Here is a 57,671-nt window from a genome sequence, read left to right as displayed (position 1 = left end):
GTTATCTTCTATCCAGTTAAGGGCAACGGCGGTTTGTATTGCCCCTTGCGCCCAGCCGCTATACTGGATATTCTGCAATATGTATTCCTGCGGCTGAACAAAGCGAGTTAATACAGTGATTAACTGACTCCAAGTTATATAGCTGTTAGGGGAATACCTACCACCGCCCACGCCGTTGACAATCCCCGCTGCCTGTATCGTCTTGACATACGTGGTATACCACGCATCGGCGGCAACATCGGTAAAGGCCAGTTCTGTGTTGCTGTATTTTGCAATGGAATCATCATCCAGTAACCGATAGATAATCGTTGCAAGCTGCGCCCTCGTCAGAGGATCATCCTCATGGAGTAGACCATCCCCATAACCAAGCAATACAACCGTTCGAGATGTGTCTATAACTGCTCCATTACAAGCAAGCTGTGGTTTAGTTGGAGCGGAAGTTTCAGGTTGTTCTTGCGGTTTGCTATTCTCTTCTGGCTTCGTGCCTGTAGAGGGCTTTGTAGGCCGCTGTGACGGCCTATAGTCTATTGGAGGGGTATAATCATCATTATTACCGTTGCTACCCTCAGAGGGCTTTTGTGGCGTGTCTGGTGTAGTGTCTACGGGATTGTCTGTGGAATCATCCTGCGGCGGCTCTGTGGGCTGCTCCGGGGGCTGTGACGGGGTATCTGCTGGATCGTCCTCGTTACCATCCTGCGGGGGTTGTGTAGGTTGTTGTGGCGTGTCCTGATCCCCGGTATCTGGATTGTCTGTTCCCTCCCCTTCTGGCGGTTGTGTCGGCTCCTGTGGGGGCTGCTATTCTTGCGCCCCAGCAGATAATCCGTAGAAACATTGAAAACATCTGCCAATCGTACAAGCGTTATATATGAGAGCTGGCGCATACCAGTCTCATACATAGAGATAGACGATTTTTCAACATTCACCAACCTTGCAACCTGATCCTGCCGCAAATGGTTTTCTATCCGCAATGCTTTCAGTTTTTCGCCCAATTCAATAATCATTCGTTGCGTTCACCTCCACGCAACAATGATAGAATAGCAGATTTTGCTTGACAGTTGGTGAATTGCGCTTGACGGGCTGTGAATCCGTAAAAAAATAGCCGATACCCACGATAATGTGAGCATCGGCTATGGTTATGTTATTCTTCTTCTTTTGCTTTCTGTTTATCTGCCTTACGTAATGCTGCTTCTTGCTTTGATAAGCGACCAAGGCGTTTTCCTCTATCAATACACTCTTCTTGTAACTCTATTTTGTCCTTGAGCAGAGACATAAAAGCTAAATAGGCTTTTTCATCACTTTCTTTCAACTGTTCTGCAATCTTACTCATTTGAAGAAAGTCATTTACCAGCTTATTTCCCTCAACGTCATTCCATTCATGCCGCTGAAGGACATTCTTTTTCATTTTCCTGATTTTATCTAATTCATTTGTCATAATAGAATCTCCATTTCGACATTAAGAATTTAACAATAGTATACATCATACACTCCGAAAATGCAATATGCTTCTCAAAAAGTTCACTAATAAATGGCACTTTGATAAATGCACAAAAAAGTTATGAATTTGTCAAAATCCCATTAAAAAAGAGTGTTGGCGGCTCTTTTGCAATCCACTTCATGTTGATTGTATTGGCGAGGGCCTGCGCATCCTGACCGATCGGCTGGACTCCAAGAACTTCTACGCATTCAACCCCTCCTTTGACAAGTAAGAAAGATAATTTAAGTCACATGCAACATCATGTGATTTAAATAGTCCTTAAAGGCCAAATATAGTGAATTAACTTAAGAACCGGCAAAGCCGGTTCTTAAGTTCGGCAGTTCGGCGGATCTGCAGCCTAGTTCAAAAGATTCTTTTGAACCTAATTAACAATACAAGCTATCTTTCGAGAGATACTGAAGGACCTATTCAACCGCACCATAATTTAAGGACCGCCACGAAAGCGGTCCTTTCTTGTGCTTTTTTATTCTTGCTAACGGGTCGATACATTCTTTAAACCCACTTGTCTTGCGCTATGTTCTCCTGCGGACGGATTTCAATTGACAAAAAATCCTTTTCCCTCTATAATAAGGAGCCAGTAACGGAAAAGAGGACAAGCAGATGATAGACAAACGGCAGTTCAACAAAAACCTTACGCGGCTCACTCTGCCTATCGCGATGCAGAGCCTAATGCTGGCCCTGGTGGCCGCCGCCGACGCGTTGATGCTGGGCAGGGTGGCCCAGGAGGAGATGACCGCTGTATCCCTGGCAACCCAGATCCAGTTCATCCAAAACATGTTCATCGGGGCTATTGCCGGGGCCGGAGCCATCTTGGGAGCCCAGTATTGGGGCAAGGGAGACCGGCACACCTTGGGGGACCTGTTCAACATGATGCTTCGATATGCGGGGCTGGTATCCGTCCTGTTCTTCCTGGCCTGCGAGCTGGCGCCCGGACCGCTTATGCACATTTTCACCAGTGATGCCCAGCTGATTGCCATTGGAAGCGCATATCTCCAGATAGCGGGCTGGTCTTATCTTCTTACCGGCATATCTCAGTGCTACCTCACCACCATGAAGGTGACGGACCATGTCAAACTTGGGGCGTTTATCAGTTCCAGCGCCGTGGTGATGAACGTGATTCTGAATGCTATCTTTATTTTTGGCCTCTTGGGTGTTCCCCGGATGCAGGCCAAAGGGGCCGCCCTGGCGACCACCGTCTCCCGGGCGGCAGAGCTGCTGCTTTGTCTGGGTTTGACCTCAAAACCCGAATTCGTTCGTCCCGCATTCAGGCGGTTTCTGAAGCTCCCCAAGGAATTGAACGCTGATTTTACCCGCCAGGCCCTGCCCCTGATGGGCGGCTCCCTCTGCTGGGGCGTGGGATTTACCTCCTATACCGCCATCATCGGTCATATGGGCAGCGACGCGGCGGCGGCAAACTCCGTCTCGGCGGTGGTGCGGGACCTGATCTGCTGCCTATGCAACGGCATTGGTAGCGCCGCCGGCATCATGGTGGGCAACGAGCTGGGGGCTGGGGATCTTGAGAAGGGAAAGGCTTACGGCATCCGTCTGAAAAACCTCTCCTACATTATTGGACTGCTCTCCACTGTTCTTGTACTGGCCGTCACCCCGCTTACGGTGGGGATGGTCACCCTCACCGCCCAGGCCCGGGAGTATCTTTGGGGCATGATGGTGATTATGTCTATTTATATGATTGGACGCTGTGTGAACACGGTGACCATCAACGGTGTGCTGGCTGGAGGCGGGGACACTCTCTTCGACATGTACAGCCTGATTGTCTGCATGTGGTGCATCGCTGTACCCCTGGCCTTTACGGGAGCGTTTGTGTTCCACTGGTCGCCCTTGGCCGTCTACGCCTGTACCTGCCTGGATGAGGTAGGCAAGATCCCCTGGGTCATGTTTCGGTTCAGAAAGTACAAATGGGTCAAGGACCTGACCAGAGAATAGAATCCCTTCAAATATAGAAAAGCGGGACGCCGGAATCATTCTGTCATCCCGCTCGATTTTTGTGCCGCGCAGAATCCCATGCCGGATCAGCCGGCAGGCCTGAATAAATCAGCGGTTCCCTAAAAAATCACGAAAAAGCTCTTTGTTCTCCGGGAGATTTGTGCTATAATGTACGCGGAGCGTCCATTATAGACACAGTACCGGGCAGGCGCGAGAGGAGGGCATGGTTTCGCTGTGTTCCCTTGCAGGGTATGGGCAAGCCTTCCCCGCCCTTATGCCCTAATCGAACATATTTCAATGATATTTTGGACAACGGCCTAAAGTCTGTTTGAAAACCGGAGAAACGCCATCTATACAAATTCAACCCACAGAGAGGAGCGCCCCATCATGACAAGAAAGACCAAGATCATCTGCACACTGGGCCCGGCCACGGAGGATGAAAATGTACTCCGCCGCCTGATGCTTGGCGGCATGAATGCTGCCCGGTTCAATTTCTCCCATCTGGACCACCAGGACGCCCTGCACAAGCTGGAGGTTGTCACCCGCCTGCGGGAAGAACTGAGCCTGCCCATTGCCACCATCCTGGACACCAAAGGCCCGGAGATCCGCACCGGAACCTTCCCCGGCGGTCCTATTGAGCTCCAGGCGGGAGACACCTTTACTCTTACTACCCGAGATGTGCCCGGCGACAAGCAGATCGCTTCCATCACCTATGTGGGGCTGCCCGGCGACCTTCAGGTGGGGGCTCGGGTGCTTATTGACGACGGCCTGGTGGAACTGAAGGTGGACCGCCTCTCTGACACGGACATTGTCTGCACCGTGATCAACGGGGGAAAAGTCTCCAACCGCAAGGGCATCAATGTACCCGGCACCAGGCTCTCTATGCCCTTTATCAGCGAACGGGACCGCTCCGATATCATCTTCGGCATTGAGCACGGCTTCGATTTCATCGCCGCCTCCTTCACCCGTTCTGCCGCCGACATCCTGGAGATCCGCCAGATTCTGAAAGAATACAAATGCCATACCGTGAACATCATTGCCAAAATCGAGAATATGGAGGGCGTCCAAAACATCGACGAAATCCTTCGGGTTGCTGACGGCATCATGGTCGCCCGAGGAGATATGGGCGTGGAGATCCCCTTTGAGGACGTTCCTGTGCTGCAAAAGCAGCTGATCAAGAAATCCTATCTGGCGGGCAAGCAGGTGGTTACCGCCACCCAGATGCTGGATTCCATGATGAAAAACCCCCGTCCCACCCGGGCCGAGGCCACAGATGTGGCCAACGCCATCTACGACGGCACCAGCTGCATCATGCTCTCCGGGGAGACCGCGGCGGGCCAGTACCCGGTGGAGGCCCTGGAAACCATGGTGCGCATCGCGGAAAAGGCCGAGGAGAGCATCGACTATATCCGCCGGTTCAACTCCCGGGACAACAGCGACGTGGCCTTTGACGTGACCAACGCCATCTCTCACGCCACCTGTACCACCGCCCACGACCTGAATGCCCGGGCCATCATCACCGTGACCAAATCCGGCGTCACCGCCCGGCAGCTCTCGAAATTCCGGCCCCTGTATCCCATCGTAGGCTGCACCACAGAGGAGAACGTGTGCCGCCAGCTGAACCTGTCCTGGGGCGTGATTCCTCTGCTCATCGCCGAGGAAAGCGACACCGACGCTCTCTTCGACCATGCCGTGGACGCGGCCCAGCAGGCGGATGTGGTCCGCAGCGGAGATATTGTTGTCATCACCGCCGGGATGCCCCTGGGGGTTTCCGGCACCACCAATATGATGAAGGTCCACGTGGTGGGCCATGTGCTCCTCACCGGCCAGGGGGTCACGGAGAAAACCGTCTCCGCCCGGCTGTGCGTGTGCAAGCATCTGGAGGACATCCCCAAGCGCTTCCGGGATGGGGACATCCTGGTGGTCCCCGAGACGGACAACAGCATTGTGGACTACCTGCGCCGGGCCTCGGGCATCATCACCGAGCAGGACGGCCAGAACACCCACGCCGCCATCGCGGGTCTGGCCATGGATAAGCCCGTCATCACCGGGGCGGAGCACGCCACCCGGATCCTCAAGGGCGGCGCGGTGGTCACCCTGGACGCCAAAACCGGCCGGGTGAGCGTGTGCTGAGGCATACACCTAGGCCGGACCTGCCGGCACCACCGCGATCTTCCAAAAGTATACTTTTTGATACATTTGGAAAATTCTCCCGGCAAAAACCGGGAAACCAGAAAGGAAAACACCATGTCATTTTTCAAAAGAAAGCCCGCCTACACCGACGGCGACGGCAACCCTGTCTACAAGCGGGGCGGCGTCCCCAAGTTCGTCCCCCTCATCCTCATCGTCCTTGTGATCCTCTTCTTCTGCTTCTCCTGCTTCACCATCATCACCGCCGGGCACACCGGCGTGGTGTCCACCTTCGGCAAGGTCAGCGAGAACGTGCTCCAGGAGGGCTTCCACCTGAAGGCCCCCTGGCAGTCCGTGACCAAAATGGACAACCGCATCGTGAAGCTGGAGGTCTCCACCGAGGCATTCAGCTCCGACCTGCAGACCGTGACCGTGAACGTGGCCGTGAACTACCGGGTGGACACCAGCAAGTCCTACTCCATCGTGAAGAACGTGGGCACCAACTACGAGGACGTGCTCATCACCCCGGCAGTGAACGAGGTGATGAAGTCCATCATGGCCCAGTATACCGCCGAGCAGAGCATCACCAACCGGAACATGATCTCCACGGCCCTCCTGGACGAGCTGAACGAAAAGCTCTCTGACAGCGGCATCACCGTCTCGGACATCAATATTATCGACTTCGACTTCTCCGACGTGTACGTGGCCGCCATCGAGGCCAAGCAGGTGGCGGAGCAGGAGAAGCTGCGGGCCAAGATCGAGCAGGACCAGCTCACCATGGAGAAGGAGGCCGAGGCCTCCCGCCGGGTGATCGATGCGGAGGCCGCCGCCGAAGTGGCCCGGATCGAGGCCGAAGCCGCCGCCTATGCCGGCGAAAAAGAAGCCGTGGCCAACGAGAAGATCGCCGCCTCTCTCACCGCGCCCCTGATCGAGTACTACAAGGCCCAGCGGTGGGACGGCAAGCTGCCCGCCGTATCCGGGGCGGAGGGGACGATTATCCGTATGGACGCGCTGCCTGGCTCAGACGCAACCGCCAGCTCCTCGCCCGCGCCGGACGCCGGAGACGGCGCGGAGGCTCCCTGACCAAACTCTCTGCCGAAAGGAGGCTCTCCTATGGCTCAAAACGCTTTTTCCGGCGGCGTAGACCCGGGCGGGCTCTGGAACAAAAACGACATCCGGGTTTTGATCTGCTACATCCTGTCCAGCGTGAACGCCCCCCTCTCCAAAGAGGATCTCTGTGAAATTTTGCAGGGCAAGGCCCTGGCCAACTATTTCGAGGGAGAGGACGCGCTGGCCGCTTTGGAGGCACTTGGCCATGTGGAAAGCACCCCGGAGGGCTACCGGATTGCCGCCACGGGCCGGGAGATTGCCCAGAGCCTGGACACTCAGCTGCCCCTCTCCGTGCGGGACAAGGCCCTGGAGGCGGCGGTGCGGCTGTTGGCGGAGGCCCGGGCCCGACGGGAGCACCGGGTGGAAATCGCCGAGTGCCCCGGCGGGTTTCAGGTCGCCTGCCATATTTCCGGCGGCGGGGGCGTGGACCTGATGTCCGTGGACCTATATGTACCGGACAGGCTTCAAGCCCAGCTGGTGGAGAAAAACTTCTATGAGGGCCCGGAGGAGATCTACCGGCTGTTGCTGGCGGCCCTCACCGGGGACAGGGCCTACGCCGAGGAATTTTTCAAGGGATGATCCCGCCGTATTGCTAAAGATAAGTGAGAAAACCGCACCCAGCTGACCAGGGAAAAAGTTTCGTCAACCTTTTCAAAGGTTGCAGGGGCTTGGGGACGGCGTCCCCAAGGTCTTTCTCTTGACTTTAACACCTGAGAAAATAACGCGGGAAGATAGGGAAACAGTCCGGTGGACTGTTTCCCGCAAGAAACCCACGTATGGGGTTTCTTGTTTCGCTTTGCATTTGCAAAGCGAGCGAAAAGCTGCCTGCCGCACAACGCTGGCTCATTCCGGGACTAGGGGACTTTTTTCTCTTGCAAAAAGTCCCCTCTTGGCGGACTTTGTCCGCCAATTCACCTTCAAAAAATGCGCTTCTCAGGTGTTTAAGGGCAAGGTCGTGGAGCTCTGCTCCACACCTCGCAAAGTTTTTGAAAAAAGTTTGATCAAAAACTTTTACCCTGGTTGGCTGGGTGCGAGAAAGTCAGCAGAATTTTTCCACCGCTCTTCATCTTTTTCCTGAAAGGAGAAAATCATGCCCATTACCTTCGACCCCTCCAGCAGAATCTTCAAGCTGGACACCGATTCCTCTACCTACGCTTTTCTCGTCCACGATGAGGGCTATCTAGTCCACCTGTACTACGGCCCGAAGGTCCCGGACACCGCCGCCCTGGCCCCCCTCATGTACCGGGGCTGGTACGACTCCCTCTCCCCCCGGAATCCCCACGTCTCCGACCGCCGCTTCTCCCTGGACTTCATCCCCCAGGAGTGCCCCGGCAGTAGCAACGGCGACTTCCGGATCTCCGCCCTGGAGGTGCGCTCCCCCGCCGGGGACACGGTCACGGACCTGCGCTACACGGGCCACCGGATTTTCCCCGGCAAGCCGGAGCTCCCCGGCCTGCCCGCCACCTTCGCCCAGGAGGGGGAGGCCGAGACCCTGGAGATCGAGACCGCCGACCCCGTCACCGGTGTGAAGGCCTTCCTCCTCTACACCGTGTTCCCCGGCTACGACGCCCTGGCCCGAAGCGTCCGGGTGGAGAACCCCGGCTCGGCCTCCGTGGACCTGGAGCGGGCCTATAGCATGTGCCTGGAGCTGCCTTCCATGGACTACGACTTCCTCCACATGTACGGCCGCTGGGCCAAGGAGAACACCACTGTGCGCCACCCCCTCCAGCACGGCCTCCAGGGGATCCAGTCCAAGCGGGGCATGACCGGCCCCAACCACAACCCCTTCGCCGCCCTGGTCCGCAAGGGCGCGGACGAGGACCAGGGGCAGGCCATCGGCGTGTCCCTGATCTATAGCGGCAACTTCTCCATGGAGATCGAGGTGGACACCCTGGGCTGCCCTCGCCTCCTGGCCGGGATCAACCCCAGCACCTTCCGCTGGCGGCTGGAGCCCGGGGAGAGCTTCCAGACCCCGGAGGCCGTCACGGTCTTTTCCGGAGAGGGCCTAGGCGGCATGAGCCGTCGGTTCCACCGGCTCTTCCTGGACCATCTCATGCGTAGCCAGTGGACGAAGAAAAAGCGCCCCCTGCTCATCAACGACTGGGAGGCCGCAGTGTTCGACTTCGACGACCAGCTGCTGGTGGAGTTCGCCCAGGAGGCCAAGGAACTGGGCGTGGAGATGCTGGTGATGGACGACGGCTGGTTCGGCGCCCGGAACAACGACTACCAAGGTCTGGGCGACTGGCAGGTGAACGAGAACAAGCTCAAGGGGGGACTGGGGCATCTCATCGACCAGGTGAACGCCCTGGGGATGAAGTTCGGCATCTGGTACGAGCCGGAGATGGTGAACCCGGACAGCGACCTGTTCCGGGCCCATCCGGACTGGATCATCCAGGCCAAGGGCCGGGAGCCCTCTCTCAGTCGCAACCAGTACGTGCTGGACATGACCCGCCCCGAGGTGCGGGAGAATATCTACCAGCAGATGTGCGCCGTGCTCAGCAGCCACAATATCGAGTATGTGAAGTGGGACTGCAACCGGAACATCAGCGAGGCGGGCAACGCCGTCCTGCCCCCGGAGCGCCAGGGGGAGTTCTTCCACCGGTACGTGCTGGGGGTGTACGAGCTCATGGACCGGATCACCAGCACCTTCCCCCACATCCTCCTGGAGAACTGCTCCAGCGGCGGCGGGCGCTTCGACCCGGGTATGATGTACTATTCCCCCCAGATCTGGACCAGCGACTGCACGGACCCCATCGAGCGGCTGACCATCCAGTTCGGGGCCTCCCTGTGCTACCCCGTGGCCTCCATGGGGGCCCATGTGTCCGCCAGCCCCCGCACGGGCTTTGAGACCAAGGGGGCCGTGGCCCTGATGGGCACCTTCGGCTATGAGCTGGACCCCCGCAAGCTGACCCCGGAGGAGAAGGCCGTCGCCAAGGAGCAGATCGCCGCCTATCACAAATATTATGACCTGATCCACTACGGCGACCTGTACCGGATCACGGACCCGGCCCGGGACCCCTATTTCGCGGACTGGCAGTTCGTGAGCCCGGACAGGACCGAGGCCCTGTTCACCCGGGTGGTCATGCGCAAGCCGGAGAACTACTACCAGACCCAGCGCCTGCGGGGCCTGGACCCTGAAAAGTATTACACCGACGAGGCCACCGGGGAGACCTATTCCGGCGCGCTGCTGATGAGCGCGGGGATCGATCTCTCCGCGCCCTGGCCCGGCCCCCAGGACGGCTCCTGCGTCATGAAGCATTTTACCGCGCGAAAAGCCCAGGGATAACCCGTAAAGCGATCCAAAAGGCTGGCGGAGATCTTCTGAAGCAGCGGTCCCTGACATCTTATGTTCCGGGTCCCCTTGACTTTTCCCCGGGGCGGGTATATAGTTAACACTGTTCAGAAGAGGCGGGATAACTTCTTTTGAACCAGGCAGGGAGGTTCCTCCTCTCTGCGCCGCTCAGCTTGAAAATTGATATTTCCCGATTTTCAAGTGTGGCACCTACAATGATCCCAAGACAGACCGGCTTACAAAATCAATCAAAGAAAGAGGCAGAACCATGCAAGACAAATATCTCGGCATAACCCCTCCTATGGGGTGGAATTCCTGGAACACCTTTACCTGGAACATCAACGAGGACCTGATCAAGGAAACCGCCGACGCCATGGTGAGCTCCGGCCTGAAAGACGCGGGCTATGAGTATGTGGTGATCGACGACTGCTGGAGCCTGCGCCAGCGGGACGAAAACGGCTGCCTTGTGGCCGACCCGGAGAAATTCCCTCATGGCATGAAGGCTGTGGCGGACTATGTTCACGGTAAAGGCCTCAAGTTCGGCATGTATTCCTGTGATGGCACCCACACCTGCGCGGGCTATCCCGGCAGCTTCGAGCACGAGTTCCAGGACGCAGCCACCTTTGCCTCCTGGGGTGTGGACTATCTGAAATACGACAACTGCTACAAGCCCCATCATATCAATGGAGAGATCCTCTATAAGCGCATGAGCCTGGCCCTGCGCAACTGCGGCCGGGACATTCTCTTCTCCGCCTGCAACTGGGGTTCGGACGATGTGTGGAGCTGGATTCAGGGTAGCGGAGCCCAGCTATTCCGCTCCACCGGCGATATCCAGGACAGCTGGGAGTCTATCAAAAATCTGGCTCTCTCCCAGATGGGCAAAACGCCCTATTCCGGTCCCTACTGCCACAACGATATTGATATGCTGGTGGTGGGCATGTACGGCGGTAGCAACAACGAGTACATCGGCAGTAAGCTGGGCGGTTGCACGGATGTGGAGTATCGCACCCATTTCTCCCTGTGGGCGCTGATGAACTCCCCTCTGATGATCGGTTGCGATATCCGCAAGATGAGCGAGGCAACGAAGGAGACTCTGACCAATCCGGAGCTGATTGCCATCAATCAGGATATCGAGTGCCGGGGGCCCTACGTGGTGCCGGGCCACGACCCGGAAACCCTTATGGCCTTGGTAAAGCCCATGAGCGACGGCTCCCTTGCCATCGGCCTGTTCAATCTGGGAGACGCCAAGTCCGAGATGTCTTTGCAGTTCTGGGATATGGGAATCCCTGTTGCGGCGGGCATGGGCCTGGAGATGCACAACTGTTGGACCCACGAGAACGAGGGCGTGTTCACCGAACGCTATGCCTCCCAGATCGAACCCCATGGCTGCATGGTGTTCCGGGCCAAGCTGGTAAAGGCCCGCTGAGGGGTGGCCAACTACAAAACCTGCCGTCAATGCGGCGCGCCTCTGGGCCAGGACGATCGGGCGATCTACAAAAAGCTGGTATATCGGGGCGCGAAGGATTTCCTGTGCATTGGCTGCCTGGCGGAATACTTCAAAGTTCCCCGGGAAGAGATTGAACAAAGAATCCGCTACTACCGGGAGAGTGGGGAGTGTACGCTGTTTCGGTAAGGCAAAGATTCAAAATGCGTTTTGAGCAATAATAAAAAGCGGCTCGGCCCTTTTTTGGGACAGAGCCGCTTTTTTGGATTATACTTAGGTCTCCCTGCTCTTCAGCGCCCTGGCCACCAGCACGGCTGCTTTAGCCTCGCTGCGGGTGAGGTCAAGGCGAACCGCCCCGCCGGCGCCTTTCCCGCTTCCCTTTAGCACGCCCTGGTCCAGCAACAACCGGATCTCCTCCCGCCAGTACTCCGGCGCCTGCTCCAACGTGTCGTATGTGGGATTCCGCCGGGCAAACTCCCCGGCGAAAACTGCCTGCGCCTCTTTCCGGGCAATCTCTTTCACCTGTGCCTCCGTCAATTTCGGTTCCTCCTTTTTGTTGAGTCTCTCCAGCTCTGCCTTCACCAGATTCAGAAATCTCTGCCAACCCAGGTCCAGGGTCCGGTGAGGGCAGTATTTCCCGTCAAAGTCCTGGTGCTTTTTCACCTGGCCCGGCCCCCACCCGTACCTCTTTAGCAGCCCTGCAGTGAGCCGGGCGGCGTTCTGTTCCGCCTTTGTGAACCGCTCCCCGCCGCTGAGGGAGCGGCAGATCTCCACATGGATGCCGTACATGTTTCCCGGGCCGCGGCCGTCCCCGCTGGCCCAGGCGTTTCGGTCCAGGGGCAGGCACTGCACGGCCTTGTCCTCGTCCACCGCAAAGTGAAAGGAAACCTCCTCTTCCCGGCGTTGCATATAAGCGGCCTCGTTCTCTGCCGGGGCATCGTTTCCGGTGTTGTGGACCACCACAAAGCGCGGCGTTCTGGTATAGGGACACTTGGCAGAGTACTTTTCCTGGGGGCAGGATTTCTCGACAATACGCATTGGCTTACCTCCCTTTTTCCTTGGGCTGGGTGGCACCCTTGGGAGAATCTCCCTTGTCCTTCAGGGCTTCCAGGATATTCCGCAGAAATCGGGGATAGGGCACGCCCATCAGGCCCAGATTTTCCAGAATAGACAGTCCCTCGTTGGCGATGAGAAACAGGCAGATTCCATCCCGGATGCAGCTGTTGCCGGTGGCTCTGTCCAGCAGGGCCCCCAGCAGCACCAGCACCAGCATAGCGCATTTCCGCACCAGTCCCCGGAAACCCGCCTGACTGGACAGCCCGCCGCTTTCCGTTTTTCCCGACCGGCGGAACAGGCCCGTTCCCAGCCCGGTCATATAGTCCGCGCCCATAAAGCATATTAGCACCTGGAGTGCCGCGTCCCAGCCGCCCAAAATCTGCGCCATGGTTCCCCCCACGGCTGCGGCAATAATCAGGATTCTATCCTTCCATTCCATATAATTCTCCTTTCCTATTTGGCGTGGTTTTCATCTTTGAACCGCGCAGCTCCACATAGACATAGGCTCCTGGCAGGCCGCGCGGATATAGTAGGCGATGGCCAGAGCCATCACGCAGTCGTCATGAGCGCCGGGCTGAGCCTCCGGACGCCCACGAGGATTGCGCACAAAGGTCAGTAGCTCTCGGAGGGTGTCCTTGTCCCAAAGCCACTGGGGATGCTCCCGCACTACCTCCACCAGCCCCGCCAAGATCAGGGGACGGGTGGCCGCCGTGGTCCGAAATCCGTAGCCGGTCCCCATTCCGTCTTCCCGAGGCCGGATGTACTGATTCGGATAGCCCAGGCGCTCCAGCTCCCGCAGGGGGTAGCTGCTGAAATTGCATTCCAGCGCCGTGAGGGCCCAATTGTACCACTTCCCCAGGCAGTAGGCCTGTTGGGCAAAGAGATCCTCATCCATCCGCCCCCGCAGGGTACACACCTGCTGGCCGCTTTCCCGGTCCACCACCTGGGCTACGAAGAAGTCTGAGCCCTCCCCGGCGGTGTCTCCTCCAATAATATAGTCCCGACCCGGCTGGGGCGGCCGGTACACAGATACAAATCCCCCCGGCACACTGGTAAACCGCACACTGGCCGGATCAATTTTCCCTCCGCCGTCCCGCTGGAACAGGAATTCCCCCCGGTCCACAGGGCCGGGGACTTCCTGAAGCCTGGCCGCCGCCTTTTCCCCGTGGAAGAAGCTGCGGCCCATCACTCCCCATTCCCCCAGGCAATAGACCTGATAGAAATAAGGGTCCGATTCCCGGTAGCTTTCCAAAGTCCGCCGGTAGTCCGGGTCTAGGAAAGCGTTATCCTTATAGGTGGTTTTCAGCACCAGCGCGCGGGAATCCGGCCTGTCGAAGAACCTGGCTTTCAGCCAGTGCTGGGTAGAAATGGGATTGAACGTAAGCGTCATCTGCCGCCGGGCCCCCTGTCCCCGCAGGCGCAGGTCCAACTGGTTGAACTGGGATTCCTGAAGCTCAGAGGCCTCTTCAATCCATACATCCGTCAGCTCCCCGGAAGGGAAGGTGACGGATTTCAGCTTTTCCGGGTCGTCTAGGCCCTTAAAAAGGATGGCGTTGCCGTTGCGGCAGGTGATGCGCAGCTCCCCCTGGGTCCAGTGGAACAAGCTCCCCAGGCCCCAGCGGGAAATCACCTGGCGGAACAGGGCATAGGTGGAGTCCCGGTGGGTGGCGGCCGTTTCCCGGGCCACCAGCAGGTTCCGCCCGGGACGCTCCATCAGCCGCACCAACAGGCGCTGAACGGCGAACATGCTTTTTCCGCTGCCCGCGCCTCCATAGAGCACAAGATAGCGGTGGTCATCATCCCGGAGCAGGGGCAGATAGACTGCGTTAAAGGCCTTTTGGGGAATCATCACCTTCACGGGCCCGCCTCCCCAGAGCCGCCCTCCAGAACGACTTTTATGTCCTCCGAAGACTGGGGGGAAGTCTTTTCCGCATAGCCAAAGCCGTTTTGCAGAATAAACTTGGCGCTGGCGGCGGTATCTTTCTGGTAGGCGGATTGAATATTTGCCTCTTCTACGCGCAGCATGGCCCGGCGCAAAGCAGAAGCCTTCCGGCCCGCGGCAGAGGCCAGGCGTTCTAGCTCCCGGCAGCTGTCCAGCCCCAGAGCCAAAGCCAACCCCGGCAGGGAGGGATGCCGGTCTTTCTCCTGGCACTGAGAAAAATATCCGTCCGCCAGGCCTTCCAATACCTCTTTGTCCTGCCTCATATCGCGCCTCTCTTTTCCCGCCAGCCCGCCCGGCGGGAGAAAGCAATTTCATTGGCGCGCTGCTCTAAGTACATGCTGTACAGAATCCGGTTTTCCTGCAGCCAGACCTGCTCTTTATCTGGGCTTTTGGGACCTTCTCTCTTCCGGGCGCGAAGCCTGCCCTGCAAAATCTCCCGTTCCCGGGCGGCCTCCCGGGCCATGGCGCGATAGTCGAACGCCGCCTGATAGTTTTGATAGATTTGCGAATCCGTCATGTTGTGCTCTCCTTTCTTTTCTCTTGTGGTCAATCGGACAGTATTTATCTCTTTTTGGTTGTCGATTTGACACTATATTTATTATTATAAGGGCGTATTGTCAATTTGTCAAGTGGTTTCCGGATTTTTTGTTGACAATACGCCTACCGATTGGATATACTAATTGAAAAGGAGGGAAGCCCCATGAGTTTTCCCGAAAAATTAAAGTCGGCACGGATCGCCGCGGGCCTCACCCAGCAGGGACTGGCCAGACAGCTGGGCGTGGATAAAACCACCTATTGCGGTTATGAGACTGGCCGCCGCCAACCAGACATTGCCAAGCTGCGCCAAATCATCCAGGCGCTGCGGATTTCCGGGGACCTGCTTTTAGAGACGGGCTCTCCAGGAGAAGTCACGGCGGAGGAGCTGAGCCGTCTGCGGAAGTACCGGCTTTTAGACCTGCATGGAAAAGAGTTGGCTGATTTGGTCCTGGAAAAAGAATACGACAGGATGACCCATGTGGCGGAGCGGCAGCAGACGGGGGGCATCACCTATATCAGCTGCTATGATCTGGCCGTCAGCGCCGGTCCCGGGGAGCCCTGGAGCAGCGACAGCGGGTATAAAACCCGCTTGGAGATTCCCACAGAGCAGGTTCCCGAAAACGCCCACTACTGCGCCCGGGTAAACGGAGACAGTATGGAGCCCGCCTATATGGACGGAGACATTGTATTTGTAGAACGGGTGGAGGGCGCTATCAATGAGGGGGAGGTGGGGATTTTCTTTCTCAACGGAGACGGCTATATCAAGCTCCTGGGCCGGGAGGAGCTCCTCTCTCTGAACCCTCGCTATGCCCCCATCCCCCTCCATGACTACGACGACCTGCGCTGCCAGGGTCGGGTTCTGGGGAAACTTTAGAGGCCACGGCCTTTCCTGCAAACGCTGCGCCTTCACCCTTTTGTCCGTTTCGCATAGTCTATAGTAGACAAACTTGAAAGTCCGTAAAGCCGATTTCAAGTTTGCCGGCATAACTGCCTGGTTTAAAAGAATTCTTAAGTCTTTTGAACTTTGGGGAGTTATACTTTTTAAAAGGAAGTGGCTTCGCACACTTATCTTTTAGAAAGTATGCTAATTCGAATTGCAGGGGACAATCTCCTATAGGACGTCCCCGAATCCCTGCGAACACGCGAAAGGATGCGAACCATATGGCAGATCAAATCAATGGGGCCTTAGAGCCCTGTGCGCCAGATCCTACGCCCTTGCCGCCAGATCCTGTCCCAGCCATGGCATATGTACCCTACCAGCAGTGGAGCAGCAGCCTACACAGCGCTGAGCGCGCCCTGGACGTAGGCACTTTGTTCCCGGTGCTGGATAAGCCCTTCTATGGCCGGAGAGGAGGCGAGCCCCGGTGAGTGATACCCCACAAGCCGCTCTGCGGCGGAAAATCAGCGCCATGCAGTTCGCCTGCTGGGAGCTGCACCTTTTTTTGGACACCCACCCGGCAAACTGTGAAGCCGCCCGCCGTCTGGAAGAGTACCGCCAGCGTTTGGCCCGCACTGTTAAAGACTATGAGGAAGCCTATGGCCCCCTGGGCCAGCTGAGCAGCGAAACCAGCCGCTGGGCCTGGATCAGCGGACCCTGGCCCTGGGAAGCGGAACCGGAAAAGGAGGCGGAATAAGATGTTTGTTTACGAAAAGCGCCTACAGCACCCTGTCCGGATTAAAAACCCCAATCCAAAGCTGGCAAAAATTATCATCACCCAGTATGGCGGGCCACACGGAGAGATCGGTGCGTCCCTGCGGTATCTCAGCCAGCGGTATTCCATGCCCTATCCTGAGCTGGCGGCTATTTTGACGGATATCGGTAGTGAAGCCTCAGAAATGGAGTTTTCTGAGGCTTCAGTCTTTTTGGCAGGTCCACTCTGTGTACCTGCTGCGTTTACTAAAGCCCCCGTAACGCCCTTTGCTACCGTAAAGCTCCACTTATGCGGCAGCATTTTCAAATAGACATCTATGTGGTTTTTATCGTTGATTACCATTTTGTCGAGTATCTGGGTATAGTATTCGTCCTCGTACTGAATACCGTTAATCAGCTCGTCAATGGCGTTTTTTATATCCGCCATCAATCCCTGCTGTTTGAGTATCATTGTCTGTTGTTGCTCAATTCTCTCCATTTTAGACTTTAGCTTTTCAATATCCTCGTCATACTTGGCTCTTAGGGCAGTAAACTCGGTTTTGTCTATGTCGCCGCTTGTGTAAAGGTCTATAAGACCTGTACGCTTTTTCTTGGCTTCCTCGATTTTCTCCGATAAGGCACTTGTGCTTGTTCCTGTTAAATCTATTCGCATAACAGCGTCAATCGTCTTGGTGAGATTATCGACAACTTTCTGGCGGTTGATTTTTAGTTCCCTGCAAACACGGTACAATAAATAAATGGCATCCTCATTGCGGATACTCTCGCCAGAACAGCCCACTTGATTGCCCGCCTTGTCGATGTGCGGTCTGCCGTAGTTTGCCGCTTCATAGCAACGCCACGCCTTGTATCTGCTCCCGTCTTTACGGGTTTTATATCGGGCTACATAACTTGCCCCGCATCTGCCACATTTGATTTTCCCAGAGAACGGATAGCGGTTGCTGTGTTTTGCCTTGCCCTCCTGCGAAAGTGATTTTGCATCCAGAATGCGGTTTGCCTTATCGAAAAGCTCACGAGAGATAATCGGCTCGTGGTGGTCTTTGAGAATGACAAATTCCTCCTGTCCTCGGTTGTATTTCTTTTCATGGGATAGGAAGTCTGGCGTATAGGTTTTCTTCTGCACTAAGTCGCCGCAGTATTTTTCGTTGCGGATAACACGGAGAATAACCGTATTCTGCCATTCCTTGACACGCATAGGCTCAATACCTTCCTCCCGAAGTTCACGGGCGATAACATGAGTGCCTTTTCCCTCGTCCACAAACTTGTGGAAGATAAGGCGGACAATTTTCGCCCCCTCCTCGTTGATAGTCATTTTCCCGTCCTTTACATCGTAGCCGAGCATACTGCGTCCAAACACAACGCCTTGCTCCATCTGGCGTTTCTGCCCCCATTTTACACGCTCGGAAGTTTTGCGGCTTTCCTCCTGTGCGATAGAGGACATAATGGCAAGGCGAAGCTCCGCATCGCCATCTAAGGTGTTGATGTTGTCGTTCAGAAAGATAACGCCGACACCGTGCTTTTTGAGGTCACGGGTATAGAATATGCTATCAAGGGTATTTCTCGCAAAACGGGAAATCTCCTTTGTAATAATCAAATCAAAATCGCCGTTTTTTGCACACGCAATCATGCGGTTAAATTCTTTTCGCTTTTTCGTGTTCGTTCCAGAAATGCCCTCATCGGCAAATATGGCATAAAGCTCCCAATCGGGATTACGCTCGATATACTGGCGGAAATATCGCTGTTGGCTTTCAAAAGAATTGGCTTGGTCTTCATTGTCCGTGGAAACACGGCAATAGGCGGCAACTTTCTTTTTCGTTTCCTGCATTTTTCTCTCTTGGTTTAAGAGTTCATATTGTAATGTTGGCATAAAACCTCTCCTCAATGACTTGCCGTAGTTTAAGTACAATGACTGCTTGCTCATGTGTCGAATGTGCAAATAATGAAATCGCATATTTCTATATGGAAAGAGCCAAGCGGTTAGGCTTGGCTGCGGTTTTTCTGACAGTATTGTTTTTCTATTTCCTCGATACAGCGGCTATATTGCGAATGGGTCAAAAGCTCCCGTTTCTCTAAAGAAGCAAGTATTGACTTTTGAAGATGCAGATAAAACGCTGTGTATGCCTGTTCGGTGATTTGCGGAGCAGGCTCTCCGACATAAATAAACTCACGACATTTCAATCATCAACACCACCTCGCTATAATGTATTCATTAGGGTTTGTACGATATAACAGAGGGGTTAGTCCTTTTTTGAAGTGCCGATGCTGATAGCGAAAGCCTTATCTACCGACATCATTTGTTGGTTCTCAAGTTAATTTGCTATATGGCCCCGCTGTCTGGCATAAAAGAATTTTTCTGGACCCCCTTGACATTTCCAGCGGAAAGGAATATACTGTTAGCATCCGAACAGTTCGAATACTAACAGTACAGAAACTAACAGTGCGGAACCGAACAGTATCGTTTTCGTAAGCTCGGGAAGGGAGGAGAAACAGAAATGAGAAAAGAGGACGGCAGGCCTTGCGTCCCTAAGCCGGGCCGGGCCGACCATCAGAACGAGATTGGCTTTCAGATCAATGGTCTGTCTCATATGATCCGATGGTTGACCCATCAGTATATTGGGGAGGACGGCGGACGTTCCGGCGTGGGGGTGTATGGCTGGCTGATCGGGTTTATCTATGAAAACCGGGACCGGGATATTTACCAGCGGGATTTGCAGCAGCAGTTCTCTGTGCGCCGGTCCACGATGACAGGAATTTTGCAGGCCATGGAAAAGGAGGGTATGATTATCCGCCGGCCGGTGGAGTGGGATGCGCGGCTGAAAAAGATTGAGCTGACAGAAAAGGCCGTGGAATGCCAGGAGAGATTTCAGCGGAATATCGCGGAGATCGAGGCCCGGCTTTCCTCTGGGCTCACCCCGGAGGAGAAGGAAACCTTTATCCGCCTGTGCGAGAAGATCCGAGAATCCCTGGCATAGGGCGCGACAGACTTGGCTTTGCTAAGTCTTGTGCGCCTAGAGGCCAACATAATACTCCCAAGAAAAGCATTTCGTCTGATTTTTAATCTAAACCGAAAGAAGGTACAGCGTATGATTCGAAAACTTTCCCGGTGTATCCGGGAATACAAGAAGGACACCGTGCTTACGCCCGTCACCGCCACCCTGGAGGTGGTGATGGAGGTTATCATCCCCTTGCTGATGGCTACCATGATCGACGACGGCATCGATGCGGGGAATATGAACGTCATATGGCGGGTGGGACTGCTGCTGGTGGCCTGCGCCCTGGTCTCTCTGGCCTTCGGCGTTCTCTCCGGCTTCTATGGGGCCCGGGCCTCCACCGGGTTTGCCCGAAACCTGCGCCAGGATATGTATTATAAGGTGCAGAAATACGCCTTTTCCAACATTGACAAATTCTCTACCGGCAGCATCGTCACCCGGCTGACCACCGACGTGACCAATCTGCAAAATACCTTCCAGATGATGATCCGCATTGCCGTGCGGGCACCCATGACCCTGATCTTCTCCATGATCATGGCTTTCAGTGTGAACAGCAGGCTCTCCCTGGTTTTCTTAGCGGCGATCCCGGTGCTGGGCCTGGGGCTGGGGTTTCTCTCCGTCAAGGCCTTCCCTGTGTTCTCCAGGATGTTCAAGCATATCGACCGGATGAACACCGTGGTTCAGGAGAATCTTCGGGGCATCCGGGTGGTGAAAGCCTTTGTCCGGGAGGACTATGAGACAAAGAAATTTGTGGACGCCTCTGAGGATATCCGCCGGGACAATACTCTAGCGGAAAAAATCCTGGCTTTCAACTCCCCGCTGATGCAGTTCTGCATGTACGGCACCATGCTGTTGATCTCCTGGTTTGGGGCCCGGCTGATTGTCGGCGGCTCCATGACCACCGGCCAGCTGATGAGCATGATGAGCTACGCCATGCAGATCCTGGGCACCCTGATGATGCTGGCCATGATCTTCGTGATGGCCACGATCTCCCAGGCCTCCGCCCGGCGTGTGGTGGAGATTCTGGACGAAGAGAGTGACATTGCGGACGGGGAGAAGAACATAACCACAGTGAAAGATGGCTCAATCCGCTTTGAGAACGTAGAGTTCCACTATCAGAAATCCGGGCGGCAGTGCCTTTCAGAGATTAACCTGGACATCAGGCCCGGCCAGACTGTAGGCATCCTGGGGGGCACCGGCAGCGGCAAGAGCAGCCTAGTGCAGCTGATTCCCCGGCTGTACGACGTAAGTGGGGGCCGGGTGTTAGTAGGCGGCGAGGATGTGCGGGACTACAACGTGGAGGCCCTTCGGGAAGAGGTGGCCATGGTGCTACAAAAGAACGAGCTCTTCTCCGGCACCATTAAGGACAACCTGCGCTGGGGCGATGAGAACGCCAGCGACGAGGATATCCAACGGGTGTGCCATCTGGCCCAGGCGGACGGGTTTATCCAGGAATTTCCGGATCAATACGACACTTATATCGAGCAAGGAGGCTCCAATGTCTCCGGCGGCCAGAAACAGCGGCTATGTATCGCCCGAGCCCTGCTGAAGAACCCCAAGATTCTGATTCTGGACGACTCCACCAGCGCCGTGGACACCCATACCGACGCGCTGATTCGGGAGGCCTTCCGCCGGGAGATTCCCGACACAACCAAGATCATTATTGCCCAGCGAGTGGCCTCTGTCCAGGACGCGGACCAGATCATCGTACTGGACGGCGGAAAGATCATGGACGTGGGCACGCACCAGGAGCTGATGGAAAAGAGCCCCATCTATCGGGAAGTTTACGAATCACAACAGAAAGGGGAGAGTGCAAATGCCTCCTAGAGGACCAATGGGCGCGGCCTATGCCAAGAATAGGCCCAAGGCAAAAAATTCCGGCAAGACCATCCGGCGGCTTTTAAGCTATATGAGCGTCCCAAACCGGGTGCGCATGGGAATCGTGCTGGTATGCATTCTTATCAGCGCTCTGGTGGGCGTGGCGGGATCGATGTTCCTGAAAGTGCTGATTGACAGCTATATTATGCCTCTGCTGGAGATGGAGAACCCGGTGTTCTCCGGGCTACTCCGGGCGCTGGGCATGATGGGGCTGATCTATCTCTTGGGGATTGGGGCCACTTTTGCCCAGAACTGGCTGATGGTCAGCGTGTCCCAGGGTATATTGAAGGATATCCGGGACGACCTCTTTACCCATATGCAGCGGCTGCCCATCAAATATTTCGACACCCACACCCACGGGGACATGATGAGCCGCTATACAAACGACACGGAAACCCTCAGAATGCTGATCTCCCAGAGCATTCCTCAGCTGTTCAGCACGGTGATCACCCTGGTTTCCGTGTTCAGCGCTATGATTACCACCAGCATCCCCCTGACGGTTCTGGTGCTGGTGGTGGTGGCCTTCATGCTGTTCCTCACCAAGAAGATCGGGGAGAACTCCGGCAAGTACTTCGTCCGGCAGCAGAAATCCCTGGGCGCCATCAACGGCTATATCGAGGAGATGGTCACCGGGCAGAAGGTCATCAAGGTGTTTTGCCACGAGGAAAAGGCCAAAGAGGGCTTCGACCAGCTGAACGACACCCTGCAGGAGGAGGCCAGCCGGGCCAACAGCTTCGCCAATATCATGGGCCCTGTGATGAACAACCTGGGCCATCTGCAATACGCCCTGATCGCCATCGCGGGCGGGGCCTTGGCCCTGGGGGGTGTGGGCGGCCTGACCCTGGGCGGCATTGCGGCGTTCCTCCAGCTCTCCCGGAGCTTCACCATGCCCATTGGCCAGGTTTCCCAGCAGTTCAACACCATTGTCATGGCCCTGGCGGGAGCGGAGCGGATCTTCGACCTGATGGACGAGGAGCCTGAGCAGGACGAAGGGTACGTGACCCTGGTGAACGCCAAGGAGGAAAACGGCCAGCTGGTGGAGAGCGCGGAGCGCACGGGCCTATGGTCCTGGAAGCACCCCCACAAGGAGGACGGCACCGTCACCTATCAGCGGCTCACCGGCGAGGTGGAACTGCTGGACGTAGACTTCGGTTATACTGAGGAAAAGCTGGTGCTCCACAATATTGACATTGACGCGGACCCGGGCAAGAAGATTGCCTTTGTGGGGGCCACCGGCGCGGGCAAGACTACCATCACCAACCTGATCAACCGGTTCTACGACATCGCTGACGGAAAAATCCGCTACGATGGCATCAATATCAATAAAATCAAGAAGCCGGACCTGCGCCGGTCCCTGGGCGTGGTCTTGCAGGACACCAACCTGTTCACCGGCACGGTGCGGGAGAATATCCGCTATGGCAAGCTGGACGCCACGGACGAGGAGATCGAGGCGGCGGCCAAACTGGCCAACGCGGACAGCTTTATCCGCCGCCTGCCCGAGGGCTACGACACCATGCTCACCGGGGACGGGGGGAGCCTCTCCCAGGGCCAGCGGCAGCTCTTGAGCATTGCCCGGGCGGCTGTGGCGGACCCGCCGGTGATGGTGCTGGACGAGGCCACCTCCTCCATCGACACCCGCACGGAGCGGCTGGTGCAGAAGGGCATGGACGGCCTGATGCAGGGCCGCACGGTGTTCGTCATCGCCCACAGGCTCAGCACGGTGCAGAACTCGGACAGCATCCTGGTGCTGGAGCAGGGGCGCATCATCGAGCGGGGCACCCACGAGGAGCTCATCGCCCAGCACGGCAAATATTATCAGCTCTACACCGGCGCTTTCGAACTGGAGTAAATCGAAAATGGCATGGAAAAAGGGAGCCCCTCGAGGGTTCCCTTTTTGCGGCTTATCAAAAAATTACTCCATGGTGACGATATTGAAAGTCCGTGTGACCGGGGGCGTATCGTCCAGGGAGGAGAGTAGGCCTCTGGCCTCCACCTCAATGTCCTCGTCGTTTTCCAGCCAGAAGGCCTTCTGGAATTCCACGGTGGTCCCGGGCTTGATGTTGGTGGTAAAATAATCACTGTTGCTTAACATAATGCTGTCGGAACCGTATGCCTCGTTCAGCTGGATCCCGCCCTGATAGGCTTCTATGAGAGCCACATAATTGCAGGCGACAGGTTCGTCCGAATCGTTGGAAAACTCGAAGTTCACCACAACGTAGCTCTCGCTATTGTCGGCTACGCCTGCCCGGGCGGAGAGAATCCCGATTTCACAGTCGTAGATTGTGCCCCGCACCTCTTTGCCGCCAGTTTCGCCGCCTGCTGTGCCTGCCGCTCCTGTCTGCGGCGGGTAGAATTCCCGGCAGGCCAGCACCGTGCCGTCGGCCTTGCCATACACCACGAGGACCATGATCTCCTCCGCCATGACCACCTCCGATACGGACTGGGCGATGTCCTCAAAGGTGCCGGACACTTCGTCCAGGGCCTCTTCCAGATTGGCCGCAAGCATCTCCTCGTCGACGCCCTCCAGCATATCATCATCGAACCGGAAGGTGTACACCAGGGTATCATCAGAGCCCTCTACAGAGGCCTCCATGCCATCGCCCGCCATTTCATCGATGGAGGCATCGATCTCCGCCCGGACCTGGGGGTCGTGGAGAAACTCCCTCACTGTGGCGTAGAGCTCTTCGGAATCGGAACTCGCGCTACTGGGCGTTGAGTCAGTGTTAGATTGGACAGTGCTGGAGGGACCGGGGTCAGGCAGTGTATCATCGTTCATTTTCATATAAGCGTCATTCAGTTTTTCATAAATGCCGCAGGAGCACAGGGAGAGGACCAGGCAAATAGCCAGCAGCGCCCCCAGAATTCGCGGGACATTCCGCTTCATAAGAGAACGCCCCCCTTTGAGCATGATGCAGATATGGATTTTTTCATAATAACCTCCTTGCCTCTTGGCAAAATTTTCTCTGTGGCGGCCTTCCGGGAGGGCGGAGAAAATCCCGCCCCCAGGCGGCGCCGCAGAGACGGCAAAAAACGGCGCAGGGAAGGATCCCTACACCGCCGGAAGCTACACGCAAAATCCTATAATATCCCTCTTGTAAAAGACAAGGGGATTGTTTATAATGGGTATGGTGCAGATTTTCTGCTGTGTGGGAGGGCTGTCTCCTGCATAGGGGCGTGGGGGATGGGGGTCCCCCGCGCCCTGCCTTTGCTTTTGCGTCTCTACGCCTATTCTACACCATATTCCACGGAATAGCAAGAGGTTTTTCCTCTGCGCTTCTCTTTTTTGCCCGAACGCGGCCCTTGCGCTCCTCGTAAAAATTTGTTATAATAAACAGATACTGGTGGGACACTAAAGCCTGTGCAGAAAGATTCGGAGAAAAGGGGGTGGCGGTACGGCGCAGGAAAGCAGAAACGGATTTATGAAGGGTGCCGCCATCCTTTCCGCCAGCACCCTGCTGGTAAAGGTGCTGGGCCTGCTGTTCTCCATCCCTCTGGCCAACTTCATCAGCGCCGAGGGAATGTCCTATTTCTATGGGGCCTACGATATCTTCACCATCTTTCTGATGCTTTCCACTGCTGGGCTACCCATTGCCGTGTCCCGTATGGTAAGCACAGCCTATACCATGGGCCGGCGGAGAGAAGCCGATCAGGTGTTCTCCGTGGCATTCTGGCTGTTTTTTGGCTTGGGGCTTCTGGGCTGCCTGGTGATGCTCTTCGGCTCTGACCAGATCGCCCGGCTGCTGGGCAAGCCCGGCGCGGCCCACACCATCGTGGCCCTGGCGCCCACAGCCTTCTTCATCTCCGTAATGTCCGCTCTGCGGGGGTACTTCCAGGGCCGGTCCAACATGTTGCCCACGGCGGTCTCCCAGGTGATTGAGGCCGTTTCCAAGGTGGCCATTGGCGTGGGCCTGGCCGCCTATATTATCCGTCGGTACGACTCCGATGCTTGGGCGGCTGTAGGGGCCATTACCGGCGTATCCATCAGCGCGGCCTTGGGCATGACCTATCTGGCCTGCTATAAGCTGCGCCAGCGCCGGAAAGACCGGAGCTTGCCCCCGGATAGCAACGCTCTGCCCTCTCGCCGGGATATGCTTCTCTCTCTGGTACGCTTTGCGGTACCCATCACCCTGGGAGCCTGCTTTCTCAGCGTGTTGGATTTTGTGGACAGCGCGGTGCTGATGGACCGGATGAAGATGGTGGCAGGCTTTACGCAGGATCAGGCGGACTGGTTCAGCGGGGTGTTGGGTCATGCCCGAAAATTGTTCGACCTGCCCGGGGCCTTTGTAGTACCCATCTCCACTAGCCTGCTGCCGGTGCTCTCCGGAGCGATTGTGTCCGAGGACAAGCATTCTGTGAACCACATCGCCTCGGTTTCCATGCGCATGACGCTGTTAATTTCCATCCCTGCCAGCGTAGGGATGTCCCTGTTTGCCGGCCCCATCTGCCAGCTCTTTCTCTTCAACCGGCCGGAAGTGGCGGAAGGCGCGGCCAGTCTGCTGCGAGTGCTTGCCATCGCCATTGCCTTTAACAGCACTCTCTTCACCACCAACGCCATTCTCCAGTCCTTTGGCCGGACTACCCGTCCGGTGGTTGACATGGCTGTGGGCGCTGTGGTAAAAATTGTGATTTCCTATTTTCTCACCGGCATTCCGGAAATCAATGTGATGGGGTCTGCCATCAGCACGGCAATCGCCTATTTTTTGATCATGATTTTAAACTTGATTGCCATCCGGGGTAGCCTGCCTCGCATGGACAGCGTGGTAGCCATGGCCGTTCCGATTGTGGTTTCCGCCGGGGTGATGGGAGCCGTGTCCTATGGAGTTTACAGGGGGCTGTGCGGCTTCCTGCCCTCCAGGATGGCGGTGATCCCAGCGATTGCCGTGGCGGTTGTGGTATACGCCCTGGCAATCGTGCTGTTCCGGGCGGTGAGCTATGACGATGTGGCCATGCTGCCCAAGGGCGAGACCATTGCCCGGCTTCTGCATGTAAAGAAGAAATTCCGTCCCAGGCACATGCACCAAAAGGACCCTGTGGTGCGGGGAGGAAAGGGGAAGCATATGCGGCAATAGAGCGGGGCTGGGCGCAAAGACCTTGGGGCTTTGCCCCAAACCCCACCAGGGGCCTAGACGCCTGAGACTTGGCTACGCCAAGTCTTGGACCGCGCAATGTCACTCCTCATTTTATTCGTCGTGAAGATTTTATGTTGTTTGACGAGCTGACAGAACCACCGTAAAAGTTTCGTAGACTTCGTGAAACGAAGTCTTACCTTTCTCAAAGGTTGCAGGGTGTGCCTTAGCAGCGTCCCACGACCTTGCCCTTGACTTTAAACACCTGAGAAGCGCATTTTTTGAAGTGTGAATAATAGCTAACACTCGCTCTGCTCGGTTAACTATCCGAGTTTTGCAAAGCAAAACTCTTGCAAGAGGAAACTTTTTGCAAGAGAAAAAAGTCCCCTAGTACCGGAAGTAGCCAGCGGCGTGTATTCAGCACCCAGCCCGGCAAAAGATAAACCGAGCCGTGCGAGGGTTTATCTTTTTGACACTACGGCGAAACCGAGCGCTATTCTTTCACCATGCTTGGCGTTATGCATCCATCACCCAGCTTGGCGAGTTTTCCGCAGGAAAACTCGTATCACACGGCGAAACCGAGCGCTATCCTTTCACCATGCTTGGCGCTGTGTGCTCCGCCCGGCGCGCGCCCCAACAAAAGGAGGTCTTTCCATGAAAATCACGTTTATTCTGCACAGTGGCTATTTCGTGGAGCTGGAAAGCTGCTGCCTGCTGTTCGACTACTACCAGGGGGAGATTCCCCGGTCGGACAAGCCCCTGTATGTGTTCGCCAGCCATTGCCATGAGGACCATTTCTCCCCGGCGGTTTTCCAAGAGGCCCGGCCCGGGCGGCAGGTGCGCTTTATCCTCTCCGACGACATCTGGGAGAGCAGAGTTCCCAAGGAGCTTCGGGAGAGCGCTGTTTTTGTGTCTCCTCACCATACCTATGAGGTAGACGGCCTGAAAATCGCCACCCTCCAGTCCACGGACCAGGGGGTAGCGTTTCTCATCCAGTGCGAGGGCAAGCGGATCTACCATGCCGGTGACCTGAACTGCTGGGTTTGGGACGGAGCTCCCCGATATCAGAACGATCAGATGGTGCGGATGTACCGGGAAGAACTGGAGCTCCTGAAAGAAAAGGATATTGACGTTGCCTTTGTGCCTCTGGATCCCCGCCAGGATGCGGATTTCGACTTAGGGATGCGGTACTTTTTTGAGACGGCGGGCGCGAAGCGTGTGTTCCCCATGCATATGTGGGGGGACTATTCTGTGGTGCCCCTGTTCAAGGCTGACCCCCATTACCAGAACTACGCTTCCTGCCTGATGGATGTTTCCGCGCCAGGACAGGTATTTGATATATAAAGAGGAAGGATCCAGAGCGGTCAGGAGTTTCTCAGGAGACTGGCGGCAAAGGGCTATTCCGTGCTTATTCAGCAAATATTCAGGTAATCTTAACAAATTCCGGCTTCCTTTTCCGGGTGAAACCATGTATACTAAGAGGAGCCGGCGCTCTTGGCGATTACGACACAGACCGGGAGGATGGAAGAGATGAAAAATAGGAAACAAGCAGGATGGAGGCGCCTTTTTGCCAGCATTTTAGCGCTATGCGCCCTGACCTTTTGCGCCATGCCCGCCTATGCCGCCGAAGGGTTTACCTTCAAGTGGGACACAGGGGATGAGCGAGACAGCACAGAGCCCCACTGTAAGTCACTGTTTATGGTGAATCTGGATACGGACACGGTAGTCTATTCCCTGAACCCGGACGAGCAGCTGCCTATGGCCTCCATGACAAAAATCATGACCTATATTGTAGCCTATGAGAACATCCCGGACATCGAGCACGCGGTGATTACTGTGCCTCAGAGTGTGGAGGACGACTTGGCGGGTACCGGCAGTTCTCTGGCGGGAGTACAGGTGGGGGAGGAACTGACGGGCTTACAGCTTTTGTATCTGCTCATGGTGCCCTCCGGAAATGATGCCGCCGTCACCTTGATGGAGTATGTGGACGACCTCTACGAGAGCGGGAAAATCGTGCCGGAGGACGCCCCGGACCCGGAGGACCCGGGGGCTCAAGGGGGGGATGCCTCCGGGACTGCGGCAGAACCGAGCATGGCTCCCGCAGAGGACCGGGGGGAGGGTGTGATTGACTACAGCGGCACCAGCTATTTTGTGCAGCAGATGAATAAGAAGGCAGAGGAGCTGGGGTGCAGGAATACCCATTTCACCAATCCTCATGGCCTTCACGATGGAAATCACTATAGTACGGCCAGAGACATGGCGGCCATCACCAAATACGCCATGACCCTGCCCAATTTCACCAAGATCGTGTCCCAGCCCTGGTATGAGAAGCCGGCCACCAACCTCAGCCCGGAGGTATCCACTAAAATGAATACCAACAAAATGCTGCTGAACTATCCGGACGAGAATGGCAACAACTATTTTTACACCTACGCCTCCGGCATCAAGACCGGCTCCCATGATCAAGCTGGCTTCTGCCTGACCTCTTCCGCTACGGCCTATGGCTACACCTACATTATCGTGGCAATGGGAGATATGGAGGGATACGCCCAAGGAATTCACAACGAAATGCGAGACTCCGCTACCCTGTACCGCTGGGCTTTTACCAGCCTGCAAAAAAAGACCATCGCCTCCCAGGGAGACGTGCTCTCTTCGGTGAAGCTGGAGTATGCCTATCAGAAGGATGAGCTGCTGCTGGCGGCGGATCAGAATGTGAGCGTGATGCTGCCTAACGATGTGGACGCCACCTCCATCCGAGTGACGGTAGACGCGCCGGAAAGCGTACAGGCCCCCATCCGGAAGGGAGAGCAGATTGGGACGGCTACTTTGAGCTATGTGGACGAGGTGATTGCCACGGTACCGGTAGTCGCCACGGAGTCTGTGTCCCGGAGCGACCTGATCGCCGGCTGGGAGCAGGGACGCTCTCTGCTTACGTCACCCTGGTTTATCGCGGTAATGGCGGCAATTGGGGCGCTGATTGTGGTATATTTGATTCTGGTGGTATTTTACCGCAGGAAGCAGAAGATGCTGAAAAGGGTGAAGAAGTTCCGGGATTTATAGGTCGTGAGCGCCTACCCTTTTGGCAGATTCAGCCATGGGCCCGCTCGGCTGGGCCTCCGCTCTGCCGAGCGGGGCCAGCCCGCTGAAAAGCCCCCTCCGCAGTAATAGTTAACGCAGTTCAAAAGAGGTATATCTCTTTTGAACTAGGCGGCGCAGCAACTACTGTGCCGCCTAGCTTGAAAATCGGTATATACCGATTTTCAAGTGCGTTTACTATAATGCCGCGGAGGGGGCTTTTCAGCGCAACCGCGCAACCGTATGAAATACGGTTGGAGCGGGGGATCAGATCTCACACCCGCACTCTTCGCACGCGGGAATCGCACCCACAATAGGCTCCGGGTCGATCCCTTGGCGTTTATAGTAATCCGAAACAGCCGCTTTGATGGCCTGTTCCGCCAGCACCGAACAATGGACCTTTACCGGCGGCAGGCCGTCCAGGGCCTCCATGACCGCTTTGTTGGTGAGCTTCAGCGCCTCGCTGATGGGCTTGCCCTTGATCAGCTCGGTGGCCATGCTGCTGGTGGCGATGGCTGCTCCACAGCCAAAGGTCATGAAGGAGACGTCGGTGATGATGTCCCCTTCCACTTTGATATACATGCGCATAATGTCGCCGCACTTGGGGTTGCCCACCTCGCCTACGCCGCTAAAATCCTCCATTTCGCCCACATTCCTGGGGTTGGCGAAATGGTCCATCACTTTTTCGCTGTATGCCATGGTTTATCTGTCCTCTCTTTTCATGTTTTGTGTAATCTTCCGGTATTTCCGGCAGGTTTCAATTTCTGAGCGGAATTCTTTGCCTCCCTGTATCAGCAGGTTGATAAGCAGAGTGGGTATGCTTAACATCAATGATAGAACGAACACTCTGCCCACCCGCCTGCTAAGAGGAGGCCGCTGGGCGTTCCTATGCTTCTGCTTCAAGCTCACTCCTCCTAATAAAAGCGGCGCTACATATACTGGTCGTAGCTGACTTTGCCCATCTGGATGGCGTCCCACAGAGGAGACATGTTCCGCAGGCGCTCAATGATCTGGGGCAGGACTTCTAGAATGTAGTCTACATCCTCCATGGTGTTGTAATCCCCGAAGGAAATCCGCAGGGAGCCATGCGCTACCTCGTGGGGCAGACCAATGGAGAGAAGCACATGGCTGGGGTCCAGAGAACCGCTGGTGCAGGCAGAGCCAGAGGATGCGCTGATGCCCTTCATGTCCAGCAGCAGCAGCAGAGATTCCCCCTCTACCCCCTGGAAGCAGAAGCTCACGTTGCCGGGAAGGCGGCGCTTCTGGCTGCCGTTCAGGCGGCTGCGGGGAATTTTCAGCACCCCTTCGATAAGTTTATCCCGCATAGGAGTCAGCCGGGCAACACGTTCATCAATGGTGTCTGTGGCCCGGCGGATGGCTGTGGCCAGACCCACGATCTCCGCCACATTTTCCGTGCCTGCCCGGCGGCCCCGCTCCTGGGCGCCCCCGTCCATAAAATTCTCAATGGATACCCCCGCGCGGAGATAAAGGGCTCCTACCCCCTTAGGGGCGTGTATCTTGTGGCCACTGAGGGAGAGCATATCAATATTTTGAGCCTTTACATCGATGTGCAGATTGCCTACGGCCTGGACCGCGTCCGTGTGGAACAAAACCCCATGCTTTTTGCAGATTTCGCCGATTTCCGGGATGGGTTGGATGGTACCGATCTCGTTGTTGGCATACATAATGGTGACTAGGGCGGTTTTGTCTGTAATGGCGGCTTCTAGTTCCTCCACGCACACAACGCCATCCGCATGGACAGGAAGATAGGTGACGGAGAAGCCCTCCTTTTCCAGAGCCTGGCAGGTGTGCAATACCGCGTGGTGCTCGAATGCGGAGGTGATGATGTGGTCTTTGCCCTGCTTTTTCCGCATAGCCCGGGCGGCGCCTTTGATGGCCCAGTTATCGCTCTCACTGCCGCAGCTGGTGAAATAGATCTCGTTGGGCTTTGCGCCCAGGCATTCCGCCACAGTGGCCCGGGCCTCCTCCAAAGGGGCCTTGGCCTCTTGCCCCAGGGCATACAGGCTGGAAGGGTTTCCGTAGACTTCTTTGAAGAAAGGCAACATGGCGCTGAGCACTTCTTCAGAGACGGCGGTGGTGGCGGCATTGTCGGCATAGACTTTTCGAATGGGCAGATGGTCCATATTTTCAGACATCCTTTCAAGAATGGTATCTTCAAGAAATTGGGAGAACAGAATCAGTTTTCCCTTGCTAGATAAATATATACCTTTTTAGTATACTTTGTCAAGCCCCCGAAGGGAAGATCTCCGAAAAATTTTCCCGCGTCCGGGGAAAAGGGAATAAGCCCCGCTTTTGCCGCCTACACTGAAACATGGGTATTGTTTCAAAAAATATACTTTACAAAAGAAACCGCGCTCTGGCAATGCCGACTTGACAGGCAATGCCAGAAATAGTAAAATAGGGGTACTATCTTTACGGCTTAATGCGGCAGACGCCGCTTTTTGTTATAGAAAAACACGGATTCCATATGGAACGCCGGTATCAAAACCTCTCCGGCCGCGCCCTGCCATGAGGGCGGGGCTTGGCTCTGTTTGCCAACAGGCGTCCGGCTGGGGAGAACTGAAGGAGGAAGATTTGTGGCAGAAAAGGAAAAAAAGAATAGCAGATCCGGCGGAAGGCCCCGCCGGACTCAGACCCCGGGGAAGGAGGCGGCGCAGCAGGAGACTCCCAAGATAGGGAAGATTTCCGGGCCCAGGGCTCCGGCGGAGCGGCCGGGCGGCAAGCAAGAGGTTTCCCGCAGGCAGAGAAAACCCGCCCAGAAATCCGCTCAGCAGGAGGGCAAAAAGCAGCCCGTTCCGGAAAAGAAGCGGCAGGGCCGGCCGGCCGGAGGCAAACGCCAGACTCTGGGCACGGCGCCTATGACGGCTGCAGCTCAAAAAGCGGTACAGGCTACCGCTGCGGTTTCGGGAACCCTTGGAAGTGCAGGCGCGGCTTCATCTTCCAAGAGAGGCCGGGGCAGAACCAGAAAGTCCTCCCATAAGCCGGGGATCAAGGCGTATTTTTTAGGGGGGCTCAATGAGATCGGAAAAAATTTTACTCTCTACGAATGCCAGGATGACATGATTATCGTAGACTGCGGATTGGCCTTTCCTGACGATGAAATGCCCGGAGTGGACCTGGTGATCCCGGATTTCACCTTTGTGGAGAAGAATCGGAGCAAAATTCGGGGCGTGGTGATCACCCATGGCCATGAGGACCACATCGGCGCGGTGCCTTACCTGCTGAAAAAGCTCAATGTGCCGGTCTACGGCACGGCCCTGACCATGGGGCTGATTGAAAGCAAGCTCAAGGAGCATAACCTCACCGGGTCGGCCCGGTTGATGGTGACGCCCCCCGGCAGCCGTATCCGGCTGGGCTGTATGGAGGTGGAACTGATCCATGTGAACCACTCCATCGCCGATTCCGTGTCTCTGGCCATCCACAGTCCCGCCGGGGTACTGGTGCACACCGGGGACTTCAAAATCGATTTTACCCCCGCCGAGGGGCAGATGATCGATCTGGCCCGATTCGCGGAGCTGGGCAAGGAAGGCGTGCTGGCCCTGCTGGCGGATTCCACCAACGCGGAGCGCCAGGGCTACACCCAGACAGAGCAGCGGGTGAACGACTCTCTGGACTCCCTCTTTATGCGGGCGGAGGGGAAGCGGATCATTGTGGCGACCTTTGCCTCTAGTATCAGCCGGGTGCAGATGATTATCAACTGCGCGGTGAAATATGGGCGCAAGGTGGCCCTCTCCGGCCGGAGCATGGTAAACGTGATGGGTATTGCCAGCGAGCTGGGCTACCTGAACGTGCCCGACGGCGTGCTGGTGGACCTGAACTTGATCAACCGCTATGAGCCTGGCCAGTTGGTGCTGATTACCACGGGGAGCCAGGGGGAGCCCATGTCCGCCCTGACCCGCATGGCCTTTTCCGACCACCGTCAGGTGGCTATTGGGCCCAATGACTTCATTATTATCTCTGCCCGGCCCATCCCGGGCAACGAGAAAACCGTGGGCGCGGTGGTAGACGAGCTTTTGAAGCAGGGGTGTACGGTGATCTATGAGTCCATGTACGAGGTGCATGTGTCCGGCCACGCCTGTCAGGAGGAGCTCAAGCTGATCCAGAGCCTGGTAAAGCCTAAGTACTTTATCCCAGTCCATGGGGAACAGAAGCACCTGCAAAAGCACGCGGGGCTTTCCATGGCCATGGGGATGCCCCGGGAGAATATTTTTATTGGGGACATTGGCAATGTGATCGAAATTCATGAGGATCACCTGAAACGCCTGGGCGACGTGCCTGCGGGCTGCGTGATGGTGGACGGCTTGGGCGTGGGCGATGTGGGCAGCATTGTGCTGCGGGACCGCAAGCATCTGGCGGAGGACGGTTTGATTGTAGCGGTGTGCTCCATCGATGGAGCCACGGGCCGGGTGGCTGCCGGGCCGGACATTGTGTCCCGGGGCTTTGTGTATGTGAAGGAGTCCGAGGCGCTGATGGAGGAGGCTCGGAAGCTGGTGTACCGAACCTTGGAGGACTGCGCGGACAGGCGGGTGCGGGACTGGAGCGGTATGAAACAGAGCGTGAAAGACGAGCTCTCCCGCTTCCTCTACCGGAAAACCCAGCGCAACCCCATGATTTTGCCCATTATCATGGAAGTTTGAACCCTTACGCGGGACATGGGGAACGCTGCCGGAAGCGCAGCGGGCCGGCGGCACGAAGGGAAAAGTTTTGGTCGAGCTTTTTCAAAAGCTCGCAGAGGTTTGGAGACGGAGTCTCCAAGGTCTTGCCGCAGGGCGCGGGAGACTTGGCTTTGCCAAGTCTTTTGCGCCCGGAGGCCCCATATTACTAAAAAAATTATTTTCGCAAGAGATTGATATGTTATTATTACTTCTGCAATAAATTATAGGAAATTTTTGAAGTGTTTTCTGGCCTACGGCGGCACAGATCGCCGCCTACGGCAAGGCCGTGGGGCTTTGAGTCTCAGCTGCCGCTTCGGTCGGTTCGCAGCATGTCTGCCACTGGCAGACACTCACCCCCACACCCTACCAGGGGCCTGTCTCACCTGCCGGTTCGGTCGGGTCAGAACGAGAGTTCATGCAGGCATGAACTCTTCGCCACTGGCGATTTTCCCCGCCCCTGGACCGCGTATTTTTCCTAACTGTTGGGCGTGGAGGTAATATCAAGCGGGCCGTGAGACGGCGCTAAGAAAAAGGTTCTGACCGTGTACTGACCGGGAAAAGGAGCTGAAAAAGGTGCGGAGAAAGAGGGTCTGGGTAACCTCGCCCCTGATGTACATCATGGCGGCGGCAATGCTGGTGATGGCTGTAGCCAGCTATCCCTTCAGCAGGATTGTCTTTATCGTGGAGACGACGGCAGCGGGCCTTTGCGCCCTGGCGGTAACGGTTTCGGGAATCCTGTACAGGCAGAACGCGGTTACTACGCTGCGGGCGGCGGAGAAGGTGCTGGACGGGGAGGAGCGGGAGGCCCTAGAGGCGTTTGCCCTGCCGGTGGCGGTAGTGGCCCCCGCAGGGGATCTGGTGTGGGTCAACCGGGCTTTCGAGGATTCCCTGGGCAGGAGGGAGCCTGTGCTGGGGGAGAATGTGCTGAAATTCGTCTATCCCAAAACTTTCCGCCAGGTTATGGAGGAGAGGGGGACATCAGTGGCCTACAAGGGCCGGGAATATACGGTGTACGGGGCCAAGGCCCGGCAGGGCTATGTGCTGTACTTTGTAGATGATACGGACCTGAAAGCCGTGAACAAGGAGTACCGAGAGAAAAAGCCGGTGGTCTGTCTGGCGGTGTTTGATAACCGGGAGGAGATGGCCCGGGACGGCGCGGGCGGAGAAGAGTCCCGGGTAACGGCGGAGGTGGAGGCTGTTCTGCGGAGCTGGGTGCTGGATGGGCTGGACGGCTTTATCCGCAGACTCTCCAGCGGCCGCTACCTGTTTCTCACAGACGATGCCCATATCGAGGAGGCCAAACAGACCCGATTCCGAATTCTGGATAGCGTGCGGGAGGTAAAGAACAGCCGCAACCATATGAGCGCCACAGTATCCATTGGTGTGGGCCGGGGAGCGGCTACGGTGGCGGAAAGCGAGCGCTGGGCCCGGCAGGCTTTGGATATGGCCCTGGGCCGGGGCGGAGATCAGGTGGCAGTGATGCAGGGGGGCGATACATACGAGTTTTTCGGCGGCCTTTCCAAGGGCGTGGAAAAGCGGGATAAGGTACGCACCCGTGTGATTGCCGCCACCCTGGCAGATCATGTGAAGGCCAGTGACCGTGTGTTTATCATGGGCCACGCCAATTCGGACCTGGACAGCGTGGGTGCGGCGGTGGGCATGTGGGCCGCAATAGCCAAGGGCCTGGAGAAGCATGCCAACGTTGTGATCAACCGGGGGTCCACTCTGGCTGGCGTGTTGGTTGATATGGTGGAGGAGAGCTACCCGGAGGAAAACGTGTTCATTGGTCCTTTAGAAGCGTTGCAGACAGCTACGGAGCGCTCTTTGCTGATTGTGGTGGACACTCATTCCATAAACTATGTGGAAAGCCGGGAGCTGCTGAACCGGATTTCCCGAGTGGTTGTCATCGACCACCACCGGATGATGGTGACCCACATCAAAAATGCCCTGATTTTCTACCACGAGCCCTATGCCAGCTCGGCCTCCGAGATGGTGACGGAGCTGGTACAGTATATCCGCTCTTCGGCCATTGACCGGGCGGACGCCCAAGCCTTGCTGGCCGGAATCATGCTGGATACCAAGAATTTTGTGCTGAAAACCGGCGTGCGCACTTTCGAGGCGTCAGCCTATCTGCGCCGGCGGGGAGCGGACACGGTGACGGTGAAAAAGCTCTTCTCCAACACCCTGGACGGTTACAAGCGTAAGGCCCAGTTGGTTTCCGAGGCGGAGATCTACAAGGGTTGCGCCATTGCCACCTCCAGCTGGGAGTTTGATGATCTCCGGATTGCGGCAGCCCAGGCAGCGGATGAGCTGCTCTCCATCCAGGGGGTGATGGCCTCCTTTGTGCTCTACAAGGTGGGCAGCGACGTGAGCATGTCCGCCAGAAGCCTGGGGGACGTGAACGTGCAGCTGATTCTGGAGGAATTCGGCGGTGGGGGGCACTTCACCATGGCGGGGGCCCAGCTAAAGAACACCACCATGGGCGAGGCCCGCCGGATTCTGATCCGCGCCCTGGACCAGAAGCTGGAGGAGACGACGATCACTTCCTAGCACTTGACGCTAGGAATGGAGATGGAATCAAGCGGAGTGTAACGCACTCAGCTGACCAGGGTAAAAGTTTCGTCGTCTCACCTGTCGGTTCGGTCGGCGTTTGACGGTCTCCACCGGAGACCAGCGCCCTTTTCAAAGGTTGCAGGGGTTTGGGGACGGCGTCCCCAAGGTTTTGCCCTTGACCTTAACACCTGAGAAGCGCATTTTTTGAAGTGGTGAATAATAGTTAATGCTCGCTTCGCTCGGTTAACTATCCGAGTTTTGCAAAGCGAAGCAGGGGGTCTCGCCTGGTCTCACCTGCTGGTTCGGTCAGGTCGCAGCGTTGTCTGCAATACTTGGCTTTGCCAAGTATCCGGCAGAACGCTCACCCCCACACGACGACCAGCGCAAGGCTAAGACTTGGCCTTGCCAAGTCTCCGGACCGGCCAATGTACCAGCCGAGAACGCGCCGCCGCGCCCAAAAGGCCCCCGTATATAAAAAATGTGCTGGAAATCCCAGCCCCAGACAAAGGAGGAATCCCCATGCTCCACAACGAGTTCGACCCAAATCCCCGGGCTATCATCAACCCCGAGGACTGCTACCGGCCGGTGGAGGGCTTCCCGGAGATCTGCGTCGGCATCTTCTCCCGGCATATCCTGGAATGGGTGCTCAGCGCCTACGGCGGGGAGGAGATCAGCCATTTTGGCTGCTGCCTGGGGCCCATCCCCATCTACCGGGTGGAGGCCTTCGGGGCCAGCGCGGCAGTGTTCCTGCCCCTGATCGGCGGGCCGGGAGCCGGAGGCACCCTGGAGGAGAGCATCCCCCAGGGAGGGAAATATTTTGTGTACTTCGGCGCGGCCGGGGTGCTGAACCGGGAGGTCACCCACGGGAAGCTGCTGCTGCCCACCGCCGCCATCCGGGACGAGGGCTTCTCCTACCACTACCTCCCCCCGGCGAACGAGGTGGAGCTGGACCTGGAGAGCGTCGCCGCCTGCCGGGAGGCCTTGACCGCCCTGGGCTATCCCTTCGCGGAAGGCAAGACCTGGACCACCGATGCCTTTTTCCGGGAGACCCGGGACAAAACGGAGCGCCGCCGGGAGCAGGGTTGCATCTCAGTGGAGATGGAGTGCGCCAGCCTTGCGGCCGTGGCCCGGTTCCGGGGCGTGCGCTTCGCCCAGTTTTTCTACGCCACCGACACCCTGGATGGGGACGGCTGGGACAGCGGTATCCTCCACGAGAAGGGCCGGGGCCTGGAGGAGGTCTGCTTCCGGGCTGCGGTGGAGACCGGCAAGCGCATGGCCGGGCTGGCTGGGCGGGACGGCCTTTAAGACCTTGGAGGCTCTGGGTTTCGCCTGCCGGCTCGGTCGGCGACGGCAAATCGCCACTGGCGATTATCGCCCTCCAAACCTCCGCAACCTTTGAAAAGGTTGACGAAACTTTTACCCACTCCTCATTTCGTTCGTCGTGAACGTTTTAATTGTTTCGATAAGCTAACCAGAGTAAAAGTTTTGCAGACTTCGCTCTGCGAAGTCTTAGCTTTCTTCAAAAGCTCGCGGAGTGTGAGGCAGAGCCTCACGACCTTGCCCTTGACCTTAAACACCTGAGAAGCGCATTTTTTGAGGGTGAATTGCCGCGTAGCGGCAAGAGGGAACTTTTTGCAAGAGAAAAAAGTTCCCTGGAAACCGGAATCCGCTATCTGAGCGCACGGGCGCACCAGACTTGACAGAGTTTTGCATAGCAAAACTCATGACACACCGCGAAATCCAGTTCCCACCTCGCACATACTAGGCGCGGTGTGCTGGAATCTGGACGCGCCATTGGGCCCCAGAGGCCCCCATATAAAAAATCTATTAAAAATCGATACATCTCAGAAAGGATGAGCAGACATGAAAGTGATTCTTTTACAGGACGTGAAGTCCATCGGGAAGAAGGGGGAGCTGAAGGAGGTCTCCGACGGCTACGGCCGGAACTTCCTCCTGCCCCGGAAGCTGGCCAAGGAGGCCAACGCCCAGGCCATGAACGAGCTGAAAAACGCCGAGGCCGCCAAGGAGTATAAGATCAAGACCGAGACGGACCAGGCCAGAAAGAATGCCGAGGCCCTCACCGGCCGGGCGGTGAAGATCTACGCCAAGGCGGGCCAGGGGGGCAAGCTCTTCGGCTCTGTGACCGCCAAGGAGATCGCCGAGGAGATCGGGAAGCAGTACGGCGTGGAGGTGGACAAGCGTAAGGTGGTGCTGGATAACGATATCAAGTCCTACGGCACCTTCAGCTTTGAGGTGAAGTTCTACAACGGCATCTCCGCCACCATGAGCGTGGTGGTCTGTCAGGAGTAGGATATGTTTGGCTTTGCATATGCAAAGCCAAACAAGAACCCCCTACGAGGGTTTCTTACGGGAAACAGTCCATCGGACTGTTTCCCTATCTTCCTGCGTTTTGCTCACGTGAAAAGATCTTGAGGGTGTTGAGTCTCAGCTGCCGCTTCGGTTGGTTCGCAGCATGGTCTGCAATACTTGGCTTTGCCAAGTATCCGGCAGAACGCTCACCCCTCAAACTCCCGCAATGGGGCCGAAACTTGGCAAAGCCAAGTTTTCCACCCCTTGACTGCGAAATGTTGCAAAGGAAAGTTTTTGAAGGTTTCAGGAGGCCTACAACCGCCCCCAGAAGGGAAAGGAGCCGGAAGATGGACTACGACAGCAGGGAAAGCTATCTGAACACCCAGGCCCAGCCGGGGGTGCAGGTGCCCTTCAGCCTGGAGGCAGAACAGTCTGTGCTGGGGGCCGTGCTGCTGGACGCCCAGTGCCTCTCCGTCATCGCGGAGATTCTGCCCCGGGCGGAGTACTTCTACGCGGTGAATAATCAGCTGATCTACGGGGCCATGCTGGAGATGTACACCCTGGGCCAGCCGGTGGACTTTGTCACCGTGCTGGAAAAGCTCCGGGAAGTTCCGGAGTTCGACCGGGAGACCGGCCGGGTCTATCTGACCCAGCTGGCCCAGCTGGTGCCCTCTCTCAGCAATGTGGAGGCCTACGCCCGGATCGTCCGGGATCGGTATGACGTGCGCACCTTGATTCAGGCGGCCAAAGGCATTTTGGATGACGCCAGTGCCGGAACGGAGGAGTCCTCCCTTCTACTGGATTCCGCCGAGCAGCGGATCTATGAGATCCGTCAAGGCAAGGCCGTCCAGGGCCTGCAGCCCATCCGGGAGATCCTGCTGGAGACCTTCGACCGTCTAGACCGGCTGAACTCTCCGGACCAGGACAAGTACCGGGGGATCCCCACGGGCATCCGGATGCTGGACAGCACCATCACCGGCCTGAACCGCTCGGACCTGATCGTGCTGGCGGCCCGGCCCGGCGTGGGTAAGACCAGCTTCGGGCTGAACATCGCCCGGCACGCCTCCATTGCCAACAAGCGGCGGGTGGCCTTTTTCTCCCTGGAGATGGCCAAGGAGCAGCTCTCCTCCCGGATGCTCTCCACCGAGGCCTCTGTGGAGGGCACCAAGCTGCGCAGCGGGGACCTGACCGAGGTGGAGTGGTCCCGGCTCATCGAGGCGGGGGACATCCTCAGCAAGGCGGAGCTCTATTTCGACGACGCGCCGGGGATCACCGTGCCCCAGATGAAGGCCAAGGTCCGGCGGCTGAAAAACGTGGATCTGGTGATTGTGGACTACCTGCAGCTCATGTCCGGCACCAAGAGGACCGACAACCGGGTCAATGAGATCAGCGATATCACCCGGAATCTGAAGATCATGGCCAAGGAGCTGGACGTGCCGGTAATCGCCATGTCCCAGCTGCGCAGGCCCACGGACCGCACCAAGGACCACCGCCCTGGCCTCTCCGAGCTGCGGGACTCCGGCTCCATCGAGCAGGACGCGGATATCGTGATCTTCCTCCACCGGGAGGCCTATAACGCCGCCAGCGAGGGGGGAGAGGTCACCGAGGACATGGACACCAGCGCGGCGGAGATCATCGTGGCCAAGAACCGCCACGGAGCCACCATCGACATCCCCGTCCACTGGCAGCCGGAATACATGCGCTTCACCTCCCGGGAGATGATCCGCCATGAGCAGTGAGGAGCTGCGGGGGGCCTCCCTGGAGGGGATCCCGGCGGCGGGCCGGCTGGTGGTGGGCTTTTCCGGCGGAGCGGACTCCACCGCCCTGGCCCACTGGCTTCTGGACCGGGTGGAAAGGGAGCGGATCCTCCTGGCCCACGTGAACCACCTGCTCCGGGGGGAGGAGGCGGAGCGGGACCAGCGCTCTGCCCAGGAATTCGCGGCTAGGTGGGGGCTTGCCATCCAGGTGCTTCGTGTGGATGTGGCCTCCCTGGCAAAGGAGCGGGGCCAGGGCCTGGAGGAGTGCGGCCGGGAGGCCCGGTACGGCTTTTTCGCCCGCCTTGCGCCTGGGGAGAGCGACCGGGTCCTCACCGCCCACAACGCCCAGGACAACGCGGAAACCCTCCTTCTGAACCTGTGCCGGGGGGCCGGGCCGGACGGCCTCTCCGGGATTCCAAGGGCCCGGGGGAAGATCCTGCGGCCCCTGCTGGGGGTGGACCGGCGGGACATCGAGGCCTACTGCCAGGAAAACGGCCTCTCCTATGTGACGGACAGCACCAATCTTCGGGACGTGTACGCCCGGAACCGGGTGCGCCATCAGGTAGTCCCGGCGCTGGAGGCGCTGAACCCCCGGTTCGTCCAGGCAGCGGGGCAGGCGGCGGAGCTGCTGGCCGCGGACCGGGACTATCTTCGGGTCCAGGCGGCGGAGCTGCTGGAGGGGGCCCGGACCCCCTGGGGGCTGAAGCGCGCCCCCCTGCTCAGCGCCCACGAGAGCCTGCGCGGCCGGGCGTTGAAGCGGTATCTGGAGGAGGTGGGGTGCGGCAGGCTGGAAAAGAAGCACCTGGACCGGGCTTTGACACTTCTGGCCGGAGGCGGCGGAGGGGACCTGCCCGGAGGGGTGTCCATGACCTGCGGCCAGGGAATTTTCTGGGCGGGGCAGCGGGCCCCCATAGAAAACGAAAACTGGGAAATCCTGGCGAAACCAGGGGAAACCCCTCTGCCGGGAGGAAAAATTCTGGTTTTGCGGGAAAAAATCCTGGGCAAAACAGAAAATCCGGAAAAAATTCAAAATTTGTTATTCAAAAATCCGCTGGACTATGCTATAATGACAGGAACTTTAGTGGTGCGCGGCCGCCGCCCGGGAGACCGGTTCGCCCCGGCGGGACGGGGGCTGACCAAGCCTCTGAAGCAGATTTTCCAGGAGCTGGGCGTTCCCGGGCCCCTGCGGGGGACAATCCCCTTGCTGGTGTGCGGGGAGCGGATCGCCTGGATTTCAGGGGCTGGAGCCGGCGAAGGATTTCAGCCGGAAGAGGGCCAGAAGGCCGCGTGGAGCGTGGAAGTCAAAGAGGAAATGGGAGATTTTTGAGGAGGGGTCGACATGCCGGAGGATCGGAGCATGATGGAGGACATTGAGCGGGAACTGTTCACAAAGGAGGAGCTGGCGGCCATCGTCTCCCGGATGGGCCGGGAGATCAGCTGGGACTACAAGGGAAAGAACCTGCTGCTGGTCAGCGTTTTGAAGGGTTCGGTGGTGTTTATGGCCGATCTGATGCGGGCTATCACCCTGCCCCTGGGTATCGACTTTATGGTGGTGTCCAGCTACGGCAAGGGAGCTAAGACCAGCGGGGTGGTGAAGATCGTACTGGACTTGAATATCCCCCTGGATGATTACGATCTGCTGATTGTGGAGGACATTCTGGACAGCGGCAAGACCCTTCACTATTTGATGGAAGTGCTGGGGGCGAGAAATCCCAAGAGCATCAAGATCTGTACGTTGTTCGACAAGCCCGAGCGCCGGGAGGCGGAGGTGACCCCCGACTATGTGGGGGCCAGGATTCCAGACGCTTTCATCGTGGGCTACGGGCTGGATTACGCGGGAAAATACCGCAATCTGCCGTTTGTGGGCGTCTTAAAGCCCGAGGTATATGGGCACACCGCACCAAGCAAGGCAAAATGAGCAGGCTAGGTTTCGCGGTGTGTCATGAGTTTCCGCCCCAGCCGTGAGACGGCTGTCTTTTGCTACGCAAAAGTGCGGCGAAAACTCTGCCAAGCTGGGTACGAAGCGCCCCCAGCCAGCCAGGGTAAAAGTTTCGTCAACCTTTTCAAAGGTTGCGGGGTTTTTAGGGGCAGAGCCCCTAAACCGCCGGAGGCCTGCGCAGCGAAGCGAGCACTACTTTCAACTCCCTGCCAGAAGGGCGGTATAAACGGCGGAGCACGGGATAAGTTATAGATAATCAGGAGGGCAAAGCATTTGGACGGGAACAATGGAAAAAAGCTGCGAAATCTGCTGCTGTACATTGGGATTCCGGTGGTGGTTCTGTTCATCATCATCTTCATTTTCAGCAACAGAGCTCCCCAGGGGGCGACCTACAAGTATTCGGATATCCTAAACTTCTTTGAGACGGGCCGGGTGACGGAGTATTCCCTGAACCTGGGCACCGGCGAGATGGTGCTGAAGCTGGACGACGCCGGCGGAACCACCATCGGCTTTGTCATGCCCAGTGTGGACCTCTTTTACCGGGACGCAGGGGACGACATCGCGGCCTACAACGAGGCCCATCCGGATAAGAAAATGGTTCAGGACATCAGCCGCCCGGCGGAAACCAGCTGGCTGATCAGCCTGCTGCCCACGCTGATTCTCTTCGGCGGCCTGGTGTTCTTCTGGATCTTCATGATGCGCCACCTGGGGGGAGCCGGGGGCGGCGACAAGCAGATGAATTTCGGTAAGGCGAAGATCAAGCAGATGAGCGACGAGAAGCGCAAGACCACCTTCGCCGATGTGGCCGGCGCCGACGAGGAAAAGGAGGAGCTCCGGGAGATCGTGGAGTTCCTGAAGAGCCCCGGCAAGTTCAATTCCCTGGGGGCGCGGATTCCCAAGGGCGTGTTGCTGGTGGGCCCTCCCGGCACGGGCAAAACCTTGCTGGCCCGGGCCGTGGCCGGAGAGGCCGGGGTGCCCTTTTTCTCCATCTCCGGCTCGGACTTTGTGGAGATGTTCGTGGGTGTGGGCGCGTCCCGGGTGCGGGACCTGTTCGACAAGGCCAAGAAGAACCACCCCTGCATTATCTTTATTGACGAGATCGACGCGGTGGGCCGGCAGAGAGGCGCGGGCCTGGGCGGCGGACACGACGAGAGGGAGCAGACCCTGAACCAGCTGCTGGTGGAGATGGACGGCTTTGGCGCCAACGAGGGCGTCATTATGATCGCGGCCACCAACCGCCCGGACATCCTGGACCCGGCGCTGATGCGTCCCGGCCGGTTTGACCGGCAGGTAACCGTGGGCTACCCGGACATCAAGGGCCGGGAGGAGATCCTGCGGGTGCACGCCAAGGGCAAGCCCCTGGCCCCGGACGTGGTGCTCAGCACCATTGCCAAGACCACGGCGGGCTTTACCGGCGCGGACCTGGAGAATCTTCTGAACGAGGCGGCGCTGCTGGCCGCCCGCAAGGGCCTGCGGGCCATCACCATGGTGGAGATCGAGGAGGCCACCATCAAGGTGGTGGTGGGCACAGAGAAGAAGAGCCGGGTGATGAGCGAGAAGGAGAAGAAGCTCACGGCCTACCACGAGGCGGGCCACGCCATCGCCAGCTTCTACTGCAAGACCCAGGACCCGGTGCACCAGATCTCCATCATCCCCAGGGGCATGGCGGGGGGCTACACCATGCACCTGCCCACAGAGGACCGGTCCTACAAGAGCCGCAACGAGATGCGGGAGGAGCTGGTGGTGCTGCTGGGCGGCCGGGTGGCCGAGGCTCTGGTGCTGGACGACATCTCCACCGGCGCCAGCAACGACATTGAGCGGGCCACGAAGATCGCCCGCGCCATGGTGACCAAGTACGGCATGAGCGAGAAGCTGGGGCCCATCACCTATGGCTCCGATGGCTCCAACCCCTTCCTGGGCAAGGAGATGGGGCATATCAGCAACTATTCGGAGCAGACAGCCTCTGAAATCGATGAGGAGATTCAGGATATCATGTCCACAGCCTACCAGCACACGGAGGAGATCCTTCGGGAGCATATGGAGGAGCTCCACCGGCTGGCCGGGGTGCTTTTCGAGAAGGAAAAGCTGGATCAGGAGGAGTTCCAGAAGGCCATGGCGGGGACCATGCTGCCCGGTCCGGGAGAAGTTCCGGCACTGGAGGACGGCCCAGCGGGCGGCTCAGACTCGCCGGAGGGCCACCCCCCCAAGGAGCGTGAGCCGGAGGAATAGCGCCGGTTTACTCCGGTTTCCAGGGGTGCTTTTTATTCTTGCAAAAAACACCCCTCTTGGCGGACTTCGTCCGCCAATTCACCCCGCAAAAATTGCGCTTCTCAGGTGTTAAGGTCAAGACCTTGGGGACGCTGTCCCCAAACCCCTGCGAGCTTTTGAAAAAGCTCGAGCAAAACTTTTACGGTTGTTCGGTTAGCTCGACAAAAAACGTAAATTGTCTGCGACGAACGAAGTGAGGAAGCAGGGTAAAAGTTTGTGGGGTTTGGGGTGAAACCCCAAGGTCTTAAAGACAGGCTATCACGCGAAAGCGCGAATCCGCCTTCCATGAGCATTTCACGCCTTGTGAAATGCTCATCTTTGTGACAGGGAGAGAACAAGGATCAGCCCAAAAGGAGAGGAAATTATGCCCAAAAAGCCCGTTTACGACAACGAGAGCATCAAAAGCCTGAAGGGCGCCGACCGGGTGCGCCTGCGCCCGGGGGTCATCTTCGGATCGGACGGCATCGACGGCTGCCAGCACTCGGTGTTCGAGATTCTGTCCAACTCCATCGACGAGGCCCGCCAAGGCTGCGGCGACGAGATCACCGTCACCCGCTTTCTGGACCACTCGGTCCAGGTGGAGGACCACGGCCGGGGCGTGCCGGTGGACTTCAACCAGAACGAGCAGCGCTATAACTGGGAGCTGGTGTTCTGCGAGCTCTACGCCGGGGGCAAATACGACAACGATTCCGGGGAGAACTACGAGTACTCCCTGGGCCTCAACGGCCTGGGCCTGTGCTCCACCCAGTACGCCTCGGAGTATATGGACGTGGATGTGCGCCGGGACGGCTTCCGCTATACCCTCCATTTTGAGCACGGGGAGAACGTGGGCGGCCTCTCGAAGGAGCCCTACAAGAAAAAGGATACCGGGTCCATCATCAAGTGGAAGCCGGACCTCCAGGTGTTCACGGACATCGCCATCGACGCCGAATACTATCTGGACGTGCTCAAGCGCCAGGCGGTGGTCAATGCCGGGGTGACCTTCCATTTCCTCAACGAGACCGCCCCCGGCCAGTTTGAGCAAACGGATTTCTGCTACGAAAACGGTATCCTGGACCACGCCAGGGAGCTCTGCGGGGAGGACTCCCTCACCACGGTGCAGCTCTGGCAGAGCGAGAAGCGGGTGAAAGATCGGGCGGACATGGCGGAATACAATGTGAAGATCAACGTGGCGGCGGCCTTCTCCAACCGGGTGCATGTGGCGGAATACTACCACAACTCCAGCTGGCTGGAGCACGGCGGCGCCCCGGACAAGGCGGTGCGCAGCGCTTTTGTGGGCCAGATCGACGCCTGGCTCAAGCAGAATAACCGCTACACCAAGGGCGAGAGCAAGATCACCTACCAGGACGTGGAGGACTGTTTGGTGATCGTCATCTCATCCTTTTCCACCCAGACCTCCTACGAGAACCAGACCAAGAAGGCCATCACCAACAAGGGCATCCAGGAGGCCATGACGGAGATGCTCCGCCACAGCCTGGAGGTCTACTTCATCGAGAACCCCATGGACGCGGACAAGATCGCGGGGCAGGTGCTGGTGAACAAGCGCAGCCGAGAGGACGCGGAAAAGACCCGGTTGAACCTGAAAACCAAGCTCACCGGCAAGATGGACATGGCAAACCGGGTGGAGAATTTCGTGGACTGCCGCTCCAAGAACGTGGAGGAGCGGGAGCTCTTCATCGTGGAGGGCAAGTCCGCCCTGGGCTCGGTGAAGCAGGCCCGGGACGCCAGCTTCCAGGCGGTGATGCCCATCCGGGGCAAGATCCTCAACTGCCTGAAGGTGGACTACGATCGGATCTTCAAAAGCGAGATCATCACGGACCTGATCCGGGTGCTGGGCTGCGGGGTGCAGGTCAAGACCAAGGCCAACAAGAACCTGGGCGTGTTTGACATCAACAACCTGCGGTGGAGCAAGGTGATCTTCTGCACGGACGCGGACGTGGACGGCTTCCAGATCCGGGTGCTGCTGCTCACCATGGTCTACCGGCTGGCCCCGGCGCTGATCGAGGCGGGCAAGGTGTACATCGCCGAGAGCCCCCTCTATGAGATCAACACCAAGGACGAGACCTATTTTGCCTACAACGAGAAGGAGAAGGCGGAGTTTCTGAAAAAGCTGGAGGGGAAGAAATATACCATCCAGCGCTCCAAGGGCCTGGGCGAGAACGACGCGGACATGATGAGCCTGACCACCATGAACCCCAAGACCCGCCGGCTGATCAAGATCAACCCAGGAGACGGGGAGGACGCGGCCCGGATGTTCGAGATCATGCAGGGCAACGACCTGGAGGGCCGCAAGGAGTACATCGCGGAGCACGGGGCGGAGTATACCACAGAGGAGCTGGACGTGAGCTGAGGAGGCGGGCAGCTGGAAGAATCCGGGTTCAAATGCTTTGGAACCGAAGTCGTAAGTGAAAGAAAGGAGCGCGGTTATGGATATGAGGAGCTTTCAGTGGACAAGAGAGCCGGAGAGCTATGCTATAGGGGAGGACCGGATTGAGGTGGTCACAAGGCCCCATACGGACCTGTGGCAGAGGACCTACTACCACTTCCAGAACGACAACGCGCCGGTGTTCCAGATGGAGACAGGCGAGAAATATTTCAGCTTTGTGGTCAAGACGGAGTTCGCCGAAAGCCATCACCGGTTTGACCAGTGCGGCATCGTCATGTATCTGGACAGCGAAAACTGGCTGAAAGCATCGGTGGAGTATGAGAACGAGGAATACCAGCATCTGGGCAGCGTGGTGACCAACGGCGGCTGGTCGGACTGGGCCACCACGGTGATCGACGCCGGGGTCAAGGAGATGTGGTACCGCCTGAGCCGCCGGGAGGACGACTACCGGGTGGAGTGCTCCCAGGACGGTGAGAACTTCCAGCAGATGAGGATCTGCCATATGCAGAAGGGCGGGGGAAAGATCCGCTTCGGGATTTATGCCTGTTCGCCGGAGGACTCCTCGTTCCGGGCGGTATTCCGCCATATGGAGCTGACGGAGTGCCGGTGGAACGCCCACGACGGCCAGCAGCCGGATCAGGCGGAGAAAGAGAAACAGGCTTGATCGGAAACCAGTTGAGTAGGTGAGGAATATGCCAAGAAAAGAGAAGCGGGCTCCCAAATCCACCGGCAAGGTCCACGGCTACATCGTCGGGGCGGGGGAGATTGTGGAGCAGGACGTGGGGGATACCCTGCGGAAAAACTACATGCCCTACGCCATGAGCGTGATTTTGAGCCGGGCCCTGCCGGAGATCGACGGCCTCAAGCCCTCCCAGAGAAAGCTCCTCTATACCATGTACAAGATGGGGCTCCTGGGGGAGGGGCGGAAGAAGTCCGCCACCATCGTGGGCGAGGTGATGAAGCTGAACCCCCACGGGGACGCCGCCATCTACGACACCATGGTGCGCCTCTCTCGGGGCTATGAAGCCCTTCTGCATCCCTATGTGGACAGTAAGGGCAACTTCGGCAAGGCCTACTCCCGGGACATGCAGTGGGCCGCCCCCCGGTATACCGAGGCCAAGCTGGACGGGGTGTGTCGGGAGATGTTCCGGGATATCGACAGCGACACCGTGGACTTTGTGGACAACTACGACAGCACCATGAAGGAGCCGGTGCTGCTGCCTGTGAGCTTCCCGGCCATCCTCACAAATCCCAGCACGGGCATCGCGGTGGGCATGGCCTGCAATATCTGCTCTTTCAACCTGACGGAGCTCTGCCGGACCACCATCGCCCTGATGCGGGACCCCGAGGCGGACCTGTTCGAGACTCTCCAGGCTCCAGACTTCCCCGGCGGCGGGCAGCTGATCTTCGACCGTGCCCAGATGGAGAAGATCTACGAGACCGGCCGGGGGAGCTTCCGGGTGCGGAGCAAATGGAGCTTCGACAAGTCTGCCAACTGCATCGACGTGACCCAGATCCCCCCCTCCACCACCGTGGAGGTGATCGTGGAGAAGATCATCGAGCTGGCCAAGACCAACAAGCTCCGGGAAGTGGCGGACGTGCGGGACGAGACGGACCTGGACGGCCTGAAGATCACCATCGACCTGAAGCGGGGCGTGGACCCGGAAAAGCTCATGGCCAAGCTCTTTAAGATCACCACCCTGGAGGACAGCTTCGCCTGCAATTTCAATGTGCTGGTGGGGGGCGTGCCCCGGGTGCTGGGGGTGCGGGAGCTTTTGGAGGAGTGGACGGCCTTCCGCATGGAGTGCGTCCGGCGGCGGACCTGGTTCGACCTGAACAAAAAGAGGGAGAAGCTCCACCTGCTCCAGGGCCTGCGGGCCATTTTGCTGGACATTGACAAGGCCGTGAAGATCGTGCGGGAGACCGAGGAGGAGGCCGAGGTGGTGCCAAATCTGATGATCGGCTTCGGCATCGACCAGATCCAGGCGGAGTACGTGGCGGAGATCCGCCTGCGCCACCTGAACCGGGAGTACATCCTCAAACGCACGGAGGAGACCAGCCAGCTGGAAAAGGATATCGCCGGGCTGGAGGAGGTGCTGGGCTCCAAGGCGAAGATCCGGAACATCATCGTCAAGGAGCTGGAGGCCGTGGCCAAGGCCTACGGCAGGCCCCGGCGGACCATCCTCCTGTATGCGGACGAGATTGAGGAGGCCGTGGAGGCGGAGGAGGCCCCGGACTACCCGGTGCACCTGTTCTTCACCAGGGAGGGGTACTTCAAGAAGATCACGCCCCAGTCCCTGCGCATGAGCGGGGAGCACAAGCTGAAGGACGGGGACGAGATCGCCCAGGCCTGCGAGGCCCAGAACAGCTCGGAGCTGCTGTTCTTCTCAGACAAATGCCAGGTGTATAAGCTGCGGGCGGTGGACTTCGACGACGGTAAGACCAGCCTGTTGGGGGATTACATCCCGGCCAAGGCCCAGATGGACGAGGGGGAGCGGGCGGTCTACATGGCGGAGACCCGGGACTTTTCCGGGTATATGCTCTTTGTGTTTGAGAACGGCAAGGCGGCCAAGGTGGACATGAGCGCCTACCAGACCAAGACCAACCGGAAGAAGCTCCTGAGTGCCTACAGCGACAAGTCCCCCCTGGCGGCGGTTCTGCAGCTGCGGGAGGACTGCGAGGTGCTGCTCACGGCCAGTTCCGGGCGGATGCTGCTGTTCCACACCGGGCTCATCGCCTCCAAGGCCACCAAGAACACCCAGGGCGTGCAGGCCATGAACCTGAAGAAGGGCCAGCGGGTGATGGCCGCGGAGGTCTATGGGGAGGGCCGGCTGAACAACCCGGACCGGTACAGAAAGAAGCTGCCCGCCCTAGGCGCCCTCCCGGACGGGAAGGAAGCCGGCGAACAGCTGGAAATGGGCTAGAAGGCGGCATGTGTTTTTGGACGATGTTTTGGGGTCTCGCCTACCGGCTCGGTCGGTTCGCAGCGTGTCTGCCACTGGCAGACGCTCACCCCCTCCACCCCCACCACTTTTGAAAAAGTGGACAAAACTTTTACCCTGGTTGGTTATGTGCGGTAAAGCCAGACATATTACGCGGTCCAGGAGCGTTAGGCTCCTGGTGGGGTTTGGGGCAACGCCCCAAGACCTTGCCGTAGGGGGCGAAGAGTTTGCTTGCGAACTCTTCTGTGCCGCCGGAGGCCCACACATACTACTCAAAAAACATTTCTCAAAAGCTCCCGCGCAGAGGGAACCTAGACCACCAGAGTGCCGTGCTCGTCCTTCTGGAGCAGGTAGAGCTGTTCCTCCATCCCGGTGTAGGCGTTGATATAGCTTAAAACCTCCGTGCCGCCGGCGGCGGTGCAGAAGAGCTCCCAGCAGAGAATTTCCTCCAGGCCTGGGGTAGGGATCACCGCCAGCCGGGTGCTCTCCGCCCGGAGCAGGGGGCTCAGACGCGCCCCGGCTTCTTCCTGGCTGATTTTGGGCGGATCCAGAGAGCGGGCGTGGGCATTCATCAAAAATCCGGCAGCATCCATCTCCACCATGCCTCCCTGGTCCAACTCAATGGTGAGCTTTACCAGGTCTGGATAGCAGAACACCTCTTGGCTGTCCCGGGTCTGACAGGTGCTGTGAAAATTGATGGTAAACAGATTGTCGTTCTTAATAAAATAGCTTTCAGCCATTTGGGAGAATCCCAGCTGAGAGAGGAATTCTTTGGCGGCGTTGCGTGCCTGGGCATTGGTAAGCCTGGACTGGGAAACGGCGCCGGATTTTTTATAATAGGCGGGCAAGCCCCCCTGGGCTGTGATGTTTACCATAGAATCCTCGGTTGAGAAGGAATAGACAGGCAGCCGGCCACCCCCCTCTCCGGCAAATTGGAGAGAATCCTCCGGGCAGTCCAGAAAAGCGGCAGCGATAGACGCGGCTTGGTCCTGACTGATGGGTTCCAGTTTTTTTAGATACATCGGGTCCCGGCGGTCAATGTGGTCGGAGAAAGGCCCGTCATAAAGCAGGGTTGGAAACTGGGAGAATTCCTCCGCCACGGCGTCAAAATCATCGTCCAGGGAGGCGAGACGGTCGATTTCCGTAATATTATTCAGCAGATGGACGGTTTGAACAATATCCGCCTTTTCTGCGGCCAGCCTGGACTGGATGTCCGTCAGGGCGGTGGTTAGTTTGCCCGCATATTCTTCTAAGGCGTCCAGACCCTGAAGGTCCCTTTCGTCCGGGGGAGAACCGGAGAAGGCCTTGCGGCTCAGGGCCAGAGAGTAGTCCCCCACCTGGGAGAGAAAACGGCTAATCCGGTCAGTCTTTTCCTGGGAGAAGGGCAGGGTGGCCATGGCGGCTTTGGCTCCGCCGCTCTGCTCCAAAAGCTGGGCGGAAACCGCACTCTGCATGGATGCCGTGCCGGCATAGCGGGCCTTTTCCAGGGTAGAGCCCATCCCGGATACATAGTCGGTAAGGTCCCCCAGGGCCCGGCGGTATACATATTCCAGCTGAGTCTGGTTGGCCTGAAGGCTCAAGCGGGAATCCTGCCATGCACCCCAAAGCAGCAGGACAGCCGCCAGAGAAAAGGTGAGCAGACGGATCTTTGTGGTCTTTTTCATGGAAACACGCCCCTTTCATTTGGTATTTTGCTGGGCAAAGAAGGAAACATGCGGCTGGGGATAAAAATTTTGACTGGGAATATTTTCTGTGTTATAATAGAGAAACAAAGTATGCTTTCTGAAAGACAAGTGCGCCGTATCACTTTTCTAAAAAAGGAGGACCCCCTATGAAACTGACCGAGGAATGGGCCCGAGCTCTGGTAGACCGGGCCATAGAGGCCCGGGAGAACGCCTATTGCCCCTATTCCAATTTTGCTGTGGGCGCGGCCCTGCTGTGCGAGGACGGAACCGTCTATGCCGGGTGCAATATTGAATGCGCCTCTCTGTCCCCAGGAAACTGTGCCGAGCGCACCGCTTTCTTCCGGGCGGTTAACGATGGCCAACGGCAGTTTGCCGCTATTGCGGTGGCGGGCGGGCCCAAGGGGCAGGAGCCGGACTCTTTTTGCGCGCCCTGCGGGGTTTGCCGCCAGGTGATGCGAGAGTTCTGTGCCCCGGACTTTCAGGTCGTCATGACTGACGGCAGGGAACGGAAGGTCATGACCTTGGAGGAACTGCTGCCCATGGCCTTCGGGCCGGATAATCTAAAACAGGGGTAAACGCCATGCGTATATACGATATCATTCATAAGAAGCGGGAGGGCGGAGAGCTTTCTCAAGCGGAAATTCAGTGGCTGATCTCCGGCGTGACAGCGGGGACTATTCCGGATTACCAGCTTTCCGCCCTGCTAATGGCGATTTTTTTCCGGGGCATGACCCGGGAGGAGACGGTGAACCTTACTATGGAAATGGCCCGCTCAGGAGACATGGCCGATCTGAGCCCCATCTCCGGGGTGAAGGTGGACAAACATTCCACCGGCGGCGTGGGGGACAAGACCTCTCTGATTGTGGGCCCCATAGCCGCGGCATGTGGGGTGAGGATCGCCAAGATGAGCGGCCGGGGCCTGGGCCATACCGGGGGCACGGTGGACAAGCTGGAGAGCATCCCCGGTCTCTCCATGGATATCCCCCGGGAGCGGTTTTTCCAGATCGTTAGGGAGACAGGCATCGCCATTGTGGGACAGTCGGGAAGCCTGTGCCCGGCGGACAAGAAGCTCTATGCCCTGCGGGACGTGACTGCCACGGTGGAGAGCCTGCCCTTGATCGCGGCCAGCGTCATGTCCAAAAAACTGGCCGCCGGGACCGACGCCATCCTGTTGGACGTAAAGATGGGTTCGGGAGCCTTTATGAAAACCCTGGACGAGGCCCGGGAGCTGGCCCGGCTGATGGTGGACACCGGCAACGGAGCAGGGCGGCGCACCGCCGCGCTCATCACGGATATGGACATGCCTCTGGGCCGGAACATCGGCAACGCTCTGGAAGTGGCCGAGGCGGTGGAAGTGCTCCGGGGCCGGGGAGAGGAACGGCTGACCGAGCTCTGCCGCCAGCTGGCGGCGGGAATGGTGGTTCTGGCCGGTTTGGCAGAGGACAACGCCCAGGCCCTGGAACAGGTGGACCGGGCCCTGGGGTCCGGCGAAGCATTCCGGACCTTGTGCCGGATGGTAGAGGCCCAGGGAGGCGACAGCTCCTGTCTGGAGGAGCCCGAAAAGCTGCCTGTCGCTCCTGTGTGCCGGGAGGTTTTCATGCCGGAGAGCGGGTATATTGCGGGACTGAACGCTGAAGCCTGCGGCCTGGCCGCCATGGAGCTGGGGGCCGGCAGAGAGACCAAGGACGACAGCATCGACTATGGGGCGGGGATTATCCTCCTGAAAAGCAAGGGGGATTCCGCCGGAAAGGGCGAGCCCATCGCCCGGCTCTACAGCGAGACGGAGGAGCGTTGCCGCCGGGGGGCGGAGCGGCTTCTGGGTGGCCTGGGCATAACAAAAGAGAGGCCCCAAAAGGAGCCCCTCATTTTAGAACGGATTGGGATTTGACGGTTAAGGAAGCGCTGATTTATTCCGGTGCACAAACTGCGCTGTCAGATTTTTCGGCAGAGTACACAGATTGAGCGCGGGCAATCTCGTGATTGGCAAGCGAAAGCTAGGTGCCATGGCGGAAAATATGCAAGCAAGTTGTGCGCAAAGCCGCTAGGCGCGATTGAATCAGTGGTTCCTTAATGCTCCGGTCCGGTGACAGGTTCGGGGTACTCCTCGCCAAAGGTTTCCACCGTGACCTTTTCCATAATCTGGTCCTGGTTGGGCCGGTCGTCCCGGTCCCGGGGAGCGTTCACAATGGTCTCGGCCACCTCTTGACCTTCCAGCACCTTGCCGAAAGCGGCGTATTGGCCGTCCAGGTATGGAGCATCGCTGACCATGATGAAGAACTGGGAGCCGGCGCTATTGGGCTGCTGGGACCGGGCCATGGAGATTACGCCGGTGGTATGCTTTAGGCTGTTCTCAAAGCCGTTGGAGGAGAACTCCCCTTTGATGCCATAGCCGGGGCCGCCCATGCCAGTACCTTCCGGATCGCCGCCCTGGATCATGAAGCCGGGGATTACCCGATGGAAGATGGTGCCGTTATAAAACCCCTTGCTGGCAAGGGAGATAAAATTGTTTACGGTGTTGGGGGCCACGTCGGGGTAGAGCTCCACTTTGATCACGCCCCGGTTGGTTTCTATGGTAACGACGGGATTTTTCATGTTGATAACCTCCATTTTCTCTGGTTCGGAAAGTGTGGCCTTGAGACCTTGGGGCGTTGCCCCAAACCCCACAAACTTTTACTCACTCCTCGCTTTGCTCGTCGTGAACATTTTTACGGCTTTTCGCTTAGCTAACCAGGGTAAAAGTTTCGTCAACCTTTTCAAAGGTTGCGGAGTGTGAGGCAGAGCCTCACGACCTAAAACTCCTCAGAAGCGCAATTTTTGCGGGTGTGAATAATAGTTAATCTCGCTCTGCCCGATTAACTATCCGAGTTTTGCGAAGCAAAACTCTTACAAGAGGGGAGCGGAGAGTTCATCTCGTGTAACGAGATGAAACTCTTTTGCAACTGAATAAAAAGCCCCCCTGGGCCCCGGAACCAGCCATCTGAGCGCACGAGCGCACCAGCCCAGAGAGCGCCTTGCCCGCTGGAATCTGGACGCGCCATCGCGCGCGGAAGGCCTCCATACCACAACTCTCAAATATACTTTCAAGAGCAAGTATACCATACTTCCCCCGGCAAACCTAGTCTTTTGCCTGGAAATTAAAGGTTTATTCATATTAAATTTACAAATCTCTGGAAAGGAAGGGACGCAATGAAGCTGATCTCCTGGAACGTGAACGGCCTGCGGGCCTGCATGGGCAAGGGATTTCTGGACATGCTGGAGGCCGAGCAGCCCGACGCCCTGTGCCTGCAGGAGACAAAAATGCAGCGGGAACAGGGGGACTTCGCCTTTCCTGGCTACCGGGAATACTGGAACTCTGCGGAGAAAAAGGGCTATTCCGGCACGGCGGTGTTCTCGAAAACAGAGCCCCTCTGTGTAGAATACGGCATGGGCGACCCGGAGTACGACCGGGAGGGCCGGGTGATCGCGGCGGAGTATCCGTCCTTTATCCTGGTGACGGTGTACACCCCCAACTCCCAGCGGGGCCTGGAGCGGCTGGGCTTCCGGATGCGCTTTGAGGACGAGCTACGGGACTATCTGGCAAAGCTGCGGGAGAGAAAGCCCGTGGTGGTCTGCGGCGACCTGAACGTGGCCCACCGGCCCATCGACCTGAAGCACGACAAGAGCAATATCGGCAACGCCGGATATACCTACGAGGAGCGGGGGAAGTTCAGCGAGCTGCTGGCAAGCGGGTTCCTGGACAGCTTCCGGTACTTCTACCCGGACCGGGACGACGCCTACTCCTGGTGGAGCTACATGCACAATTCCCGGCAGAACAACACCGGGTGGCGGATCGACTACTTTCTGGCGGACGCCCGGCTGGCCCCCCGGCTGAAGGACGCCATGATCCTTTCCCAGTATCCGGGCAGTGACCACTGCCCGGTGGGGTTGATCCTGGAATAGCCGAGGGATACCCTGCGATAAGGAGGCAGAGGATGAATTCCATAGAACAACTGAGAAATTGGCTCCGGGAGAGCAAAAAGACCGTCTTTCTGGGCGGGGCGGGGATGTCCACCGCCAGCGGGATCCCGGATTTCCGCAGCGCCCACGGGCTCTACATGCAGGAAAAGCAGGGGATCTCCTATGAGGAGATGCTTTCCATCGACTATTACCGGCGACACACGGCGGAGTTCTACGACTTTCTCCGGAACGTGATGCTCTACCCGGACGCCAAGCCAAACCCCGCCCACTACGCCCTGGCGAAGCTGGAGCGGGAGGGCCTTCTCCAGGTGGTGATCACTCAGAACATCGACGGGCTTCATCAGGCGGCGGGCAGCAGAAACGTCATCGAGCTCCACGGCAACGAGGACCGGTATTTCTGCCAGAGCTGCGGGAAGCAATACAATATGCGGTATGTGGCGGACTGCCAGGGCGTTCCCCTGTGCGCCTGCGGCGGGCAGCTGAAGCCCGACGTGGTCCTCTATGGGGAGCAGCTGAACCAGCGGGACCTGCAGCGGGCGGTGGAGTATGCCTGCGAGGCGGAGCTGATGCTGGTGGGGGGCACGTCCCTGGTGGTGTACCCGGTGGCCGGGCTGGTGAACTATCTGAGCCCGGGGGCGCGGCTGGTGATTCTGAACCGGGACCCCACCCCCTACGACAGCCGGGCGGACTTGGTGATCCGGGAGGATCTCAAGGAGGTCCTGGCCCAGGCGGCACAGTGAGAATCAGGAGGGAGACTATGCTGGAAGCGTTGAAGGAACAGGTATATGAGGCGAACATGCTTCTGCCCAGGCACGGGCTGGTGACCTTCACCTGGGGCAATGTGAGCGGGATCGACCGGGAGAGCGGGCTGATGGCCATCAAGCCCAGCGGGGTGGAGTATGACGCCCTGGGCCCGGATGACATGGTGCTGGTGGACGTGGCCACGGGGGAGAAGGCGGAGGGCAGGTGGAACCCCTCCTCGGACACGGCCACCCACTGCGAGCTATACCGGAATTTTCCGGGCATCGGGGGCGTGGTGCACACCCACAGCCGCTGGGCCACGGTGTTCAGTCAGGCGGGGCGGGGGATTCCGGCCCTGGGCACCACCCATGGGGACTATTTTTACGGGGAGATCCCCTGCACGCGGAAGCTGACCCCGGAGGAGATCGCCGGGGAATACGAGCTGGAGACCGGCCGGGTGATCGTGGAGGCCTTCCGGGGGAAGGACCCGGGGGCCGTCCCGGCGGCGCTGGTGTGCAGCCACGGGCCCTTCGCCTGGGGCACGGACGCCAAAAACGCGGTGCACAACGCCGTTGTGCTGGAGGAGCTGGCCTTTATGGCGTGGCATAACCTGATGATGGACCCCGCCCTGCCGCCTATGCAGCAGGAACTGCTGGATAAGCATTATCTGCGTAAACACGGCAAAAACGCCTACTACGGCCAGGGAGAGCGCGCCAACGCCTAAGACCTTGGGGGCGCCGCCCCCAAACCCCTGCAACCTTTGAAAAGGTTGACGAAACTTTTACCCACTCCTCACTGTGTTCGTCGCACATGACGCCAAGAATGGAGAAATGAGCCAGCTGAGTTTCGT

The 57,671-nt window shown here is 57.9% G+C and carries 48 protein-coding genes and 1 pseudogene (1 of these 49 running past the window's edge); 33 read left to right on the top strand and 16 right to left on the bottom strand.

Features of this window, described 5'->3' with window-relative positions; genetic code table 11:
* The 3 genes from D7X94_RS04635 to D7X94_RS04625 all read right to left on the bottom strand — a co-directional run.
* Positions 1 to 372: the 5' portion of an S-layer homology domain-containing protein gene (locus tag D7X94_RS04635; protein WP_158590893.1), read on the bottom strand. The gene continues 84 nt to the left of window position 1, outside the view; the window shows 372 of its 456 coding nt (coding positions 1-372); it begins with the start codon at positions 370 to 372; the stop codon falls past the left edge of the window.
* A gap of 227 nt (positions 373 to 599) precedes the next feature.
* Positions 600 to 1,001 carry a helix-turn-helix domain-containing protein gene (locus tag D7X94_RS04630; RefSeq protein WP_120426570.1) on the bottom strand — a complete coding sequence of 134 codons (402 nt, stop codon included), beginning with the start codon at positions 999 to 1,001 and terminating at the stop codon, positions 600 to 602.
* 137 nt (positions 1,002 to 1,138) lie between these two features.
* Positions 1,139 to 1,432, bottom strand: a complete 294-nt coding sequence (locus D7X94_RS04625) for a hypothetical protein (RefSeq protein WP_120426569.1) — start codon at positions 1,430 to 1,432, stop codon at positions 1,139 to 1,141.
* Positions 1,433 to 2,095: 663 nt separating this feature from the next.
* Here D7X94_RS04625 and D7X94_RS04615 point away from each other — a divergent pair.
* The 7 genes from D7X94_RS04615 to D7X94_RS04585 all read left to right on the top strand — a co-directional run bounded on the left by D7X94_RS04615 (position 2,096) and on the right by D7X94_RS04585 (position 11,604).
* Complete coding sequence (locus tag D7X94_RS04615; protein WP_120426568.1) at positions 2,096 to 3,439, top strand: MATE family efflux transporter; 1,344 nt, start codon at positions 2,096 to 2,098, stop codon at positions 3,437 to 3,439.
* Positions 3,440 to 3,826: 387 nt separating this feature from the next.
* Positions 3,827 to 5,572, top strand: coding sequence for a pyruvate kinase (pyk, locus tag D7X94_RS04610; RefSeq protein ID WP_120426567.1), 1,746 nt, complete (start codon positions 3,827 to 3,829; stop codon positions 5,570 to 5,572).
* Positions 5,573 to 5,686: 114 nt separating this feature from the next.
* Positions 5,687 to 6,652 (top strand): prohibitin family protein, encoded by a 966-nt coding sequence (locus D7X94_RS04605; RefSeq protein WP_147401659.1) that lies wholly within the window; start codon positions 5,687 to 5,689, stop codon positions 6,650 to 6,652.
* A gap of 30 nt (positions 6,653 to 6,682) precedes the next feature.
* Positions 6,683 to 7,258: a DUF4364 family protein gene (locus D7X94_RS04600; RefSeq protein ID WP_120426565.1), complete on the top strand. Its 576-nt coding sequence runs from the start codon at positions 6,683 to 6,685 to the stop codon at positions 7,256 to 7,258.
* Positions 7,259 to 7,769: 511 nt separating this feature from the next.
* Positions 7,770 to 9,965, top strand: a complete 2,196-nt coding sequence (locus D7X94_RS04595) for an alpha-galactosidase (protein ID WP_120426563.1) — start codon at positions 7,770 to 7,772, stop codon at positions 9,963 to 9,965.
* A gap of 274 nt (positions 9,966 to 10,239) precedes the next feature.
* Positions 10,240 to 11,397: a glycoside hydrolase family 27 protein gene (locus D7X94_RS04590; RefSeq protein WP_120426562.1), complete on the top strand. Its 1,158-nt coding sequence runs from the start codon at positions 10,240 to 10,242 to the stop codon at positions 11,395 to 11,397.
* Positions 11,398 to 11,400: 3 nt separating this feature from the next.
* Positions 11,401 to 11,604, top strand: coding sequence for a hypothetical protein (locus tag D7X94_RS04585; RefSeq protein ID WP_120426560.1), 204 nt, complete (start codon positions 11,401 to 11,403; stop codon positions 11,602 to 11,604).
* 84 nt (positions 11,605 to 11,688) lie between these two features.
* Here the strand turns inward: D7X94_RS04585 and D7X94_RS18715 are convergent, their stop codons facing one another.
* The 5 genes from D7X94_RS18715 to D7X94_RS04560 are packed head-to-tail and all read right to left on the bottom strand — an operon-like array spanning position 11,689 to position 14,930.
* Complete coding sequence (locus tag D7X94_RS18715; protein ID WP_199715006.1) at positions 11,689 to 12,453, bottom strand: peptidoglycan recognition protein family protein; 765 nt, start codon at positions 12,451 to 12,453, stop codon at positions 11,689 to 11,691.
* A gap of 4 nt (positions 12,454 to 12,457) precedes the next feature.
* Positions 12,458 to 12,910: a phage holin family protein gene (locus tag D7X94_RS04575; protein WP_120426558.1), complete on the bottom strand. Its 453-nt coding sequence runs from the start codon at positions 12,908 to 12,910 to the stop codon at positions 12,458 to 12,460.
* Between the two features lie 30 nt (positions 12,911 to 12,940).
* Positions 12,941 to 14,320: a PBSX family phage terminase large subunit gene (locus D7X94_RS04570; RefSeq protein WP_243111191.1), complete on the bottom strand. Its 1,380-nt coding sequence runs from the start codon at positions 14,318 to 14,320 to the stop codon at positions 12,941 to 12,943.
* Positions 14,321 to 14,325: 5 nt separating this feature from the next.
* Positions 14,326 to 14,676: a terminase small subunit gene (locus D7X94_RS04565; RefSeq protein ID WP_120426554.1), complete on the bottom strand. Its 351-nt coding sequence runs from the start codon at positions 14,674 to 14,676 to the stop codon at positions 14,326 to 14,328.
* Positions 14,673 to 14,930 carry a hypothetical protein gene (locus D7X94_RS04560; RefSeq protein ID WP_120426552.1) on the bottom strand — a complete coding sequence of 86 codons (258 nt, stop codon included), beginning with the start codon at positions 14,928 to 14,930 and terminating at the stop codon, positions 14,673 to 14,675. The genes D7X94_RS04565 and D7X94_RS04560 overlap by 4 nt, the downstream gene beginning before the upstream one ends.
* A gap of 183 nt (positions 14,931 to 15,113) precedes the next feature.
* On the opposite strand from D7X94_RS04560, the gene D7X94_RS04555 reads away from it, so the two are divergent.
* The 4 genes and pseudogenes from D7X94_RS04555 to D7X94_RS18985 form a co-directional block, all read left to right on the top strand.
* Positions 15,114 to 15,824, top strand: coding sequence for an XRE family transcriptional regulator (locus D7X94_RS04555; protein ID WP_120426550.1), 711 nt, complete (start codon positions 15,114 to 15,116; stop codon positions 15,822 to 15,824).
* A gap of 287 nt (positions 15,825 to 16,111) precedes the next feature.
* Positions 16,112 to 16,318 (top strand): spore coat associated protein CotJA, encoded by a 207-nt coding sequence (locus D7X94_RS04550; RefSeq protein WP_120426548.1) that lies wholly within the window; start codon positions 16,112 to 16,114, stop codon positions 16,316 to 16,318.
* Complete coding sequence (locus D7X94_RS04545; protein ID WP_243111174.1) at positions 16,315 to 16,584, top strand: spore coat protein CotJB; 270 nt, start codon at positions 16,315 to 16,317, stop codon at positions 16,582 to 16,584. Before D7X94_RS04550 ends, D7X94_RS04545 begins: the two co-directional genes overlap by 4 nt.
* A gap of 1 nt (position 16,585) precedes the next feature.
* Positions 16,586 to 16,777 (top strand): annotated as a pseudogene (locus D7X94_RS18985) (manganese catalase family protein); the annotation flags it as partial.
* Here D7X94_RS18985 and D7X94_RS18350 read toward each other — a convergent pair.
* A complete protein-coding gene (locus tag D7X94_RS18350; RefSeq protein ID WP_158590892.1) occupies positions 16,735 to 18,465 on the bottom strand; it encodes a recombinase family protein in 1,731 nt (576 codons plus the stop codon). The pseudogene D7X94_RS18985 and the gene D7X94_RS18350 overlap by 43 nt on opposite strands.
* Positions 18,466 to 18,575: 110 nt before the next feature.
* Positions 18,576 to 18,776 (bottom strand): hypothetical protein, encoded by a 201-nt coding sequence (locus D7X94_RS18110; RefSeq protein WP_147401658.1) that lies wholly within the window; start codon positions 18,774 to 18,776, stop codon positions 18,576 to 18,578.
* Between the two features lie 314 nt (positions 18,777 to 19,090).
* Between D7X94_RS18110 and D7X94_RS04530 the strand changes: the two genes are divergently transcribed.
* The 3 genes from D7X94_RS04530 (at position 19,091) to D7X94_RS04520 (ending at position 23,315) form a co-directional block, all read left to right on the top strand.
* Positions 19,091 to 19,570 (top strand): MarR family winged helix-turn-helix transcriptional regulator, encoded by a 480-nt coding sequence (locus D7X94_RS04530; protein ID WP_120426544.1) that lies wholly within the window; start codon positions 19,091 to 19,093, stop codon positions 19,568 to 19,570.
* Between the two features lie 111 nt (positions 19,571 to 19,681).
* Entirely contained in the window at positions 19,682 to 21,415 is a 1,734-nt protein-coding gene (locus tag D7X94_RS04525; RefSeq protein WP_120426543.1) for an ABC transporter ATP-binding protein, read from the top strand.
* The gene (locus tag D7X94_RS04520; protein WP_120426541.1) at positions 21,405 to 23,315 is read left to right on the top strand and encodes an ABC transporter ATP-binding protein; all 1,911 of its coding nucleotides are present in this window, start codon (positions 21,405 to 21,407) and stop codon (positions 23,313 to 23,315) included. The genes D7X94_RS04525 and D7X94_RS04520 overlap by 11 nt, the downstream gene beginning before the upstream one ends.
* Positions 23,316 to 23,378: 63 nt before the next feature.
* Here the strand turns inward: D7X94_RS04520 and D7X94_RS04515 are convergent, their stop codons facing one another.
* Positions 23,379 to 24,350, bottom strand: a complete 972-nt coding sequence (locus tag D7X94_RS04515; protein WP_158590891.1) for a DUF4854 domain-containing protein — start codon at positions 24,348 to 24,350, stop codon at positions 23,379 to 23,381.
* Positions 24,351 to 24,885: 535 nt separating this feature from the next.
* On the opposite strand from D7X94_RS04515, the gene D7X94_RS04505 reads away from it, so the two are divergent.
* The 3 genes from D7X94_RS04505 to D7X94_RS04495 all read left to right on the top strand — a co-directional run bounded on the left by D7X94_RS04505 (position 24,886) and on the right by D7X94_RS04495 (position 29,592).
* Entirely contained in the window at positions 24,886 to 26,535 is a 1,650-nt protein-coding gene (locus D7X94_RS04505; RefSeq protein WP_120426536.1) for a putative polysaccharide biosynthesis protein, read from the top strand.
* Between the two features lie 651 nt (positions 26,536 to 27,186).
* Positions 27,187 to 27,876 carry an MBL fold metallo-hydrolase gene (locus D7X94_RS04500; protein WP_120426534.1) on the top strand — a complete coding sequence of 230 codons (690 nt, stop codon included), beginning with the start codon at positions 27,187 to 27,189 and terminating at the stop codon, positions 27,874 to 27,876.
* A gap of 150 nt (positions 27,877 to 28,026) precedes the next feature.
* Complete coding sequence (locus D7X94_RS04495) at positions 28,027 to 29,592, top strand: D-alanyl-D-alanine carboxypeptidase family protein (RefSeq protein ID WP_147401657.1); 1,566 nt, start codon at positions 28,027 to 28,029, stop codon at positions 29,590 to 29,592.
* 282 nt (positions 29,593 to 29,874) lie between these two features.
* Here the strand turns inward: D7X94_RS04495 and nifU are convergent, their stop codons facing one another.
* From nifU to nifS, 3 genes are read right to left on the bottom strand one after another with little or no spacing between them, the layout of a single operon-like run.
* The gene (gene nifU / locus D7X94_RS04490) at positions 29,875 to 30,306 is read right to left on the bottom strand and encodes a Fe-S cluster assembly scaffold protein NifU (protein WP_120426530.1); all 432 of its coding nucleotides are present in this window, start codon (positions 30,304 to 30,306) and stop codon (positions 29,875 to 29,877) included.
* 3 nt (positions 30,307 to 30,309) lie between these two features.
* Positions 30,310 to 30,510, bottom strand: a complete 201-nt coding sequence (locus D7X94_RS04485; protein WP_120426529.1) for a hypothetical protein — start codon at positions 30,508 to 30,510, stop codon at positions 30,310 to 30,312.
* Positions 30,511 to 30,536: 26 nt separating this feature from the next.
* Positions 30,537 to 31,751 (bottom strand): cysteine desulfurase NifS, encoded by a 1,215-nt coding sequence (gene nifS / locus D7X94_RS04480; protein WP_120426528.1) that lies wholly within the window; start codon positions 31,749 to 31,751, stop codon positions 30,537 to 30,539.
* Between the two features lie 735 nt (positions 31,752 to 32,486).
* On the opposite strand from nifS, the gene D7X94_RS04475 reads away from it, so the two are divergent.
* The 11 genes from D7X94_RS04475 to D7X94_RS04425 all read left to right on the top strand — a co-directional run bounded on the left by D7X94_RS04475 (position 32,487) and on the right by D7X94_RS04425 (position 50,420).
* A complete protein-coding gene (locus tag D7X94_RS04475; protein ID WP_120426723.1) occupies positions 32,487 to 34,265 on the top strand; it encodes a ribonuclease J in 1,779 nt (592 codons plus the stop codon).
* A 591-nt stretch (positions 34,266 to 34,856) separates the two neighbouring features.
* Entirely contained in the window at positions 34,857 to 36,833 is a 1,977-nt protein-coding gene (locus D7X94_RS19455; RefSeq protein WP_279221753.1) for a DHH family phosphoesterase, read from the top strand.
* 522 nt (positions 36,834 to 37,355) lie between these two features.
* On the top strand, positions 37,356 to 38,141 hold the full coding sequence (locus D7X94_RS04465) for a nucleoside phosphorylase (RefSeq protein ID WP_120426523.1): 786 nt from the start codon (positions 37,356 to 37,358) through the stop codon (positions 38,139 to 38,141).
* 558 nt (positions 38,142 to 38,699) lie between these two features.
* Complete coding sequence (rplI, locus tag D7X94_RS04460) at positions 38,700 to 39,146, top strand: 50S ribosomal protein L9 (RefSeq protein WP_120426521.1); 447 nt, start codon at positions 38,700 to 38,702, stop codon at positions 39,144 to 39,146.
* Positions 39,147 to 39,493: 347 nt separating this feature from the next.
* A complete protein-coding gene (gene dnaB / locus D7X94_RS04455) occupies positions 39,494 to 40,885 on the top strand; it encodes a replicative DNA helicase (protein WP_120426520.1) in 1,392 nt (463 codons plus the stop codon).
* The gene (gene tilS, locus D7X94_RS04450; RefSeq protein WP_120426519.1) at positions 40,875 to 42,230 is read left to right on the top strand and encodes a tRNA lysidine(34) synthetase TilS; all 1,356 of its coding nucleotides are present in this window, start codon (positions 40,875 to 40,877) and stop codon (positions 42,228 to 42,230) included. The genes dnaB and tilS overlap by 11 nt, the downstream gene beginning before the upstream one ends.
* A 12-nt stretch (positions 42,231 to 42,242) precedes the next feature.
* A complete protein-coding gene (gene hpt, locus D7X94_RS04445; RefSeq protein ID WP_243111167.1) occupies positions 42,243 to 42,821 on the top strand; it encodes a hypoxanthine phosphoribosyltransferase in 579 nt (192 codons plus the stop codon).
* A 294-nt stretch (positions 42,822 to 43,115) separates the two neighbouring features.
* Positions 43,116 to 45,071: an ATP-dependent zinc metalloprotease FtsH gene (gene ftsH, locus D7X94_RS04440; RefSeq protein ID WP_120426517.1), complete on the top strand. Its 1,956-nt coding sequence runs from the start codon at positions 43,116 to 43,118 to the stop codon at positions 45,069 to 45,071.
* A 403-nt stretch (positions 45,072 to 45,474) separates the two neighbouring features.
* The gene (locus tag D7X94_RS04435) at positions 45,475 to 47,460 is read left to right on the top strand and encodes a toprim domain-containing protein (protein ID WP_120426515.1); all 1,986 of its coding nucleotides are present in this window, start codon (positions 45,475 to 45,477) and stop codon (positions 47,458 to 47,460) included.
* A gap of 76 nt (positions 47,461 to 47,536) precedes the next feature.
* Positions 47,537 to 48,160, top strand: a complete 624-nt coding sequence (locus tag D7X94_RS04430) for a DUF1349 domain-containing protein (protein WP_120426514.1) — start codon at positions 47,537 to 47,539, stop codon at positions 48,158 to 48,160.
* A 28-nt stretch (positions 48,161 to 48,188) separates the two neighbouring features.
* The gene (locus tag D7X94_RS04425) at positions 48,189 to 50,420 is read left to right on the top strand and encodes a DNA gyrase subunit A (RefSeq protein WP_120426513.1); all 2,232 of its coding nucleotides are present in this window, start codon (positions 48,189 to 48,191) and stop codon (positions 50,418 to 50,420) included.
* A 329-nt stretch (positions 50,421 to 50,749) separates the two neighbouring features.
* On the opposite strand, the gene D7X94_RS04420 is transcribed toward D7X94_RS04425, so the two are convergent.
* The gene (locus tag D7X94_RS04420; RefSeq protein WP_120426512.1) at positions 50,750 to 52,102 is read right to left on the bottom strand and encodes a PepSY1/2 domain-containing protein; all 1,353 of its coding nucleotides are present in this window, start codon (positions 52,100 to 52,102) and stop codon (positions 50,750 to 50,752) included.
* 167 nt (positions 52,103 to 52,269) lie between these two features.
* Here D7X94_RS04420 and D7X94_RS04415 point away from each other — a divergent pair, with 167 nt between their 5' ends.
* Entirely contained in the window at positions 52,270 to 52,698 is a 429-nt protein-coding gene (locus D7X94_RS04415; protein ID WP_120426510.1) for a cytidine deaminase, read from the top strand.
* A gap of 5 nt (positions 52,699 to 52,703) precedes the next feature.
* The gene (locus D7X94_RS04410) at positions 52,704 to 54,011 is read left to right on the top strand and encodes a pyrimidine-nucleoside phosphorylase (RefSeq protein WP_120426509.1); all 1,308 of its coding nucleotides are present in this window, start codon (positions 52,704 to 52,706) and stop codon (positions 54,009 to 54,011) included.
* A gap of 179 nt (positions 54,012 to 54,190) precedes the next feature.
* Here the strand turns inward: D7X94_RS04410 and D7X94_RS04405 are convergent, their stop codons facing one another.
* Complete coding sequence (locus D7X94_RS04405) at positions 54,191 to 54,715, bottom strand: peptidylprolyl isomerase (RefSeq protein WP_120426507.1); 525 nt, start codon at positions 54,713 to 54,715, stop codon at positions 54,191 to 54,193.
* Between the two features lie 594 nt (positions 54,716 to 55,309).
* Here D7X94_RS04405 and D7X94_RS04400 point away from each other — a divergent pair.
* Genes D7X94_RS04400 through D7X94_RS04390 form a run of 3 tightly spaced genes read left to right on the top strand, consistent with a single transcriptional unit; the run spans position 55,310 to position 57,545 of the window.
* Positions 55,310 to 56,062, top strand: a complete 753-nt coding sequence (locus D7X94_RS04400; protein ID WP_120426505.1) for an exodeoxyribonuclease III — start codon at positions 55,310 to 55,312, stop codon at positions 56,060 to 56,062.
* Positions 56,063 to 56,094: 32 nt separating this feature from the next.
* Complete coding sequence (locus D7X94_RS04395; RefSeq protein WP_120426504.1) at positions 56,095 to 56,820, top strand: NAD-dependent protein deacylase; 726 nt, start codon at positions 56,095 to 56,097, stop codon at positions 56,818 to 56,820.
* Between the two features lie 17 nt (positions 56,821 to 56,837).
* Positions 56,838 to 57,545, top strand: coding sequence for an L-ribulose-5-phosphate 4-epimerase (locus D7X94_RS04390; protein ID WP_120426503.1), 708 nt, complete (start codon positions 56,838 to 56,840; stop codon positions 57,543 to 57,545).
* The last annotated feature ends 126 nt before the right edge of the window (positions 57,546 to 57,671 follow it).

Origin of the sequence: Acutalibacter sp. 1XD8-33 (assembly GCF_003612555.1) — a bacterium.
In the GTDB taxonomy this organism is placed as follows: domain Bacteria; phylum Bacillota; class Clostridia; order Oscillospirales; family Acutalibacteraceae; genus Acutalibacter.
Note: the sequence above shows the minus strand (reverse complement) of the source record. Positions and strands in the feature narration are given on the sequence as shown.

Bases quoted from the DNA above. Each gene is read 5' to 3' on its own strand.
- D7X94_RS04425 (WP_120426513.1), top strand. From the start codon at position 48,189: ATGCCAAGAAAAGAGAAGCGGGCTCCCAAATCCACCGGCAAGGTCCAC.
- D7X94_RS04525 (WP_120426543.1), top strand. From the start codon at position 19,682: ATGATTCGAAAACTTTCCCGGTGTATCCGGGAATACAAGAAGGACACC.
- nifU (WP_120426530.1), bottom strand. From the start codon at position 30,306: ATGGCATACAGCGAAAAAGTGATGGACCATTTCGCCAACCCCAGGAAT.
- D7X94_RS04570 (WP_243111191.1), bottom strand. From the start codon at position 14,320: ATGATTCCCCAAAAGGCCTTTAACGCAGTCTATCTGCCCCTGCTCCGG.
- D7X94_RS04410 (WP_120426509.1), top strand. From the start codon at position 52,704: ATGCGTATATACGATATCATTCATAAGAAGCGGGAGGGCGGAGAGCTT.
- D7X94_RS04465 (WP_120426523.1), top strand. From the start codon at position 37,356: ATGCTCCACAACGAGTTCGACCCAAATCCCCGGGCTATCATCAACCCC.
- D7X94_RS04415 (WP_120426510.1), top strand. From the start codon at position 52,270: ATGAAACTGACCGAGGAATGGGCCCGAGCTCTGGTAGACCGGGCCATA.
- D7X94_RS04400 (WP_120426505.1), top strand. From the start codon at position 55,310: ATGAAGCTGATCTCCTGGAACGTGAACGGCCTGCGGGCCTGCATGGGC.
- rplI (WP_120426521.1), top strand. From the start codon at position 38,700: ATGAAAGTGATTCTTTTACAGGACGTGAAGTCCATCGGGAAGAAGGGG.
- D7X94_RS04575 (WP_120426558.1), bottom strand. From the start codon at position 12,910: ATGGAATGGAAGGATAGAATCCTGATTATTGCCGCAGCCGTGGGGGGA.
- D7X94_RS04420 (WP_120426512.1), bottom strand. From the start codon at position 52,102: ATGAAAAAGACCACAAAGATCCGTCTGCTCACCTTTTCTCTGGCGGCT.
- D7X94_RS04590 (WP_120426562.1), top strand. From the start codon at position 10,240: ATGCAAGACAAATATCTCGGCATAACCCCTCCTATGGGGTGGAATTCC.
- hpt (WP_243111167.1), top strand. From the start codon at position 42,243: ATGCCGGAGGATCGGAGCATGATGGAGGACATTGAGCGGGAACTGTTC.
- D7X94_RS04595 (WP_120426563.1), top strand. From the start codon at position 7,770: ATGCCCATTACCTTCGACCCCTCCAGCAGAATCTTCAAGCTGGACACC.
- dnaB (WP_120426520.1), top strand. From the start codon at position 39,494: ATGGACTACGACAGCAGGGAAAGCTATCTGAACACCCAGGCCCAGCCG.
- D7X94_RS04390 (WP_120426503.1), top strand. From the start codon at position 56,838: ATGCTGGAAGCGTTGAAGGAACAGGTATATGAGGCGAACATGCTTCTG.
- D7X94_RS04475 (WP_120426723.1), top strand. From the start codon at position 32,487: ATGACGGCTGCAGCTCAAAAAGCGGTACAGGCTACCGCTGCGGTTTCG.
- D7X94_RS04435 (WP_120426515.1), top strand. From the start codon at position 45,475: ATGCCCAAAAAGCCCGTTTACGACAACGAGAGCATCAAAAGCCTGAAG.
- D7X94_RS04395 (WP_120426504.1), top strand. From the start codon at position 56,095: ATGAATTCCATAGAACAACTGAGAAATTGGCTCCGGGAGAGCAAAAAG.
- D7X94_RS18715 (WP_199715006.1), bottom strand. From the start codon at position 12,453: ATGCGTATTGTCGAGAAATCCTGCCCCCAGGAAAAGTACTCTGCCAAG.
- D7X94_RS04615 (WP_120426568.1), top strand. From the start codon at position 2,096: ATGATAGACAAACGGCAGTTCAACAAAAACCTTACGCGGCTCACTCTG.
- D7X94_RS18350 (WP_158590892.1), bottom strand. From the start codon at position 18,465: ATGCCAACATTACAATATGAACTCTTAAACCAAGAGAGAAAAATGCAG.
- D7X94_RS04625 (WP_120426569.1), bottom strand. From the start codon at position 1,432: ATGACAAATGAATTAGATAAAATCAGGAAAATGAAAAAGAATGTCCTT.
- D7X94_RS04500 (WP_120426534.1), top strand. From the start codon at position 27,187: ATGAAAATCACGTTTATTCTGCACAGTGGCTATTTCGTGGAGCTGGAA.
- nifS (WP_120426528.1), bottom strand. From the start codon at position 31,751: ATGGACCATCTGCCCATTCGAAAAGTCTATGCCGACAATGCCGCCACC.
- D7X94_RS04405 (WP_120426507.1), bottom strand. From the start codon at position 54,715: ATGAAAAATCCCGTCGTTACCATAGAAACCAACCGGGGCGTGATCAAA.
- D7X94_RS04530 (WP_120426544.1), top strand. From the start codon at position 19,091: ATGAGAAAAGAGGACGGCAGGCCTTGCGTCCCTAAGCCGGGCCGGGCC.
- D7X94_RS04430 (WP_120426514.1), top strand. From the start codon at position 47,537: ATGGATATGAGGAGCTTTCAGTGGACAAGAGAGCCGGAGAGCTATGCT.
- tilS (WP_120426519.1), top strand. From the start codon at position 40,875: ATGAGCAGTGAGGAGCTGCGGGGGGCCTCCCTGGAGGGGATCCCGGCG.
- D7X94_RS04505 (WP_120426536.1), top strand. From the start codon at position 24,886: ATGAAGGGTGCCGCCATCCTTTCCGCCAGCACCCTGCTGGTAAAGGTG.
- D7X94_RS04560 (WP_120426552.1), bottom strand. From the start codon at position 14,930: ATGACGGATTCGCAAATCTATCAAAACTATCAGGCGGCGTTCGACTAT.
- D7X94_RS04555 (WP_120426550.1), top strand. From the start codon at position 15,114: ATGAGTTTTCCCGAAAAATTAAAGTCGGCACGGATCGCCGCGGGCCTC.
- D7X94_RS04520 (WP_120426541.1), top strand. From the start codon at position 21,405: ATGCCTCCTAGAGGACCAATGGGCGCGGCCTATGCCAAGAATAGGCCC.
- D7X94_RS04515 (WP_158590891.1), bottom strand. From the start codon at position 24,350: ATGAAGCGGAATGTCCCGCGAATTCTGGGGGCGCTGCTGGCTATTTGC.
- pyk (WP_120426567.1), top strand. From the start codon at position 3,827: ATGACAAGAAAGACCAAGATCATCTGCACACTGGGCCCGGCCACGGAG.
- D7X94_RS04550 (WP_120426548.1), top strand. From the start codon at position 16,112: ATGGCAGATCAAATCAATGGGGCCTTAGAGCCCTGTGCGCCAGATCCT.
- D7X94_RS04605 (WP_147401659.1), top strand. From the start codon at position 5,687: ATGTCATTTTTCAAAAGAAAGCCCGCCTACACCGACGGCGACGGCAAC.
- D7X94_RS04600 (WP_120426565.1), top strand. From the start codon at position 6,683: ATGGCTCAAAACGCTTTTTCCGGCGGCGTAGACCCGGGCGGGCTCTGG.
- D7X94_RS04565 (WP_120426554.1), bottom strand. From the start codon at position 14,676: ATGAGGCAGGACAAAGAGGTATTGGAAGGCCTGGCGGACGGATATTTT.
- D7X94_RS04630 (WP_120426570.1), bottom strand. From the start codon at position 1,001: ATGATTATTGAATTGGGCGAAAAACTGAAAGCATTGCGGATAGAAAAC.